Here is a 56173-nt window from a genome sequence, read left to right as displayed (position 1 = left end):
AAACCCTTGCTAGTGGCGCTCGCCTACCAGATGCCGGGTCCGCCCGGTGATGTTTCATGGGCGGCCATGGCGGAACTGGTAGACGCGCAACGTTGAGGTCGTTGTGGGCGAAAGCCCGTGGAAGTTCGAGTCTTCTTGGCCGCACCATTTTTTCTGACGAGAGTAAATACCCCCTTCGAGGGCCCCCTTGCTGCGCGTGTGCGTTGGCTTGCTTGGAGGAATTTGCATGAGTTCGATCGACGACACGATCATCGACACGCCCGAAGGCCCGATGACGTTTGCGCAGTGGAAAAGAAGAACCCGGTCCAGCTGCCCTCGCGCCGGACCAAGGGGAAGAAGCTCCCCAACAAGGTGAAGCTGACCACCGACGAGAAATAGGCGGGCAACATTCCCCTCCCGCAAGCGGGAGAGGAGCAGGTCAGTGCCGCTCGTCCGAACTCCACGACCCCTGCTTCGCCCGGATCATCCGCGCCTGGAATTTCACCCGCTGCCAGAACGTCGCATCGTCGAGCCGCCATTGGCGAATCGCCTGCGTCGCCAGCGTCTCGATCAACGCCTCGCTCGTCCCTGCGTCCTGCATCGCGAATGCTCGTGCGAGATCCTCGACGCATGGGCCGTGATCGGTGAAGTCGCGCGGCAGCGGCATTGGGACGGGTTGGTTCGGCGTCGGCATAGGTCTCTCTCCCTGTATTATCCCCGCCCGCCGAACAGCGCGCGCGTTGCGCCACCGATCGTCGCTTGGTCGAATTTCAACCGCATCGTCACGTACGGCCCCTGCCGCGTGTAGCGGTCGTCCTCGAAATCGCGGTCGCGGTAGCCGGACACGTTGTAGCCTGCGGTGATCCACGTGTTCTGCGCGGGCGATACGCCGACCGATGGGCCGCCGCTCCACGACCAGGCGCCGCGCGACCAGGCATGCTGTGCCGATCCGCTCACGCCGATATCGAACCGCGTGCCGACATCCTGGCGCAGCTCGAACCCGGTGACGTCGATATACCCGTCATAGGTGTCGTCGGCGAACCGTCCCGCGACGTATTTCGCGCCGTAATACAGCGTCGCCTCGGTGCCGTGGCCGAGCCCTTCCGGACCGGTGCGATAGTTCACCGCGAGGTTGTTGATGATCCGCGACGTCACCTGATCGCCGCCGCCATAGGCGGGTACGCCGAGGGCATTGGAGTCGGTAAACCCCGCATCCGCGCTCTCATGCCGCAGCTCGAGCCGTTCGAGCACCGACCAGCGGCTGTCGAGCGGGCGGAACGCAAGCGCCAGATCGGCGGTGGCATAGGTCGCGACCGCGCCGCTCTTGTCGGTGATCGTGTACGCCTTGATGCTCGACGCGAGCGTCTTGCCCTGCCCCAGCGTGCGCAGGAAGTTGGTGGTGATCCCCCAGCGATCGCCGCTGTCGGCATTGCGGTATTCGAGCCGCCCGTTCACCGACCAGCGTGCCTGGCGATAGGTCGCGCCCAGCGTCATCGCAGCGTAATCGCCGTTGGTCTGGTCCTGCCCGACATAACCGCCCGAGGTGACCGGCTGGAACGCATTGACCACCGCACCGTCGGGAATCTTGCCGTTCAGCGTGTTGCTGGCATCGAGCGTGCCGTCGACCGTCCAGTGCTTGCCGAGCGGCACCGACTGGCTGAGGCCGTATTGCGCATAGGTCCGCGCGCCGTTCTCGCCGATCGCCTGCTGGTTGAGCGTGCTCATCAGCTTGGCACCGGTCCAAGGCGCGACGTCGACGCCGAACTGCTTGGTATGCGCGACATAGCCGTCGCCATTGGCGATCTCATACCCGCCGATCAGGCGGATGCCGGGCTTGATCCGGTAGGCGAGCTGGATCTGGTGGCGCACCGGGAAGTCGACACTGTCGCTGTCGCCGCCGGGCGCAAACTGCGTCTGACCGGTCACCGTCAGCGTGTCGCCGAACAGCGCCTGGCTGCCGCCGAGCGTGAGCAGCCGGCTGTCGCGGTCCTTGCCGTCGATGCCGCGATCCGCCGCATACTGGCCGCCGACGAAGATCGTGCCCGTGTTGCGCCGATATTCGAGGCGGACGTCCGCGGCGGTCCGCGTCCCCGCGCTGTCGAGTTGCTGCTGGTGCCAGGCGACCCCCGTCAGGCTGATCCGGTCGGTCAGCCGCAGGCGACCATCGAGCCCGAATTTGCGCGTACCCGCTTCGACAAGGTTCTGCTGGCCAACGCCGAACGCGGTATCCTGCTGACGTGCATACGCGAGCAGGTCGAGCTTCGTCCCATGATGATCGACCTCGGCGAGATAGGCGAGCCCCTGCCCCAGCCCCTGCCGCCCACCCTTGGCGATCTCGCCGCGCAGTTCGGTGGTGGCGGTCACGCGCGCCTTGATATCGGCGCCGAGCACGGTGGCCTTGCCGACGGTCTCGTCGCGGATGACCGCGACGCCGACCTCGACCCGGCCATCGGCCAGCTTGGTCGCAACGCGCCCAGCGGCGGCGAGCTTCGACGACTTGCCGCCCTCGACCTCGTAATCCGCGACGATGAAGATCGGGTTCAAATTGCCGTCGCGGCTGAGGATCGGCTGGCGGAAGCGGACCGTGCCCATCGACGTATCGATGTCGTAGTCGATGTGGCGGGTCAGTTCGGTGCTCGAGACGATCAGCTCGGAGCGGAAGCGGTCGCGCGTCTCGAGCCGCAATTTGTCGCTGTTCGGGACGATGTTGCGCCCCGACAGCCGGTATGGCCCGCTCAGGCCGTTGCCCTGGATCTCGTCGCGCGAATACAGCGTGTCGGTGTTCGCCGCGAACCCGGTCGCGCGCACCCGCTTGCCCTCGTACGCCGCCTTCACGCCGTTGAGCGTACGGCTGTAGCGGGTCAGCTGCGCGTCGGTGAAACCGGTCTCGAAATCGCCAAACAGCGCATAGAATTCGCGACGCTCGAGCCGCAGGTACAGCTTGCGGCGGGTTGTCGCATCATAGCCCTGGCGCGAACCGTCGCCATAGACGGTGTAATAGCGGTCGGGGTCGATCGTGCCGAGCAGCCCGCGGTCGGGATCGTATTTGCGATCGCTGTCATAGGCGATCGTCGCCAGCCATGAGCCCTTGACGCGACCCTTGGCGTAGAAAGCGAGCTGGCCGTCGGTGACGACGCTGTTGCGCTGCGACCGCGGCAGGCCCGATTGGCGCTTGCTGAGCATGTCGTAGCCAAGCGAGCCTGCGCCGAACCCGACCACGACCCAGTCCTTGGCGGACGCTGCGAGCCAGGCGCGAACCTCGTTGGCGTGGACGACCTTATCCTCGGTCAGCGAGACGACGACGTGAACCGCGCCGGCCTGCGTGGTCGGCTGGAGGGCGATGAAGGCCAACCCGTCGTCACCGACCACCTGCGCGGTGGTGGACGAGCGTTCGCGGCCGGCAAGCTGGCGCCCCTGTTCGAGCTCGGCCTCGACCGCGGCGGTATAGGGCTGGTCGACGGTGAACGGGACGAGCGTGCCGGCGCGGACCGGGCGACCGGTCTTGTCGGTGACGCGGACCGCGACCAGCGGGCGGGTCAGGCCATCGGCGACAAGCCGGCTGCTGGCCGCGTCGAACACCGCACGGACGCCGGCGCCGGCATAATGCACGACGCGCTGGAGGGTCTTCACGACGCTACCGTCGGCGGCAAGAATGCGCGCATCGAGGCGATTGTCGCCGTCGGTCAACGGGATACCGGTCCAGCGCGATACCGCGATATCGGTGCCATCGCGCGTGTCGGTGCCGTCGAACGCGAGCGGCTCGACCTGCTTGCCGTTGATCGTGAGCGCGACGCGCTGACCCGGCATGTGCTTGATGACCGCGCGGACGATCGGCGCGCGGGGATTATGGTCGGCGCTCGGGAACAGCCAGTCGATGCCGGCCGCCTGTTCGCCCGTCAGCCAGTCGCGGCTCCCCGCAGCGACAGCGGCATCCGCGACCGCGACGGGAAGGCCGGCATCCGCCGCCTTGGCCTTGCCGGTCGGCTTCAGCTGGAAGTCGACGCGCTTCAGCAACCCGCCCCCACCATCATTGGCGCCCTCGACGAAGCGCGAGATCGGGCTGTTCGCCTGGCGCGTGTCGATATCGCAGGCGACCGGCGCGTGCGTCGCGGGGATGCTCGACGTGTCGATCTGGACGACGTGACGCCCAGCGCGGACGCCCTCGAAATGGTACAGCCCGTCGCGGTCGGTGGCGACGAACGTGCCGTCCTCCATCAGCAGGCGAATGCCGGCCACGCCCCTGCGCTTGTCGACGGGATCGCCGCAATTCCCTTCGGTGACGCGGCCGATGATCGTCATCGCGTCGGTGAACAGCAGCGGGCGTAGACGCACGGACGCCGCGGCTTCGTTGCTGGTGATGGTGCCCTGCCCGGCGACGCGCGCACGATTGAGCGCTTCGCCGGTCGGGGCGCCCGGCGCGATGCTGACGACGTATTTCAGTTCGGTCGAGGCACCGGCGGCGAGCACCGGGATGACGAAATCGAGGCTGCGGCCATCGCTCGACACGGTCGGCTCGTCCCCGCCGCGCGCGGAATTACGTTCGTAGCGCAGGCCGCGGGGCAGCGTGTCGGCGACATGGAGCCCGCGGGCCGGGACAGAGTCACGGTTGGTGATCCGCAGCAGATACTGGACGAAATCGCCCGGCGACGCCTCGCGCACGGAGGCGACTTTGGTCAGCAGCAGCGTGCCCGCGCCGGGGCTGTCCAGAGGGATGTCGGCGGAGAACGGCTCGGGTGTCGACAGCGTCAGCGAGCCGCCGAAACTCGTGTCGTTGAGAATGAACGGCCTGCCCTGCGGGTCCTTGAGCGCTGCCAGCGTGGCGCGGTCGACGGTGGAGGGCGCGGTATAGGTACCGGGTGGCGCGACCTTGATGAAATAGCGCCCCGGCGCCGTCAGCGGGAAACGATAGCGCCCGGTCTCGCCAGGATAGACGCGGCCGCCGGCGTCGGTGACCGCTTCGCCGGTGACGACGGTGGAAGGATAGCGGCTGACGCCGTCGTCCCCGAACACGGTCGCGGGCTGGCCTGTCTCGTCGACCAGCGACACGGTCGTGCCGTCGATCAGCGCGCCGGTCCGCGAATCGAAGGTGTAGCCGGCCGGGTCGATCAGCAGCGCCGCCATCGAAGCGAGGCTGTAGCCGTCTTCGGAAAAGCTGAGCTTGATCGTCGCGCCGCGCTGGTTGCGAATGTCGCACGCGGCGAGTTCGGGATGCTTGCCGGTCGCGCTGGCGGGGATGCCGCCGGCGAAGATCCCGCTGTCGACGGCGGTTTCGGTCAAGGTCAGCGTCGTGTGGATCGTGCCGACGTCGACATCGATGACCGACGTCTCGCGCAGGTCGGGATCGTGGTTGCCGGCCTGGTTGTCGAGCACGAGGATCATGTCCGCGTAGATGTCGACCGCGGCGACCCAGGGCGATGCGGCATAGGTCGCAGCGTCGATCGGCGACGGCGTGAACAGGAGCGATGGCGCGGTCTGGCACTTGGCGCCGGTCAGCTCGTAATTCGGCGGCGGCAGGCGAAAGGTGAGCGTCGTCGGACGCTTGGCGCGGTTCACGTCGAGCGCGACCGTGTTGGACGGGATCGTACGCACGCCAGAGTCGCTGGCCGCGTTGTCGAACGACAGCGTCGCGGTATTCTGGATACGCGTCTGGGCGCTTGCCGGCAGGATACCGATGACAAGCCCGATCAGCGTCAGGAATAGGGCGCACAGGCGCAAAAGGCGGCGGAAGCTGGGCATCAAGGGTCCGCTCCCGGCACGCGTCCTTCACGCGTGCCGGGATCGGTCGGTCCTTTCGGGTGCGAGGGTGTGGGCTTAGTTGATCGTCACGCGGAACGTCGCTGCGACCGATGTCCCGCCGAGCAGAACCGGGATCGTCGCATTCACCGTCTTCGTGTTCGTGTTGAACGAGCCGGTATAGTTGAGCACCGGCACGGTCACCGATCCGTCGTCCGCCAACGGGACGCCGCCGACGATCCCCGTCAGCAGGCACGTATTCCCGAGCGCGATCGCACCGATCGAGAGCGAGTTCGTGACATAGGTGGTGTTGGCCGGGATGACGTCGGTCAGCACGACGTTGGACGCCGGCGTGCCGACCGTGCCGTTGTTGACGATCAGGCAATATTGCACGACCGCGCCCGGGATAGCTTTTGGCGAAAGGGCAAGGTTGACCGGATCGTTCAGCACCAGTTGCGACTTGGCGACGCTCAAAGCGACATTGCGCGTGGTGATTTCGTAGCCGAGCGACGCGCGGCCCTGCCCGTTCAGCGCAACGTCGCCGCCAAGGCCATCGGAGTCGTTGTCGGCAAAGACCACATCGACGACAGCATCGTCGTTCGGGGCGACGCTGGCCGCCAGCGGCAAGCCCTGCGCGGCTGTATCACCACCCGCCGCGACCTGTGCGATCAGCGTGATGCCGGCAAGCGCGTTAGCCTGGTTGTTGGGAATGTCGGCGACGATGAAGACGACCGCCGACTGATCGGCACCGAGCTCGTTGATGTAGGTCACGGTATCGGTCCCGGCGTCATAGGTGCCGTTGCCGTTCGAATCGACGTAGATGTGGATATTGGTCACGTCGAAATTGTCGCCGGTGAACAGGTTCGTGATCGGCGTCTGGCTCGACGACAACAGGAAATCCTGCGTGCCGTTGGTGTTGTTGGTGACCTTGAACGTCGTAACCGCCGCGGTCTGGCCGATCGCCACCTGTGTGTTGTTCGGCTGGTTCGCGATCACGGTCAGGTTGACCTTGCGATCGACCACGAAGCTCGTCGTGTTCGACGTCGCCGACTGCTGGACGCCGTTGACCGAGTAGCTGGCCTGCGCAGTGTTGGTGACCGACGTGCCGGCGGCAGTGCCGGCGGGCCCCGGTGCCTGCGCACTGGCTGTATTGGTCGCGATACCAAGCGACACGACCGCAGCCGTTCCGGCCATCAGCGTGCGAATTACCCCTTTTGCGTACATTCCGAATTATTCCTTCTGTGTAGATTGCGAGAGCTGGGTCGACGGAGGCGCACTCATTTCAGGACGGCCTGGAACGCGAACTGACCTTGCGAACCGGCCGCTAACGGGCTTGCGAGGCGCCACCGGACGCTGGTGACATCGTTGGGGCTCGCCGGGCGCGTGCTGCCGTCGAGGCTGCGGACGCGCAGCGTGGCGAGCGAACCGAAAGTCTTGCCGTCGACCGACACGTCGGGTGCCGGCGAGCCGGGATTGGCCGAGCGATAGGCGATCTGCCGCGGCAACGGATTGTCGAGCACCACGTTGCTCAGTGGCTGCGTACCGGTGTTGCGATAGGCGAGTACGAAGATGACCTTGTCGCCCGGCGTCACCTTCGACGGTTTCACCAGCGCGATCCGCGTGGTGCCGTCGGCGGCTGCGGCGCGGCTTTCGACCAGGATACTGCTGGTGACCTGCAACGGCCCTGCGGCCGCGGAGGCGGCGGCAGCGGTGGCCGCCAGGACGGCGGCAATCATCGGACGCGTGATCATGACTATGCTCCTCATTGTATCTTGGCTTTGAACTGGACGGTGTGGACGGACGCCGCGGCGACCTGCCCGAGCGCGACGGCGATGCCCGGACCTTGCGCGCCATCAGCCGGTGCGCCGCCGGTCGCATCGAAGCGGCCTGCGTCGCCGTCCGCGGCGTCGCTCAGCAGCGCGCCATCGAGCGTCAGGCTGCCGGGGACGAAAACCGTGCCCGCCGGGATTGGATCCGCGATCCGCGCGCCGGTGACGGCATCGGTGAAGCGCGCCTCGAGCGTATAGGTGATGACCGAATCGCGAACCGCGTTCTGCGATCCATCGGCGGCGCGCACCGACTGGCTCTTGATCAACGCAGGACCGGCACGTGCGCTGGCCAGTGGGACGACCACGCTGGCAGTGGCACCGGTCGGCCCGACGACCGCGTCGCCGCCACCGTCGCCGCGACCGGCATAGCCACTTCCTGGCACACCCGACCCGGTCAGCGCCCGCGCGGTCATGGTCAGTGTGGCATCGGCGACGGACTGTTCCGCGGTCCCGACCAGGACCGCGAACACCGTGATCGACTGGCCCGGCGCAAGCGCCGGTACCGTCGCGTCGACCGGTGGGAGGTCGATGGCAGGATCATAGCGTCCGTTGCCATCGGCATCGATCGCCAGCGTGCGCAACGTCATCGCTGGGGACGAGATGCTGGTCGCCAGCACGAACGATTCGGTCCCATTGTCGGCATTGGTCAGGACGAACGGGATGATCGTGGGCAGTGCGGGCGGCGACGCAACCGTGATCACGCCCTGCCCTTCGCGCACCAGGCGGGTGTCGAGCCGTTCGGCGACGATCAGCGTGACCGTGTTCGAGGTGACGGACCGGGTGCCACCGTCCATATCGTACCGAAGATTAGCGGTGTTGAAGATCACGGTGCCCGCCAGGCTTTCCGCGCGTGCGGCGGACGGGGCGGCGGCCATAGCGAAGCCGGTCGCGATCATGACGATCACGAAGAGCGCAGCGACGCTCGCACGGGTCCGACTTGTATTTGCCCGTATCTTCAAGATGACGCCTGCGCGCAATGTGTTCCCCACCCTTTGATGGGGAACAGATCAAGCACCTGGCCTTAATCAAATGCTACGAAATCGTAACGGTATGTTTTATGAGCAAACTTGACATATTTGCGACTAAATCGGTTATGATAAATCAGTCAGGATCAATCGACCCGATCTGCTACGTTTTTGTCTCTATTCCGATATAAAGTCGAAATAGGCCTATCAAAATGCCCGGATCAGCGGCGACGCAGCGCGCGAAGATAACCGCGCATCGCCTGGTCGCCACTATGGCTCAGCGAAATTTCGACACGTCGCCGATCTGTAGGGTCGATTACCCGATCGATCAGCTTCAGCTTGTGCAGATGTTCGATCCAGCGCTGGGACGTGGTAACCGGCGCATCGGACATGCTGACCAGCGCCTTGATGTTCATCGGCTGGCGTTCATCCCGCGATACGAACAGGGCGAGCAACATATCCCAGGCTGGCTCGTGAAATAGCTCGGGGTAGGAAACGACGTCGCAGCCGTCGATCGGCAAGCACCGCCTCGGCGTGCGCTACGAGTTCCGTCTCACTGGGCTCGGCACCGACTGGTTCCGGATCCGCAGCATGGGCAACGCGGCCGTTGAATTCTTCAGCGACCGCCGAAAGCTTGGCGGTCAGATCCTTGATCAAATCAACTACCGACTCGTTCTTCACCAAACACTCCCTTGTCCGTCTTCAACGAGGTAATCGACCCATTGATCCGGTACATCGGACGGGTCGCACCGCCTTTGCCGTCCTTTTCAGCGGGTAGCACCGCGGGACCATTGTCAGCGCAAACTCCACGTCAACATGACAGGATTATCGGCAGTTTCCATGCAAAAATGGACTGTTTCCGGTATAACCCTACACATTGAAGCGATATTTTCACATTTGACCGGGGTATGCGCGCCATTGTGGGTGCAATAGATTGAATCTAACTAACCATTGTGGTTTTATCTGTATTGATTTGGCGCAATTCACACACCTATCCGCCATCAATACTATGGTATACTTTCGATCCACCGCGATAGGATGCCTGAAACCACCTGTGTTTGAGGACATCAGCTTGCAAGGGGATCCATTGATGGCCGCGACTCGAATATATGCGCTACTGCAAGAGGCGTGCGCTGCGCTGGAAGCGTCTGAGGACCATGCAATCGCGGCCTATGTTGGTTTCGCGATGGCGCTGGTCGAGGAAAAATACGGGGTCGGACACGACCATCTCGAAAGCGTCGGCTGCGACTGACCATGCGATCTGGCGTGACGGTGGTGGCTGCGGCAATTCGCCGTTTACGACTTTTCAGATGAACATGACGGATTGCGACGCGAGTTGTTTTCGGGGAAGCATGCGGATTGTCGGCCGCCGCGACGTCTATGTTCGTCGACCGTGCGTTGAGTGTTCGACCCACGTGTCCTCGCACGTGGATGAAAGGACGTCGTACCCGTTTCCATGCCCGCTCCACCAACCGACACCTCTCAGCAACTGCCTGCGTATTTAAACGCTGTCGGGACCGCTGTTCCCGATCATGACATCCACGCAGCGTTCATCGCCTGGGCGCGCGAGCGGACCGGTGCGCGATCGACCAAGGTGTTCGACCGGATGGCCTCACGGTCGGGTATCGCGCATCGCTGGTCGGTCTTGCCGCCGACCGCGGATGGCGGCTCGCCAGTCGACGATGCTGGTTTTTACGCAACCGAACCACATCCCGGCACGGCTGCAAGAATGACGCTGTACGCCGAGCATGCGCCCGCTCTGGCGATCCGCGCGATCGAGGCGTTGCGCAAGCAGATCGCCGTCGAGGGCATTACGCATCTGGTGGTGGCGAGCTGCACCGGCTTCGTCGCGCCCGGCATCGACCAGATCATCGCGCGCCGGCTTGGGCTGTCGCCCAGCGTCGAACGGCTGCTGATCGGCTTCATGGGATGCTACGCGGCGGTCGTTGCGCTGCGTAACGCGCGTCACATCGTCCGCTCCGAGCCCAAGGCGCGCGTACTCGTCGTGACGGTCGAACTCTCGACGCTGCATCTCCAACCTGCCAACGACATCGAGCCGTTGCTGGCGATGCTCCAGTTCGGCGACGGCGCCGCGGCCGCGCTGGTCACTGCGGACGCGACCGGGATCGAACTCGGCACGCCGTTCGCCGCCGCGCTGCCCGATACCGAAACGCTGATCCGCTGGGACGTCACCGATGCGGGGTTCGCAATGCATCTGTCGGGCGAGGTGCCCGCGCGGATCGCGACCGCGCTCGCGGATGCCGCATTCCGAACGATCGTCAGCGACGGCCAGCCGCCCGAGACGATCGACGGCTGGGCGGTCCATGCCGGCGGGCGATCGATCCTAGACGCGGTCGAGCATGCGATGCATCTGAACCCTGAGGCGCTGGCGGCGTCGCGTCAGGTGTTGGCGGACAATGGCAATATGTCGTCGGCGACGTTGATGTTCGTGTTCGAACGCCTCCTGGCCGGGCCGCCGATCGGGCGCGGCGTCGCGCTGGCGTTCGGGCCGGGCCTGGCGGCGGAGGGCTTCGGGTTCCGGAGCGCGGTATGAGCCTCGCATCATCCAGCCTAGCCGTTCGCAGCCAGGCCGAAGAGCTGATGGACGCCGACGATCTCGACGCAGCGACTTATGCCGATGTGGTCGGCGATTTAGCGACCGTGAACACCGTGACGATGGCGCGCCGACCGACGCTCGATTTCCTCGATCGGGCGATCAAAGGGCGGACACGATTCCGGTTGCTCGATGTGGGTTTCGGTGACGGCGATATGCTGCGGCGGATCGCGCGCTGGGCAAAGGCGAAAGGCATCGAGGCTGATCTCGTCGGCGTTGATCTCAACCCGCGCAGCGAGCAGGCGGCGCGCGTGCACGGCGGCGATATCCGTTATGTCACGGGCGACTATGCCGATCTCGCCGACGAACCTTGGGACGTGATCGTCAGCAGTCTCGTCGCGCATCACATGACGCACGACCAGCTCGTCGCGTTTTTACGGTTCATGGAGCGCCACGCGACCGCGGGGTGGTTCGTCAACGATCTCCTCCGCCACGGGTTCGCACACTGGGGGTTCCCGATCCTGGCCACGCTCGCGCGCTGGCACCCGATCGTCCGGCATGACGGCACACTGTCGATCGCGCGCAGCTATCGTCCCGACGAATGGCCACCGTTGCTCGCGGAAGCCGGCGTCACCCAGGCGAAGGTCCGCCGCATCTTTCCGTTCCGGTTATGCGTCGAACGCCTGCGCTGATAGTCGGCGGCGGGCTCGCCGGGGCCGCGACTGCGATTGGCCTCGCGCGCGCTGGGCGACCGCACCTGCTTATCGAGCGATCGCGTGAGACGGGCGATGCGATCTGCGGCGGGTTCCTGAGCTGGCGGACGCTCGAGACGCTGGCCGGGCTCGAGATCGATCCCGATACGCTCAATCCGCAGCGCGTGACGCGCGCACGTATCTTTGCAGGCAACCGCCGCGCGGAAGCTGCCCTGCCCCACCCGGCAGTCTCGGTATCACGCCACCGCCTCGATACCGTCCTACTGGCCGAAGCCAAGCGGCTTGGAACGCCGATCGAGCGCGGTGTCACCGTCCGCGAGATCGATGGCACGACCGTGCGCCTCGCCGATGGTGCGACGATCGCGACCGACGCGCTGTTCCTCGCGAGCGGCAAACACGACGTTCGCGGCATGGCCCGCCCCGAGGAGGCGCGCGGCGATGATCCGACCCTGGGAATACGGGTACGCGTCACCCCCTCACCGGCTCTGGCCCAATCGCTCGCGGGCAGCATCGAGTTGCATCTGTTCGACCGCGGCTATGCAGGACTGGCAATGCAGGAGGACGGCACCGCGAACCTGTGCATGGCGGTACACCGCTCGCGGCTTCAGGCCGCCGGATCCCCCACACAACTGCTCGAAGCGCTCGGCCGCGAGATGCCCGCACTTGGTGAATGGGTCGCGCTGATCCCCCCAATGCCTCGATCGATGCGATCGCCAATGTCCCCTATGGCTGGCGCCAACGTACCGGCGTCGACGCGGTGTTCCGGCTCGGTGATCAGGCCGGCGTCATCCCCTCGCTCGCCGGCGAAGGCATGGGGATCGCGCTCGCCAGCGGAGTCGCGGCATCCGCCGCCTACGCAAAAGGCGGCTCCGAAGCAGGGGTCATCTGGCAGGCCGACTTCGCCCGCCGCCTGGCTCGCCCTATCGGTATCGCCAGCATCGTCCGCCATATCGCCGAGAGCGAACGCGCGACGTGGCTGCTACCGTTGCTGCGCCCCTCACTGATCCAGGTCATCGCCAACGCAACCAGAATGAGCCAGTCTTGAAATCCGTCCCGCCAGCACGAGATGCATAGTCATGGACCAGCTAAATCTTTCCGAGGCCGAGTGGCGCAAGCGGCTCACGCCAGAACAATATCACGTGCTGCGCGAGGCCGGCACCGAGCGTGCGTTCGCAGGGGCGCTCAACGACAACAAGGCCGACGGAATCTACCGGTGCGCGGCGTGCAGCAACGAGTTGTTCGACAGTGCCGACAAATATGATTCCGGTTCGGGCTGGCCGAGCTTTACGAGGCCGATCGGCCCCGACGCCGTCACCGATCACGCCGATCGCAGCCACGGCATGACGCGCATCGAAACGCGGTGTGCACGTTGCGACAGCCATATGGGCCATGTTTTCCCCGATGGGCCGCCACCGACCGGCCAGCGCTATTGCATGAATTCGCTGTCGCTCGAATTCCGACCACGCAAAGCGAACGCTGCGGCCTGATCGCGCTTGTAGGGCAGCAACGGAACGCGTAATTCTGCGGCCACATGGCCAGTACGCGTTCTGCTTCACCGTCCCGTCGGCCCCCGTCTACCCCGGCGTCACGCTGGCGTCGGCGGTTGGTCGTCTTTCTTCAGGTTTGCATATGGGTAGGCCTGCTCGCGCTCGGCGCGCTGGCGATCGCGGTGTATGTCGCGATGTCGCAGCTGCCGAGCTTCGACAGCCTCAAATCGTCGCCCAACGGCCAGATGATCCGCGTCCATGCCGCCGATGGCACGGTGATCGTGTCGATGGGGCCGAGTTTCGGCGAATGGCTGCCCTATTCGCAGATTCCGCAGGTGATGCGCGACGCGACCGTGTCGGTCGAGGACCGCCGCTTTCGCTCGCATATCGGCATCGATCCGGTCGGCGTCGCGCGGTCGGTGAAGGTGCGGTACGATCGCGGCCACTGGACGCAAGGCGGATCGACGATCACGCAGCAGCTTGCGCGCACTGTCTTCCTCAACAATCAGAAGAAGTTCGGACGAAAATTCCGCGAGGCGATCCTGGCGTTTGCGCTCGAATGGAAGTTCAGCAAGGACCAGATCCTCGAACTCTATCTGAACAAGGTGTACTATGGCGGAGGTGCCTACGGAATCGATGCCGCTAGCCGAAAATTCTTCGGCCACGGCGCGGACCATCTAAGCCTTGCCGAAGCTGCGGTGATTGCAGGCCTCGTGAAGGCACCATCGAATTACTCGCCGACCGCCGATGCCGAAGCTGCGGTGGGCCGCGCGGGTGTTGTGCTGGAGACGATGCGCGAGACGGGCGCAATTACCGCCGAGCAGGCCGCCGATGCCGATGTCAGCGGGCTTAAGCTTGCACCGGAGCCCAAGCAGAACAGCGTCCGTTACTTTACCGACTGGGCGCTGCCACAGCTCGATACGCTGATCGACGAGACGACCGAACCGCTCGAAGTCTGGACCACGCTCGACCTGACGATGCAGCGCCAGGCCGATGACGCGATCCGGGCGAATGCACCACCCGGAGCGCAAGGCGCGCTGGTGGCACTCGACCGTGGCGGCGAAGTACGCGCGATGGTCGGCGGCAAGGATTATGTTTCGTCGATCTACAACCGCGCGACGCAGGCGGTCCGCCAGCCGGGCTCGTCGTTCAAGCTGTTCGTCTACCTCGCCGCACTCGAGGCGGGCCACAAGCCGGAGGACTCGATCGTCGACGAACCCGTCACGATTCAGGGCTGGAGCCCGCGCAACGATTCCCGCCGCAATTCCGGCGCGGTCAGCTTGCGCACCGCATTCGCCTATTCGCTCAACACGGTGGCGGCGAAACTCGGCCAGGAGGTCGGATTCAACACGGTCGCCGACATGGCGCGCCGGTTCGGGATCACCACCCCGGTCAACGTGCATCCTTCGATGGTGCTGGGCACCTCGGAGGTCCGCGTGATCGACATGACGCGCGCGTTCGCGTCCGTCGCCAACAAGGGCGTCGCGGTGACGCCGTACGGGATCACGCGCGTCACCGCGAACGGCCAGACGATCTACACGCACGAGGTCGACCGCAGCCATGTGCTGGTCGCACCCTATGTCGCCGCCGAGATGACCGACCTGTTGCAGACCGCGGTCAACACCGGCACCGGCCGCGCCGCGCAGATCGGTCGGCCGGTCGCGGGCAAGACCGGCACGACCACCGCGTCGAAGGATGGCTGGTTCCTGGGCTTCTCGAGCGGGATCACGACGGGCGTGTGGATGGGGCGTGACGATGCCAAGCCGATTGCCGGCCTGCACGGCGGCACCGCGCCAGCCAAGGCCTGGGCGGCGTTCATGAAACCTGCGACCGCAAGCCGTCCGATCGAACAGTTCGATACGCAGGTGACGTTGCCCGAATGGCAGCTCGAACCCGACGAGCAGAGCTATTTCGGCCAGCCCGACAACGGCCAGATGGCGGTCGACGCAGACGGCAATCCAATCGAGCAGGACGCGGCGCCCGTCCCAACCGATGCACAGACCGGCGACACGATCCCGCGCCCGGATGCGGACCAGCCTGAAACGCCGGCGGCACCGCCGCAGCAGTTGAACCAGGACTGGATCGATCGCGTCACCGGGCGTGAGCGGCCGCGTCAGGAGCAACCGGCAGGACGCCAGCCGCTAACCCGCGACGTGCCGCGCGATCAGGTCCAGACGCAGCGTTTCCAGAGCGAGCGCCCTCAGGAAGACCGTCCAAACCAGTGAAGCTCCGCGCCGTGCGTGCGTAGCCAGACGCGCGCGGGCGTCGGGTCTTCGCCGTAGAGCTGCTCGACCAGCGCGTGGAACACCGGTGCGTGGTTCATGTGGACGCGGTGCGCGACCTCGTGCGCGACGGTGGCGCGGCGGACCCAGCTTGGCGCAAGGATCAGCCGCCAGCTGTAGCGGATGACGCCGCTCGACGCGCAACTGCCCCAGCGGCCCTTGGCATCGCCGACCGCGACCTGCGCGACGCTGACCTTCGCCTTGGCGGCATATTCGGCGGTTTCGGTTTCCAGCACTGCGAGCGCGGTGCGTTTCAGCCAGGCTTCGACGCGCCGCGGGATTGTTTCAGGCGGGCCTGACAGCGACAGCACCGAGCCTTCGCGAACGACGGTGCGGCGGCTTCCGAGGGTCCATTCGATCGTCAGCGGTTCGTCAGCGACGGTGAGGACCGCACCGGGCACGAACGGACGCGGTGAGGGGAGCAAGGCGCGCTGTTCGGCGATCCAGCCCGCCTTGTCCTCCGCCCAGGCCAGTGCCTGCTTCAGCGCCGCGCGTTTGGGCAGGACGAGCTTTGCCCGGCCGCTCGCGGGATCGATCGACAGTCGCGCGCGGCGGGCTCGCGGGTGGCGGACGATCTCCAGGCCTTCGATCACCGTCTTAAAGCTCGCGATCGATCACGTGATATTCGAGCTCACCGGCCTCGTCCTCGCTGATCGTCCAGCCGCGGACCGATTGCTTGGCGCGGTGGACGGCCTCGCGGTCGCCACAGACGAGGTAATGCCATTCGGGCAATTGCTCGCCCGCCGCGCGTAGGCGGTACGCGCAGGTCGATGGCAGCCAGTCGATCCCGCGGACGTTGCCCGTCGTCAGCCGAACGCACTCGGGAACATAGGCGTGACGGTGGCGGTAATCGGAGCATTGCCCGCTGCGGCGATCGAGCAGGCGGCACGAGACATTGGTCGCGACGAGCTCGCCGGTATCCTCGTCCTCGAGCTTGTGGATGCAGCATTTGCCGCAACCGTCGCACAATGCTTCCCACTGGCCGCGATCGAGCTGGTCGATCGGCGTGTCTTCCCAGAAGCGCGCGCTCATCGGGCCCAGCGCTTGATTTCCGTCACCACCGCGTCGGGCCCTTGTTCCTGCGGCAGCAAAGCGAGGGGCTTGCCGTCCGGGCTCATCAAATAGGCCTGGCGCGAGTGGTTTACGAGGTAGCCGCCACCCGGCGATGGGTCGCCCTTGCTCGAATACACAGCATACTCGGTCTTGATCTTGGCGATCTGGTCGTCGGTACCGGTCAAACCGACCATCCGCGGGTGAAACGCCGAGACGAACTGCTTGAGCACCGCAGGCGTATCGCGCGCCGGATCGACCGTCACGAACACCGGCACGATCTTCGCGGCGAGCGCGGGGTCGCTCGATTCCAGCTTTTTACCGCTGCGCCGATCGCCTGGACATCCGTTGGACACACATCGGGACAGAAGGTGTAACCGAAATACATGATCCGGTATTTGCCTGCGAAGTTGCGCTCGGTGACCGACTGCCCGTTCTGGTCGGTCAGCGTGAAGGCGCCGCCAATCCGCGCGCCTTCGAGCGGCGGTTTGGCAGGGGAGCGGACGCGTTGCACGCAGATAGCGCCAAGACCGGCAGGGCGAGCGCGGAGAGGATGAAACGGGTGTTCATGATGCCTCCAGCCTTGATCTGTTCGCTACTGCGGCGCAAGCGTTGCCCCATATCCAGGACGAACCAAGGAAGTTTCTCGATGCGTATTCGCCTGATCCTCGCTGCTACCCTTCTGACGCCTGCGCTCACCTGCGTCGCGGCGCCCGCGTTCGCGCAGGGTCAGTCGGAGGGGTACAAGTTCCTGTCCGCGGTACGCGATGCGAAGAACAACGAGGTGCTGGAGATGCTCGGCAAGCCCGGCAGCAACATCATCAACACGCGCGACGTGACGAGCGGGGAGGGCGCGCTCCACATCGTCATCAAGCGCGGGGACGAAGTGTATCTGCGCTTCCTGCTGCAGAAGGGCGCGGATGCGAACCTGCGCGACGGCAAGGGCAACACGCCGCTGCTGCTCGCGGTGACGCTGGGGCAGACGGGCATGATCCCGATCCTGACTGCGGCAGGGGCGAACCCGAACCTGGCGAACTCGGCCGGCGAAACGCCGCTGATCCGCGCGGTACAGCGCCGCGACGTCGGGATGATCCGGACGTTGCTGACCGAGGGAGCGGATCCCGATCAGGCGGATATCATGGCCGGCATGTCGGCGCGCGATTACGCCAAGCAAGACGGGCGTAATCCAATAGTGTCGAAGCTGCTGGTCGACGCGCCGAAGAAGGTGAAGAAGGCGGTTTCCGGCCCGAAGTTCTAATCGTCGATCCTCCCCTGGCAGGGAGGTGGCTGGCTCTTGTCAGACGGACGGTGTCACGCTCTCGATGGCGCGTTACCTCGCCGTCAGCCCTGCGAGCTGCCACCTCCCCTCATAGGGGAGGATTATGAGCCTAGAACGCCAACCCGTCCGCATCCGGGTCCATCTGCGCGATCAATCGTCGCGCCGCACGCCGGGCAAACGCCAGCGTCCCGCGCTTACGAATATGCGCGGGGAGGGGGTGGTATGCGCCTCGCGGACGATCGCCGCGTCGTAGCGATCCGCAACGATGATCCCAGTCCGCTCGGGCAGAAAGGCTGATCCATGCAGCGGCCCGACATCGAACCCCGCCGGGACAGCCCAGAAATACCGGTCGCAATGCCCAAGATAATCGGGCCACTTGCCGTCGCCGAGCAGGTCGGCACGCGATACCTTGATCTCGACGATGACGATCTGCCCGCGTGCATCGACTGCCATCAGGTCGGCACGACGGCCGCCGTCGAGCGGGACTTCGGTCATCGCAGTGAGGTCGTGACGCAGCAACATCCGGATCACGCCGCGCGCCACGTCAGCAGCGCAAAGCGGCGATCCCGGTTCGTCGATGCAGGAGTCCGGCGGCATATCGAGCATGCCCCGGAAATAGAACAATCCGCGAACGAGGCAAGCTCATTCACGGATTGCGGTCCGGATCTCAGGAAAAACGTCTAGCCAAATCGCCTTCCCTATCCCGTTCGTGCTGAGCGAAGTCGAAGCACCTGCGTTCGGGGCGCACCCTTCGACTTCGCTCAGGGCGAACGGGGTGAAGGGCAAGGGGTAGGAGGTTGCTTGAGACGGATGCTCTCAGCGATAGAAGACGTGGTTGCCGATCGAGGCGACCTTGATCGCGCGAACCGATGGGCGGCGATCGGGCGTGTTGAAGTACAGCGCCTTGTCTGCCGGGCTGTTCCACGCGCTGGCGAGCGCGACCTTGGCAACCGCGATCGCAGTGCGATAGGCGGCGCCAGCATTGATATTGGGGATCTGGCCGCCGCGAACGAAGCTGAACTGGCCGCGCTGCTTGACGACGCCGCAGACGTTGGTCGGGAAACGACCCGACTTGGCGCGGTTGATGATGACTTCGGCGACCGCGAGCTGGCCGGTGAGCGGCTCGCCCTTCGATTCGAAATAGATTGCGCCGGCAAGGCACTGGAGCGCTTCGTCGGCGGCGGCGCTATCCTGCGCGGCAACGGCCTGGGCGAGCGTGTCGAATTCTTCTTCCTCGGCAGCAGCGACCGGCTCGACTGCTGCAACGGTGGCTGCGGCGGGAGCGATCTGCGGAACATTCTGCGGGGAGAGGGCGTTTAGATTTGCGAGAGCCGTAAGATTGACCGTGGAACGATCGAGACCAGTCGCCTGACCGGGTGCGCTGTTGCCGAGCAGGCCGGCGAGAGAGAATGTCATGGCTGCGATGGTCGCAGCCCGCTGAAGAATCGTCATTCAAACTTATTCAGATGCGGTTGGACCGCGGAAGCAATCGTACGAGCCGATCGTCCAGGCATCCCCCGACTGCGTAACTGATCCGGATCGCACCCGTCCCAGCACAACGCCAATCAATGTTGCAATTCCCCTCTATTGGGGGGCTTTCGAGTCAATCGTCGAGGATCGTTTCAGCGGCGAACCGTTCCGCCGATGCGATGTCCACCTCGATTACCCAGAGATCCGGGTCGCTTGCGCGGCGGCGACGCCAATATCCGTCTAGGTCTTCGAGCGGAGTGGAGTCGATCAGCGCGGTCCGTCCGTCGGGTCCGATGCCGCGTTCGAGCAGGCGGGGAGGGGCGCCCTTGTCGACCGCGATGACCAGGATCGCGCCGCCTTGCGGATCGCCTTTCGCCATCACGGCGCCGAAACCGCCGGCGTCGTTGACGCGCCGCAGCAGCGCGCTGACGAGGACTCCGCTGGGGAGACGACCGCTCATGCTGCGCTGCGGTATCCGGGGAGGCCGGCGAGCGCGATCCGCGAGCGCATGAAGGTGCCGGTGCCTCTTGCCGCTTCTTCGCCGTCAGCATCGATCAGCCGGGCGTCCGCGACGAACACGCGTCGCTTGCCGCTGATCCAGCGTCCTTCGGCGATCACCGGGCCGATCTTCAGCGGGCGCGTGAGGAGCAGGTTGAAGGCGGTGGTGAGTAGGAAGCGGTCGGTGACCAAGCTGTTGCAGGCGTAGAAAGCGGCGTCGTCGAGCATCTTGAAATAGCTCGTGCCGTGCGCGGCGCCGCCGGCGTGGTAGTGGCGCTCGTCGATCGTGAAATGGATGCGCGCGACGCCAGCTTCGGGGATTTCCAGCGAGGAGTCGAAGAAGCGGTTGATGGGGGCTTGCGCGTAGAGCGACTCCAGTGCGCGGAAATGCGCGTCTGCGCCTGCTGTGTTTGGCGTGTCAGACATTCGCGTCGCTCGCGAACAGGCAATAACCGTCATCCTGACGAAAGTCAGGACCCAGAGCCACAAACGCCATCCCGCTGTAACCCTGGGTCCTGACTTTCGTCAGGATGACGGGGGCGGGGATGGACGCGGGGGCGGCCTCAGGCTGCATCGCGGACCTCGTCGGCGGTGAACAGCGCATAGACCGCGTCGGGCGAACCGCCGCCGCGCAGTTTCTCGAGGAACGCCTTGTCGCGCAGGCGTCGCGAGACGCGCGCGAGCGCCTTCAGGTGGACCGCGCCGGCATCGGTGGGGGAGAGCAGCATGAAGACGAGATCGACGGGGAGATCGTCGACCGCCTGGAAGTCGACCGGCTCTGCCAACCGCGCGAACACGCCCGTTACCTGTCCGAGCCCTTCGAGCTTGGCGTGCGGGATCGCGACGCCGCCGCCGAACCCGGTCGAGCCGAGCTTCTCGCGCGCAGCCAGCCGATCGGCGATCATCTTGGGGTCCGCATCGAGTATCTCAGACGCAACCGTGGCGAGATGCTGGAACACTGCCTTCTTGTTTTTGGCGATCACGCCCGTCTGCACTGCGTCGGGACGCAGCATGTCACTAAAATCGGTCATTGTGTTCAATGTCTCAAGCGCCCCGCGCGCGTCCGCCTTAGCGGGTTGCGCGGGGGCGTAAAGGCGCGGCCTTGAGACCCGCGCCTTTATGGACCCTTCTTTATTGGGCCGGGGTGGCCGCTGCTCGCTGTGGCTCGACCCAACCGATCGTGCCATCGCCGCGACGATAGACCATATTGTGCGCGCCGGTGCCCGCATTCATGAACAGCAGCGCGGCGGTGTTGCGCAGATCGAGCATCATCACCGCGTCGGACACGCTGGCCTCCGGGATATCGACGCGCGTTTCGGCGATGATCAGTGGTGCGTCCGCGACATCGTCTTCCTCGATGCTTTCCTGGAACAGCGTGTAGCCGGCATTGTCGTAGCCATTGCTCTCGGCGATCGCGACCGCTTCGCCCGCATGGCGATCCTTCAGGCGGCGCATGTAGCGGCGGAGCTGAGTCTCGATCTTGGCAGCGGCGGCATCGAATGCGGCGCGCGCGTCATAGGCGTCACCGTGGCCCTTGATCACGAGGCCCTTCATCACGTGCGAGACGATGTCGCATTTGAAGCCGGCGTCGTGCGGGCCCTTGCCGAACGTGACTTCCGCCGAGATGGCGCGCGAGAAATACTTGTCGGCGATACCCTGGAGTCGGTCTTCCACGTGGCTGTTGAGTGCTTCGCCAGTGTCAACCTGATGACCAGAAATCCGGATATCCATTGTCGTCTCCTTGTCGGCGTTACAGTCTCGGGCGGTCCTATTGGCTCCACCCTGCCAGCGTCATCCGGACGCCACGGCCCCCCAGATCGGATCCTTGATCCCCTTCATAAACGCAGCATGGGCCGCAAGGTCTCCTCGCTCACCGCGAAAACGCGGACTGGGCGAACGACCCGAGGCGCCTGTGCGACGATCGGAGTCGCAGCGTTGCTGCCGCTATCGCCGAGCAGGCCGAGGCCGATCTGGCGACCGCCCATCAGCTCGACATAGACCTGCGCCAACAACTGCGCGTCGAGCAGCGCGCCGTGCAGGACGCGGTGGCTGCGATCGATTCCGAAGCGCGAGCAGAGTGCGTCGAGCGAATGCTTGGCGCCGGGGTGGCGGCTGCGCGCGATCTGCAGCGTGTCGACCATCCGCTTCATGTGGATGATCTGGCGCCCGCACTTGGTCAGCTCGCCGTTGAGGAACGAGAAGTCGAAGCCGGCATTATGCGCGATCATCGGCGCGTCGCCGACGAATTCCAGCAAAACCTCGACCGCGTCGGCGAACTTGGGCTTGTCGGAAAGGAACGCCTGGCTGAGCCCGTGGACGTTGAACGCCTCGACCGGCATGTCGCGTTCGGGGTGGTAATAGGCGTGGAAGGTGCGCCCGGTCTCGACCCGGTTGAACATCTCGACGCAGCCGATTTCGACCATGCGGTCGCCGCCGGAAAAACTGAGGCCGGTGGTTTCGGTATCGAAGACGATCTCACGCATCCCGATGGTATCGGCTCAGATTTCCAAGGATGCAAGCACCGCCCGGACTTGCGCGCGCGTTGCGTCGAAGCTGGTGTCGGTGTTGATGACGTAATCCGCGCGGGCGCGTTTGTCGGCGTCGGGGGTCTGGCGGGCGAGGATCGCGGCGAACTTCTCCGCGGTCATGCCGGGGCGGGCGAGGACGCGGGCGCGCTGGACGTCGGGGGCGGCGGAGACGACGACGATCACATCGACGTTGCGGTCGCCGCCGGTCTCGAACAGCAGGGGGACGTCGAAAACGACTCGCTTGCCGGCGTGCTTTGCGAGGAAGGCGGCGCGTTCTTCGCCGACGGCGGGATGGACGATCGATTCGAGTCGCTTGATCGCAGCGTCATCGCCGAACACCGCCGCCCCGAGTTTCGCTCGATCGACTGCGCCGTTGCCGGTGGTGCCGGGGAAGGCGGTTTCGATCACGGGGACCAATCGACCGCCAATGCCCTGCAACCGGTGGACGGTGGCGTCGGCGTCGAACACCGGGACGCCTTCGTCCGCGAACATCGCGGCGACCGCGGATTTGCCCATGCCGATCGAGCCGGTGAGGCCAATAATCATTTGATCAGCAGCGCCCGGAGTTCGTCGTCGCGATCGCGCGGTGGTTCCACGTGGAACAATATCTCGAACGCGACCGCGGCTTGGCCGATCAGCATCTCCAGACCATCAACGGTTTCGAGATCGCGCGCGCGTGCCGCTTTCAGGAGGCCGGTTTCGAGCGGGGAATAGACGATGTCGTACACCAGCGAGTCCGGTTCCAGTGCGCCGAGATCGATATCGAGCGGCGGCTGACCCGCCATCCCGAGCACGCTGGCGTTGACGAGCAGCCGCGAGGGCGGGGCGGCAGGACCGATCGGCAGCGCCTGCCCCTTGAGCCCGAACGCCGAGAGCAATGCCGCACCCTTCAGCGGATTGCGGTTGAGAATGGTGACGGGGCCGACGCCCATCCGCGACAGCGCGAACAGGATCGCGCGGGCGGCGCCGCCGGCACCGATCACCGTGACAGGCTGGCGGGCAATATCGAGATCGTCGATCGGCGCCCAGAATCCGGCGGCGTCGGTGTTGGTGCCGATGCAGTCGCCAGCTTGGTTGCGGAACACGGTGTTGATCGCGCCGATCGTCCCGCGGACGTTACCGGGGTCGGAGACGTGGTCGAGCGCGGCGATCTTGTGCGGCATCGTGATGTTGCACCCGCGCCAGGCCGGGTCGGCTTTGCGCTCGGCGAAATATGCGGGGAGGTCTTCAGTGGTCACGAGCTTGTGGCGGTATTCCGCGTCGATCCCGAGCGCGTCGAGCCAGAAGCCGTGGATCAGTGGCGATTTCGACTGTGCGATCGGATCGCCGATCACTTCTGCATAGGGGCGGGTCATTCGGGGCTCCGGTGAACTCGGTTTAGTCGTTGTATTCGCATAAATAGGCACACCACGCTCTCTCCGTCATCCCAGCGAAAGCTGGGATCTCTCCATTTGGCGATCGACATCTGCCCCGCGGGATAACCCCAGCTCTCGCTGGGGTGACGGATGGAGGCTGAGGTCGGGTCAAAACCACTCCGTCACCCCGGACTTGTTCCGGGGTCCACCCTGCCGCGAACTCACGTCTCTCGATTTTGAGGAACCGTGGATGCCGGAACGAGCCCGGCATGACGGGGGTTAAGCCGGCAACTCACCACGCACGCGGAGGAAATCGAGAACGTTGAGCAGCGGCATGCCGAGGACCGTGAACTGGCTGCCCTCGATTTTGGCAAACAACTGCGCACCGGGGCCTTCGATGCGGTAGCAACCGACGCACCCCGAGATCGCAGGCCATTCCGCGTCGAGATACGTCTCGATGAACGCGTCCGACAGCGGGCGGACGTGCATCTTCGCTCGCTCGACGTGACGCCACACCGCCTGGCCGTTCTCGGCGATGACCGCGGCGCTCCAAAGGTCATGACGCTTGCCGGACATCAGCCGCAGGTGTGCCGCCGCATCGGCGCGGTCGACCGGCTTGTCGAGAATGCTGCCATCCTCCAACGCAACCAGCGAGTCGCTGCCGAGCACCAGATACCCCGGCATCCGAGCGGAAACCTTGAGCGCCTTCAGTTCGGCCAAGGCATCGGCAAGATCGCGCGGCGACAGGTCGCGCAGCGCCGCCTTCGCCGCATCCTCGTCAACGCCGGCGAAGGTCGCGTCGAACGGCACACCCGCGGCGGTCAGCATCGCGCGACGCGAGGCGCTCTGCGAGGCGAGGATCAGGCTCATGCTTCCTCCGGCGTTACGGCGTCGGTCCGCCGCTGGTTGCACAGCGCAATGATCGCCGCCGCGGTTTCCTCGATCGAACGCCTAGTGACGTCGATCACCGGCCAGCCATTGTCGGCGAACATGCGCCGCGCAAAGGCCAGTTCGCGCATCACCGCTTCCTCCTCGACATAGGATGTGTCGGGTTGCTGGTTGAGCGACAGCAACCGGTTGCGGCGCACCTGGATCAACCGGTCGGCGCTGGTCGTGAGGCCAACGATCAGCGGGGTCTTCAGGCTATAGAGAATTTTCGGCGGCGGGCTCTCGACGACGATCGGGATGTTGGCGGTCTTGTAGCCGCGGTTGGCGAGATAGATCGAGGTCGGCGTCTTCGACGAGCGCGACACGCCCGCGAGTAGAATATCGGCCTCCTCCCATTCCTCCCACGCGATCCCGTCGTCATGCGCGATCGTCCACTGGATCGCATCGACGCGCGCGAAATAGGCGGCGTCGAGCACATGCTGGCGCCCCGGCCGCGCCTTCGCCTGCTGCCCCAGCAACCCTGACAATGCATCGTTGACCGGGTCGAGCGGTGCCACCGCAGGCAACCCCAGCGCCAGGCATCGCTGCTCGAGAATCCGCCGGGTTGCGGGGTTCACCAGCGTAAACACCACCAGCCCCGGGTTCTGCGCGATCTCCTGGAGGATGCGTTCGAGATGCGCTTCGGTCCGCACCATTGGCCAGAAATGGCGGACCGTCTCGACGTCGTCATATTGCGCCAGCGCCGCCTTCGCGATGTTCTCCAGCGTCTCGCCGGTCGAGTCCGACAGCAGATGAAGGTGGAGCCGGATCATCGGCATTTTGTCCCCAGCGACGGGGCCCCTGGGCGTGGATCTGTGGATAACATGGGGAGAAGGGCTAGCGTAACTCATCCCCCCGCCAAGCGACCGGTGTGCCGTGGATAACACCCATTCTATCCACACGCCCGCGCACAGGGGCGGAATTTATCCACAGGCTGTGGGTAACGGGGAGCCTTGAATCGAATCAGCGCGTTTGTGGGCGTGCCGAGGGGTCAAGCTGTTGGCATTTCCGGGATCACCGCATAAGTCCCGGGTTCAACCGCCCAACCACTGCAACAACCTATTTCTAGAATCTTCTTATAGTAGAAGAAGGGTGCTCCGCTGACCGATCCGACCTCCCATTCGCCGTCCTTCAAGCCGCTCCTGGCGACCCTTCGCGGAGAGCGTCAGGCCGTCCCGCCGCTGTGGCTCATGCGGCAGGCGGGACGGTATCTCCCCGAGTATCGCGAACTCCGCGCGGAGAAGGGTGGCTTCCTCGCGCTCGCGACCGATCCCGACGCAGCCGCCGAGGTGACGCTTCAGCCGATCCGCCGGTTCGGGTTCGACGGATCGATCCTGTTCTCCGACATCCTGATGATTCCGTGGGCGCTCGGGCAGGATTTGAGCTTCGGGGTCGGCGAGGGGCCTCGGCTCGAGCCGGCGCTGGTCGACCATGCGCTCGATCGGTTGCAACCGGTGATGGGGCGGCTGGAGCCGGTCTACGGCACGGTTGCGAAGGTCGCCGCTGCCTTGCCACCCGAGACGACGTTCCTGGGCTTTGCTGGGTCTCCCTGGACGGTCGCGACCTATATGGTGGCGGGGAAGGGGAGCAAGGATCAGTCCGAGACGCGGCGTTTCGCGTATCGCGACCCCGAGGCGTTCGGTGCGATCATCGATGCTATCGCAGACAACACCGTCGAGTATCTCGCGCGGCAGGTCGAGGCGGGCGTCGACGTGGTCCAGCTGTTCGACAGCTGGTCGGGGTCGCTATCGCCTGCGCAGTTCGAGCGTTGGGTGATCGCGCCGACCGCGTCGATCGTCGAGCGCCTGCATGCGCGCTGCCCCGGCGTGCCGATCATCGGCTTTCCGAAGGGGGCAGGGGCAAGCTGCCCGCCTATGCACGCGAGACCGGCGTCGATGCGATCGGGCTGGACGAGACGGTCGATCCGGTCTGGGCGCATGCGTCGTTGCCGGCGGACATGCCCGTCCAAGGCAATCTCGATCCATTGGCGCTGATCGCGGGCGGGGCGGATCTCGATGTGGCGATCGACCGGATCCTCGCGGCGTTCGTCGAGCGTCCGCACGTCTTCAACCTCGGCCACGGCATCCTCCCCGACACACCCATCGCGCATGTCGAGCAGCTGATCGCCCGCGTAAGGAGCACGACATGAGCGGTTTTCTCGGCGCTGCATATGACTGGGTGAAGGCGGCGCATCTGATCTTCGTGATCTTCTGGATGGCGGGGCTGTTCATGCTGCCGCGCTATCTCGTGTATCATCAGGAGGCGCTGGCGGCGGGCAACACGACCGAGGCGGCGAACTGGGTCGATCGCGAGAGCAAGATCCGCCACATCATCCTGACGCCGGCGATGATCGTCGTCTGGGTACTGGGGATCGCGCTGGCGCTGAACCTCGGGCTGGCGGACGGCGCGCCGGGGCTGGGGTGGCTGCACCTGAAGCTGGTGCTGGTGCTGCTGCTGTCGGGCTATCACGGCTGGGCGGTCGGCTATGCGAAGAAGCTCGCCGCGGGGAAGCCGACACTGGCGGGGAAGCAGTTGCGGATGCTGAACGAGGTGCCTGCGCTGGCGGTGACGCTGATCGTCGTGCTGGTGATCGTTAAGCCGTTCTGAGTCCAACGTCATCCTGGACTTGATCCAGGATCCAGAGCGGCAGACGATATCGCTTGTGGCTCTGGATCCTGGGTCGAGCCCAGGATGACGGCTGGGGCGGGGTACGCACTCCTGCTTGACTAACCCGCCCCCAATTCTAACACCTTCTCCTAACACGGCCTCCTGGCGTCCTGCCCGGTCGTGTCTTGCCAGACTCGTCTCGCCCAGTTCCGCTTCCCAAGCGCACCGTCGACCGAGCGTTCTCCCGTTGATTGCTATCCGGAAATCCCCATGCATCTCAAAGACCTGAAAAAGAAGAAGCCTGCCGAGCTGGTCCAGCTGGCCGAGGAACTGGGGGTCGAGAGCGCCTCGACGCTGCGCAAGCAGGACCTGCTGTTCGCGATCCTGAAGGTCCAGGCGGACAATGGCGACCAGATCATGGGGCTCGGCACGATCGAAGTGCTGCCCGACGGCTTCGGCTTCCTGCGCTCGCCGGAATCAAACTATCTCGCCGGCCCGGACGACATCTACATCTCGCCGAACCAGGTCCGGAAGTTCGGCCTGCGCACCGGTGACACGGTCGAGGGCGAGATCCGTGGGCCGAAGGACGGCGAACGCTATTTCTCGCTGGTGAAGCTGACCGCGGTCAATTTCGACGACCCCGACGTCGTCCGTCACCGCGTCAATTTCGACAACCTCACGCCGCTCTATCCCGAGAGCAAGCTGACGCTCGATCCCGCCGACCCGACCGTCAAGGACAAGTCGGCGCGCGTGATCGACATCGTCTCGCCACAGGGCAAGGGCCAGCGCACGCTGATCGTCGCCCCGCCGCGCGTCGGCAAGACGGTCATGTTGCAGAACATGGCCAAGGCGATCACCGACAACCACCCCGAGGTGTTCCTGATCGTCCTACTCATCGACGAGCGGCCTGAGGAAGTCACCGACATGCAGCGCAGCGTGAAGGGCGAGGTCGTCAGCTCGACCTTCGACGAACCCGCGCAGCGCCACGTGCAAGTCGCTGAAATGGTGATCGAAAAGGCCAAGCGCCTGGTCGAGCACAAGAAGGACGTGGTGATCCTGCTCGACTCGATCACGCGTCTGGGTCGTGCCTACAACACCGTCGTGCCGTCGTCGGGCAAGGTCCTGACCGGTGGTGTCGACGCGAACGCGCTGCAGCGTCCGAAGCGCTTCTTCGGCGCCGCGCGCAACATCGAGGAGGGCGGTTCGCTCTCGATCATCGCGACTGCGCTGATCGATACCGGCAGCCGCATGGACGAGGTGATCTTCGAGGAGTTCAAGGGCACCGGCAACTCGGAAATCGTGCTGGATCGCAAGGTCGCGGACAAGCGCATCTTCCCGGCGCTCGACGTCGGCAAGTCGGGTACCCGCAAGGAAGAGCTGCTGGTCGACAAGGCCAAGCTCAGCAAGATGTGGGTCCTGCGCCGCATCCTGATGCAGATGGGCACGATCGACGCGATGGAGTTCCTGCTCGACAAGATGAAGGATTCGAAGACCAACGAGAATTTCTTCGATTCCATGAATCAATAACCGAGTGCGGCCTGCGCCAAGCTGGCGCAGGACTCGCACCGGTTCGGCCGGCGGGGCGTAAGCTCCGACCGACGACATGGGCTTTGCCCATGTCCGCCAAGAACACCCAAGACGGCACGCGAGAGCATGGCTTTCGCGTGCCGCTTTGCTATTAATCACTATGAAAACCGCCACTCCGCCCGCGGCGTGGCCACGTCACCGGGAGCTGACATCTTGAGTATCATCGCCATGCTGGCCGCCGCCGCATCGAGCACCGCGGGCCCTGGCTCGCCGCTGGAAATCTGGCAGCATATCGTCGCCGACTTCTCCAACCTCGGCGACCCGAAGGCGCTGGCCGCATTCGGATCGGTCCTGATGATCGACCTCGTCCTCGCGGGCGACAACGCGATCGTCGTCGGTGCACTCGCTGCCGGATTGCCCGCCGACCAACGCAAGAAGGTCATCCTGATCGGTATCGGCGCGGCGCTGGTGCTGCGCATCTTCTTCGCGTTGATCGTCACGTGGCTGATGGGCATCGTCGGGCTGATCTTCGCAGGCGGGCTGCTGCTGCTTTGGGTCAGCTGGAAGTTCTGGCGCGAAATCCGCGAGGGCGCGGAGAATGCGGGCTCGGAGGAGATCGAGGGCGACGAGCGCTCGGGTATCCGCTCCTCGAAGGGCTTTGCGAGCGCGGCCTGGGCCGTTGCCGTCGCCGACGTCTCGATGAGCCTCGACAACGTCCTGGCGGTCGCCGGCGCGGCGCGCGAGCATCCCGGCATCCTCGTCATCGGCCTGCTGCTGTCGGTCGCGATGATGGGTCTGGCGGCGAACTACATCGCACGCGTCATCAACAAGTATCGCTGGATCGCGTATATCGGCCTCGCGGTGATCCTCGTGGTCGCGCTGAAGATGATCTACGAGGGCTGGGTCGGCACCGGCGAGACGCTCGGGATCATCTCGCTGCTGCGCTGATCGCGGGGGCAGTTGGGATAAGGAAAAGGCCTCGTCGGGATCGTCCGGCGAGGCCTTTTTTTGTCTGTCGTCAGCACCCCGTCATGCCGGGCTCGTTCCGGCATCTACCGTTCCGCATGCTCGATAGTAGTGAGTTCGCGGGACCGTGGACCCCGGAACAAGTCCGGGGTGACGGGGAGAGGGGATCAGCCCAGATTCTCCGCGAAGAACTTCGCCGTCCGCTCGTCCGCCAGCTTGGCCGACGCATCCGAGCGACGCTCGCCGAACTCGGTCGCGAAGCCGTGATCCTCGCCCGCGTAATCGTAGATCGTCACCTTGGGGTGATCGTCGAGCCCGGCGTGCATCGCTGCCTGCGCATCCTTATCGACGAAGTGATCCTCCTCCGGCACGTGCAACAGCACCGGGTGTGCGATCGCGTGCTTTTCGCCGAGCAGGCCGTCGATCCCGACGCCGTAATAGCCGACGCTCGCATCGACGTCGGTCCGTGCTGCGGTCATGAACGCCAGGCGCCCGCCGAGGCAGTAGCCGACCACGCCGACCTTGGCGTTCCCAGAATCATTGGCACCGAGTTCGCTGCGGACGGCGCGGATGCTCGCCTCGATATCGGCGATACCCTTGTCTTGGTCGAACTGGCCCATCAGTTCGAGCGCACGGTCGAACTCGGGCTTGATGTCCGGATCGAGTTCGATGCCGGGCTCGAGGCGCCAGAACAGGTCGGGGGCAATCGCGAGATAGCCGGCCTCGGCGAGCGTATCGCACTTGCGGCGGATCCCTGCGTTCACGCCGAAGATCTCCTGGATCACGACGATCGCGGCTTTCGGCGTGCCTGCCGGCGTCGCGCGATACGCGGTGAATTCGCCATCGCCCGCGAGCGTGGCGATCTTGGTAGTGTTCGTCATAGCAGTCCTCCTGGCGGCCGCTCATGGTCGAGCAGTCGGGATTTGGTGATTGGGCCTTCCCCGCGGAGTACGCACCAAGCGCTCCGCCGGCTCCAAGGATTCGGTGGCAGGGGACGATGATCGGAAAAGGATTGTGCGCGCAGGCCTGGCCGATCGCGCGCGGGCTGGAGCCGATCGCCCTGGCGAGCTCGCCATAGCTGGCGGTCGTGCCGTAGGCGATGTCGACGATCGCCTGGCGAAGGTCGGCACCGCGCGGGGTAGGGGAGAGCGCGAGGGGCAGGTCGAACTCGGTCAGCCGTCCGGTGAAATACGCGTCGATCTGGCGGAGTGCTTCGAGGATCGCGGGGGTGTCGCTGGTTGAACCATCCTCCACGCCAATATCGATCGCATCGATCCGGTCCCCGGTGCCGGTCACGCGGACCAGACCGATAGGCGTTGCGATCGAGGCGGCATCGCGCGCATACATTCCCCCGCTATGCAGCGCCGCGATGGACCGCTCAAGCGTCATCGAGGGTGCGTCACATGAAGATGAATATCGAGATCGAATGCACGCCCGAGGAAGCACGGCGCGCGGTCGGGCTGCCCGACCTGACGCCGATCCACGACCGCTATATCGCGATGATGATGGAAGCCATTCCGGACGGCCAGATGAAACCCGAGATGCTCGAATCGATGATGCGCGGTTGGCAGCCGATGGGCGAGGCAGGGATGGCGATGTGGAAGCGCCTGTTCGACAGCGCGACGAAAAGCGGCTGAGTTTCCCGTGAAAACGATTTTTGCGGTATCGAGCGGGCGGCCGCCAGCGGCGATTGCCGTGGTTCGGGTGAGCGGGCCCCAGGCGTTTGCTGCGGCCGAGGCTCTGGCGGGACCTTTGCCGGTGCCGCGCTATGCCAGCCTCCGGGGACTGCGGGACACCGATGGGGCGTTGCTCGATCGCGCGTTGGTCATCGTGTTTCCGGGGCCCGCGACGGCGACCGGCGAAGACTTGGTCGAGTTTCACTGCCACGGTGGTCGCGCGGTGATCGCGGCGGTCGAACGTGTATTGTCGGGAATACCTGGCTTGCGCCATGCCGAGCCGGGCGAGTTCACGCGTCGCGCACTGACCAATGGCCGCATCGACCTGACCGAGGCCGAGGGGCTCGCCGACCTTCTCGAAGCTGAAACCGAAAGCCAGCGCGTCGCGGCGATGACGGCGGCGGAGGGGCGGGTAAGCCAGGCGGTTCGCGGCTGGATGGACTCGGTCGCGATGCTGTCCGCGCGGGTCGAGGCTATGCTCGACTTCGCCGACGAGGACGATGTCGCAAGCGATACTGCGGCGTTCGATGCGATTGTTTCCGAGATCGACGCACTTGCCGCGCACATCGAGGCGGTGGTCGACGCACCGCCGGTCGAGCGGCTGAAGGATGGGCTGCGGGTCGTCATTGGTGGTCCGCCGAACAGCGGCAAGTCGACGTTGCTCAACCTGCTCGGCGAACGGGACGCGGCGATCGTCTCGCCGATCTCGGGAACGACGCGCGACCGGATCGACGTGCCCGTTACGCGGAACGGTGTCGCCTATGTGCTGACCGATACCGCGGGCTTGATCGACACGCTCGACCCGATCGAGGCGATCGGCGTCACCCGTGCGGAAGGTGCGCTCGCCGCAGCGGACATCGTGATGTGGCTGGCCGATACCGCGCCGCCCCGCGCCGATGCGATCTGGATTCATGCGCGCGCCGATCTGCCGGGGCGGGGAGGGTTGCCGTCTGGTCGGACTTTGGCGGTCTCGCAAAACGACCTGGGATCGCTTGATGCCCTTTGGGGTGAACTGCATCGGCGAGCGATTGCGATGCTGCCCCGCGATGATGAGATCGCATTGAAACAGCATCAGCGTCGGCAGTGCGCTGCGGCAGCCGAGGCTCTTCGGTATCGAAGCTCCGATGCGCTTATCGTCGCGGAACACCTTCGACAGGCCCGCGCGATCCTTGCTGGCATTCTTGGGCTCGACGCGACCGGGGAGATGCTCGACGCGCTGTTCGGACGATTCTGCATTGGGAAGTGATGTTCCACGTGGAACATCTTTGACGCGTCGGTCATGGCGTTCTACGGCCGTGACATGTTCGATGTAGTGGTGGTTGGCGGTGGCCATGCCGGAACCGAAGCCGCAGCCGCGGCGGCGCGGAGGGCGCGCGTACCGCGCTCGTGTCGTTCGACGCTGCGCATATTGGCGCGATGTCGTGCAATCCGGCGATCGGTGGGCTCGGTAAGGGGCACATGGTTCGCGAGGTCGATGCGTTCGACGGGCTGATCGGGCGCGCGGCCGATGCTGCCGCAATCCATTACCGGATGCTCAATCGGAGCAAGGGATCGGCGGTGCAGGGGCCTCGGATCCAGGCCGATCGGCGTCTCTATTCCGGTGCGATCCAGGCGATGCTTGCGGCCACCGAGGAGCTTTCGATCGTCGAGGGAGAGGCGACAGCGTTGCATTTCGACGGCGATCGCGTGGCGGGTGTCATGCTGGCGAATGGCTCGATCGTGGCGGCACGAGCGGTCGTGCTGGCGACGGGCACGTTCCTGGGCGGACGTATCTTCCGGGGTGACGATCGCGAGGAAGGGGGCCGGATCGGCGAGCGGGCCGCCAAGCCACTTGCGGACCAGTTGCGCGCGCGGGACCTGCCGATGGCGCGCCTGAAGACGGGGACGCCACCGCGGCTCGACGCGCGGACGGTCGATTGGGGCGCGCTTGCCGAGCAGCCGTCCGACCCCGATCCTTGGACAATGTCGCCGATGACTCGCGCTCGTCCGCTTCCGCAAATCGCGTGCGCCATCACCCGGACGACCGATCGGACGCATGCGATCATCCGCGAGGCGTTTCATCAGTCGCCGCTGTTCACCGGCGCGATCGAGGCGGCGGGGCCGCGTTACTGTCCGTCGATCGAGGACAAGGTTTATCGATTTGGCGACCGCGACGGGCATCAGGTTTTCCTCGAACCCGAAGGCCTCGACGATGCGACCGTCTATCCGAACGGGCTGTCGACCTCGCTGCCGGTCGAGGTTCAGGCGGCGATGCTGGCTAGCATTCCTGGGCTCGAGCGCGTGACGATGACCATGCCCGGCTATGCGGTCGAGTATGATTATATCGATCCGCGGGCGCTCGATACGCGGCTTGCGCTGGGAGCGATCGAGGGGGTGTTCTGCGCGGGGCAGATCAACGGCACGACCGGGTATGAGGAAGCGGCGGGGCAGGGGCTCGTCGCTGGGCTCAATGCCGCGGCGTATGCTTGCGATCTGGCGCCGGTGATCCTGGATCGCGCGTCGAGCTATCTCGGGGTGATGATCGACGACCTCACGCTACAAGGGGTGACCGAGCCGTATCGGATGCTGACCGCACGCGCTGAGTTCCGGCTGTCTTTGCGCGCGGATAACGCCGAGACGCGGCTGGGGGGATTGCGGAGGCGGCTGGGTGTCTTGGACCCGAACGGCTAGCGCATCAGCATGCACTGGTAGCGGATCGCACCCGCTTCCGGTCGGCGCTCAACTGTGAGCGGACCGCGACCGAGGTGGCGGATCAGGGGGTAGCGATCGGTCGGGATGGTGCGCGGCGGACGGCGTTCGACTGGCTCCGGTTTGAGGGCGTCAAGCTCGCGCATGTCGCGCCGGACGCAGCGACAGGCATCCCGACGGCGGTCGTTGACGAAGTGTTAGAGGACGCGCGCTACGCTCCGTATATCGAGCGGCAGGCGCAGGAGGTCGCGCGGTTGCGGGCCGACGAGGCGATTCGTTTGCCGGAGGACCTTGCCTATGACCGCGTGCCTGGCCTTTCGAACGAGATGATCGATCGCCTGAGCGCGGCGCGGCCGACCTCGCTGGCGGCAGCGGCGCGGGTGCGGGGGATCACCCCGGCGGCGTTGTCCGCGGTATTATTGTATACGAAACGAGTGCCAGCATGACCGAAGACGATGCACAGAGCTGGACGACCGAGCGGTTCGGGGCGGCAGCGACCGAGCGCTTGAACGCGTTCGTGGCGATGGTCGTCGAGGAAGCGCCGCACCAGAATTTGATCGCACCGTCGACAATCCCGACGATCTGGGATCGGCACGTGGTGGATCTCGCTTCAGTTGGTTGCGATTGCAGGGGCGGGCAGCTCGTCGAAGCGCTGGCTCGATATCGGCACTGGCGGGGGATTTCCTGGCATGGTCGTCGCGCTCGTACGCGAGGGGCCGGTCGATCTGGTCGAGCCCCGGCGACGGCGTGCGGACTTCCTCCAGCTCTGTGTTGCCCGGCTTGGGCTCGGGGAGCAGGTCCGCGTTCACGCGTCGAAGGTCGAGAATGCCACGGCCGACGCTTCGATCATTTCCGCTCGCGCGGTCGCATCGTTGCAAAACCTTTTGCGTGGCGCGGCGCACTGCGCCACAACGGAGACGCGGTGGTTGCTTCCTCGGGGGCGTTTTGACGAGGAGGAGCTGGCCGCGCTCAAGCAGCATTGGCGGTTTATGTTCCACGTGGAACAGAGCGTCACGAACCCGGAGTCGTCGATCGTGGTTCTGGATCGGGTAGGCGCGCGATGATCACCATCGCGGTCGCCAATCAAAAGGGTGGGGTGGGCAAGACCACCAGCGCCATCAACCTCGCGACCGCGCTGGCCGCCACGGGGATGCGCGTGCTGCTGGTCGATCTTGATCCGCAGGGCAACGCATCGACCGGGCTCGGCATCGGTCATTCGCAACGCGAGCGGTCGAGTTACGACGTGTTGGTCGGCGAGACGTCGATCGAGGAAGCGGTGGTGCATACGCGCGTGCCGCGGCTCGATATCGTGCCGGCGACGGTCGACCTGTCGGGGGCGGAGATCGAGCTGGTCGATTTCGATGCGCGCACGCACCGGCTCGATCGCGCGGTAAAGGCGGCGCAGGGTCCTTGGGATATCGCGCTGATCGATTGCCCGCCATCGCTGGGGCTGCTGACGATCAACGCGATGGTCGCGGCGGATTCGCTGCTGGTGCCGCTGCAATGCGAGTTTTTCGCGCTTGAAGGGTTGTCGCAGTTGTTGAGTACGGTCGAGCGGATCCGCCAGCGGTTCAATCCAGGCCTGTCGATTTTGGGCGTGGCGCTGACAATGTTCGATCGCCGGAACCGGTTGACCGATCAGGTCTCGGCGGATGTTCGCGCTGTGCTGGGGAAAGTGGTCTTCGAGACGGTGATCCCGCGCAACGTGCGGCTGTCGGAGGCGCCGAGCCACGGGTTGCCGGCGCTGATTTACGATCACCGGTGTTCGGGGTCGCAGGCGTATATTGCGCTGGCGCGTGAGCTTATCGGGCGGCTTCCGGCAACTGCGCAGGTTGCGGCATGAGCGACGGTAACAAACGCGGCCGGCCGGGGCTGGGCAGGGGCCTCAACGCGCTGCTCGGCGAGATGGCGCGCGAGACGCCGGTGTCGGCCGATGGTGCGGCGCAGCAATCGTCAGGTGTGCGGATGCTGCCGGTCAGTTCGCTGTCGCCGCATCCCGATCAGCCGCGGCGGCATTTCGACGAGGCGATGCTCGACGAGCTGGCCGCGTCGATCGCGTCGCGCGGATTGATCCAGCCGATCGTGGTGCGGCCGCATGGGCATGATTTCCAGATCGTCGCGGGCGAGCGGCGCTGGCGGGCGGCGCAGCGTGCGCGGCTGCACGAGGTGCCGGTCGTCGTCCGCGACTTCGACGACGCCGAGACGCTCGAGATCGCGCTGATCGAGAACATCCAGCGCGAGGATCTCAACGCGATCGAAGAGGCGCAGGCGTATCAGCGGCTGGCGGGCGAGTATGGGCATACGCAGGAGGTGCTCGCCAAGATCGTCCACAAGTCGCGCAGTCATGTCGCGAACCTGCTGCGGCTGCTGGAGTTGCCGGCGCAGGTGCAGTCGCAGGTTGTCGATGGATCGCTGTCGATGGGGCATGCTCGGGCGTTGCTGGGGTCGCCGGATGTGGAGTCGCTGGCGGATCAGGTCGTGTCGCGGGGGCTGTCGGTGCGCGAGACCGAGAAGCTGGCGCGGGACGCGAAGCCTGGGCGGAGCCGTGGCGGCGGTGGTGGTTCGTCCGAGCCTCGGGTGCCGGATGCGGATATTGCTGCGTTGGAGCGGCAGTTGGCGGACTTGTTGGGGTTGCAGGTGCGGGTCGCGCATACCGAGACTGGGGGGACTTTGACGTTGAATTACTCGACGCTCGACCAGCTTGATATGGTTTGCCAGCGGTTGACGGGCGGGGCGATCTAAGTCGCCGGCCTGATCCAATCGCACCCCGCCCGTTCGTACTGAGCGAAGTCGAAGCACCTGCGTACCGGACCATCCTTCGACTTCGCTCAGGACGAACGGGGATAGGGGAGCGTGGAGGGGAGAGGGTGGACCAATACTCTCCGTCATACCGGCGGAAGCCGGGACCCACGGTTACGGTCCGCTTCGTTAGTGATCGCACCCTGTCCATGGGTCCCGGCGTGCGCCGGGATGACGGAAGGTGGGGGCGGGAAGAGGGAAGCGCAAGCGGAGGCAGACACAGAACCAGACGCGAATGCGGTTGCAGACGCGGTTGCGCGTTAGTTTCGCCGCGCGATCGCTTGGGATAGCGCCACCACTGCAGCTTCCGCCACCACACCGCCGGCATTTCCCGACGCCATGATCGCGCGCTCGGCGGTCCGGACGCGCTGGATTGCGGTGGCGAGCATTACCGGTGACCAGCGGCGCAAGGACCGCGCGGTGCTGGCCTCTTCCTTGAAGAACACGCGGTGGCGTTTCATGACCGCGTCGACCGATTCGCCGCGGTCGACTTCGCCGCGCATGTCGGCGAGCGCGATCAGGCGGCGGACGAGTTGGCGGAGCCAGGGGATCGGCGACGTGCCGGCTTCTTCGAGCACCGCGAGTTCGGCGCCGAGATCGTCGACTCGGCCTTCGATCACGGCATCGATCGCACGGCTCATCTCCGCATCGCCGAGGTCTGCGCCTACCGCATCGAGTGCGTGGTGATCGAGGTCCGCGGGGCGATCGGGGGCGGCGTCGAGATACAACGCAAGCTTCTCGATCTCGCGCGAAATGACGGCGCGGTCGCCTCCGGTCGTATCCACGAGGCGGCGGGCGACGCCGGGGGCGGGGCGGAGGCCGTTCTCGTTGGCGATCGTGGTGGCAAGGCGTTCGGCGTCCTGCGCGGTTGGGGCGTAGCAGGCGAATGCCATCGCGCGTGGGGAGTCGATCGCGAGCTTGACGATCTTGGCGGTGGATTTGACGGTCGGGGCGATCGCGACGACCGGGTTGCCGACGCGTTCGGCCGCGAGCAGGTTGGTGAACGCTTCGAGACTTTCCTCGCCGGCCGAGGCGACGCGGACGAACCTTGCGCCCGCAAACAGCGACAGCGACGCGGCCTCGTCGGTCAGCCGGCCGGGATCGCTCTTGAGCGTCGAGCCGTCGAGATCGACGCGTTCGGCATCCGCGCCCATCGCCTTGGCGAGCACGCGGGCGAGGTCGCTCGCGCCGGCCTCGTCGGGGCCGTGGAGCAGGTACAGGCGGATGTCGCCGCCCGGCTTGGCCAGCGCACCGCGGATCTGGCCTGCGCTGGCCTTCACTTGGCGGGCGTAGTGGCCTGCGCCGCTGCGACCGCAGGCGTATTGCGCGCATACAGCGCAATGCGCGCGACGATCTGGTCGGCGACGATCTGCGACAGGCGTTCGAGCGCGGTGTTCTCCGCCGCGATCGTCGCATATTCGGAGCGGACGACGTCGATGCCGGCGTCGGAGCCGGCGGTCGCGTCGAGCAACACCGAGTTGTCGCCGATCCGGACGAGCTGATAGCGCGCGCGCAACGTGCGGCGTTCGCGCGAGACGCTGTCGTCGGTGCGGACGCCGAGACCGCTGATCGCGTCGTCGAGGCGGATGTCGATCCGGTAGAGCGCCGGTGCACCGTTCGAGGGCAGGCGATCGCGCAGCGCGGTGGCCAACAGCCAGCCGTTCTTGCCCGCGATCGGCGCGATCTCGACTTGGCCGAGCGCACCCGCGACCGGGCCGCTGCTGCCACCCGCGTAGAGCGGATGCAGGCCGCAGCCTGACAGCGCCGGGGCCAGCGCGAGCGCGCCGAGGATCGCTAGGCGCTTCATGCGACGATGTTCACGAGACGGTCGGGCACGACGATCACTTTCCGGGGCGGCTTGCCCTCGAGCAGGCGGACGATCTTTTCGGAGGCGAGCGCGGCGGCTTCGACCTCGTCCTTCGGTGCGCCCTTGGGGAAGACGAGCGTGTCGCGCAGCTTGCCGTTGACCTGCACCGCGATCGTGACCTCGTCGTCGACCAGCATCGCCGGATCGACGATCGGCCACGCTGCATCGGCGATCAGGCCGTCATTGCCCGCGGTCGCCCAGGCTTCCTCGGCGACATGCGGGACCATCGGGCTGACGAGCAGCAGCAAAGTGCGGACCGCCTGGTCGCGATCGGCGGAGGGCGGTGCCTTCTCGATCGCGCTGCACAACGAATACAGCCGCGCGACTGCCTTGTTGAACTGCAAGGCATTGATATCGCTCTCGATACCTACGGTCGTGCGGTGGCACAGCTTCCGCAATGCAATGTCTTCGCCCTCGGCTTTCGCCGCGTCATCGGACTCGATCAGCCGCCAGAGACGCTGGACGAACCGCCAGGCGCCTTCGATGCCGGATTCGCTCCAAGGCAGATCGCGCTCGGGGGCGAGTCGGAGAGCACGAACCAGCGCACCGCGTCGGCGCCGTACTGGTCGACGATCGGCTCGGGATCGACGGTGTTCTTCTTCGACTTCGACATCTTCGTCACGCGACCGACCGTCACCGGGCCGCCAGTCGCGATCTCGATATACCCTGCATCGGTCTTGCGGACCTCGTCGGGAGACAGCCACTTCGTCTTCACCGGTGCGTCGCTCGAATCGTCGTCGTCGGTGTCGGCCTCCGGCTGCGCGTCGCCGGCGTCGCCTCGGCTATAGGTCTCGTGCGTGACCATGCCTTGGGTGAACAGCCCGGCGAACGGCTCGGCGATGTCGAGCATGCCGATATGCTTCAGCGCGCGCGTCCAGAAGCGGGCGTAGAGCAGATGCAGGATCGCATGCTCGACGCCGCCGATATACTGGTTGACCGGCAGCCACTTCTCCGCGCCCGTCCGGTCGAACGGCTTGGCGTCCGGCTGGCTGGCGAAGCGTATGAAATACCACGACGAATCGACGAACGTGTCGAGCGTGTCGGTCTCGCGCCGCGCGTTCGCACCGCAGGACGGGCAGGGGACGTACTTCCAGGTCGGATGGCGATCGAGCGGGTTGCCGGGGATGTCGAAGCTGACGTCCTCGGGCAGCACGATCGGCAGCTGGTCCTTGGGCACCGGCACCGCGCCGCATGCGTCGCAGTGGATGATCGGGATCGGCGTGCCCCAGTAACGCTGGCGGCTGACGCCCCAGTCGCGCAGGCGGAACACGGTCGTGCCCTTGCCCCAGCCTTCGCCCTCGGCACGCTCGATCACGACGCGCTTTGCGTCCTCGATGTCGAGCTCATCGAGGAAGTGCGAGTTCACGATGGTGCCGGCGCCGGTCCAGGCGGTGTCGCCGGCGAACACGGGGGCCTCGTCATCGCCTTCGCTGACGACGCGCTTGACGGGCAGGTCGTATTTGCGTGCGAAATCGAGATCGCGCTGGTCGTGCGCGGGGACGCCGAAAACCGCGCCGGTGCCGTATTCCATCAGCACGAAGTTCGCGATGTAGACCGGGAGGTGCCAGGATTTGTCGAGCGGATGCACCGCGCGGATGCCGGTGTCGAAGCCGAGCTTTTCCTGCGTGTCGAGTTCCGCCGCAGTGGTGCCGCCTCGCTTGCAGAGTTCGATGAAGGCCGCGGCGTCGGGGTTCGTTTCGGCGATGGCGCGCGCGATCGGGTGATCGGCGGCGACCGCGACGAAGCTGGAGCCGAACATCGTGTCGGGACGGGTGGTGAAGACCTCAACGCTCTCTATTCCCCTTCCGCCTGCGCGAGGGGTCAGGGGAGGAGGCATCCTCGGACGCTGCCGCCGCGTCCGTGTCAGGCCCTCCCCGACCCCTCCCGCGAGCGGGAGGGGAGCAGTGAGGTCGAACTTGAACTGCAGGCCCTGGCTGCGGCCGATCCAGTTTTCCTGCATCAGCTTGACCTTGTCGGGCCAATGCTCGAGCGCGCCCAACCCGTCGACCAGCTCGTCGGCGAAGTCTGTGATCTTCAGGAACCACTGCGACAGCTTCCGCCGCTCGACCAGCGCGCCCGAGCGCCAGCCGCGGCCGTCGATCACCTGCTCGTTGGCGAGCACGGTCATGTCGACCGGATCCCAGTTGACCGCTGATTCCTTGCGATAGACCAAGCCAGCCGCGAACAGGTCGAGGAACAGCGCCTGCTCATGCCCATAATATTCGGGCTCGCAGGTCGCCAGCTCGCGCGTCCAGTCGAGCGCAAAACCGAGGCGCTTCAGCTGCGCCTTCATCGTCGCGATGTTGGCGCGCGTCCAGTTGCCCGGATGCACGCCCTTTTCCATCGCCGCGTTTTCGGCGGGCATGCCGAACGCGTCCCAGCCCATCGGATGGAGCACTTCCATGCCCTTCATCCGACGGAACCGCGCGAGCACGTCGCCCATCGTGTAGTTCCGGACATGCCCCATGTGGATGCGCCCCGACGGATAGGGGAACATCTCGAGCACATACGAGCGCGGCTTGGTCGACAGGTCGTCCGCGGCGAACGTCTTGCGCTCGTCCCAGACCTTCTGCCACGCCGCGTCCGCCTTCAACGCATTGAAACGCGACGCCATTATATCAGTCCTCAGCCCGCGATCGAGGCGCGGCGCAGGTCGCGGGCCTTGGTCAGGATGATGTCCTCAAGCTTCTGCGTGGTCGCGGCCTGGACCGGCGAAGACACCCACTGGCCGTTACGGTTGACTTCACGGAGCGCTGCGACGCGCAGCGCATCGGCGCGCAGATCCTGGTCGAGGATCGACACGGTCACCTTCATGCGCTCGGTCGGCGTCTGTGGGTTGATGTACCAGTCGGTGACGATCACGCCGCCATTCGAGTCAGTCTGGAGCAGCGGCATAAAGCCCAGTGTGTCGAGGCTCGCGCGCCAGAGGTAGCTGTTGACGCCGATCGTCGTGATCTTCGATGCGGCGAGATCCGCCTTGGGACGTGCGGTACCGCCGCCGCAAGCGACGAGAGGCAGGGCAAACAGCACGACTGCGATACGCGAGCGGCGGAACATGGGCATCATCCTGGCAAGAAAATCAGCCCTTGCTCTACAGGCGTGCTCGCGCGCCCGCAAGCAGACGCCCGCATGCGTGAGAGGCGGGGCGTCGAACGGCCGATCCCCTTTCGATATGCCCGATTCGGTAGCGCTAACGCGGCGACATGTGTGCTGATTGCAACACTGTCCGACAATTCGGCGACGAAGGGTGGGAATGCGCGGTTCTGCGGCCTTTGCTGTGGATCAATTCATGTTAGATGCTGTTTAACAGGATCCGATTACGGGATTCGAAGGACAGATTCGTTGTGATGACGCGTGGGGGAATATTCGGGGTGGTTGCCGGGGCGCTTGTCGCCACCGCCGCGATCGTCGCGCCCGCCTTCGGCGCCAGCGAACAGCCCGCCCGGATTGCCAAGCATAACGTCGCTGCGGTTCGCGGTATCGGATCGTTCACGCCAGCCGCCGCCGACCCCCGCCTTGCTGCGATGTTCGCGCGCGGTGGCTTCGACGCCGGCAGCTTCCGTTTTACGCCGGCCGAAACGCGCCAGGATAATCGCGCGGTGACTGTCGCGGTCCGTGCGCAGACCAACCGCGGCATCGCGAACACGGCTAGCCTCGCATCGACCACGCCGACCGTCGGGATCGCACCGATCGCGTACAATCTCGGCATGTCGGTGGGCTGGAAGCGGTTCGCGATTTCCGGCGACGTGAACAAGCTCGATCTCGGCGGTCTGCCGGGTAGTCGCGAAGCCGCCGATCTGGCGGTAAGCTACAGCGCCAAGCGGTTCAGCGGCACGGTGAAGGCGGCGGCGGATCGTCCGCTGGCGAATGCACCGCGACTCGTCGAGGATGCGCCGAGCTACTCGGTCGATCTGGGTGGTTCGTACGCGTTGACGCGTAGCCTCGCGGTCACCGCCGGCGTGCGTTACCGTTCGGACCGCGAGCGCTTCGTAAAGGTCGACGACGATCGCCGCGATAGCCAAGCCGTGTATCTGGGCACTGCCTTCCGCTTCTAAGGTTTGGCAGGATTTGCCGTGGTTGCGGCGTAAACCTGCTTACTCGTTCTCAACCATCGTCGCCTCTGGCATCTCTGCCTCTCCCGTTGGGAGAGGGAACGGGGCCGCGGCCGCTTGGTCGTAGGAATGATGAGGCTGATCTGAACCCAGACGATTCGAGCACCTTCCACAATTCGTCACCCTAGCAAACGCTAGGGTCTCTCTCGAAACAGATGACGCTAGCCTCAGGGACGAGATCCCAGCTTTCGCTGGGATGACGGGGTGGGGGTGTCTTGCCCCAATAGCGGGAGCGCGCAGGACTAGCGGAGCCACGCATCGATTGCAGCCCAGCCGTGAAACCCGAATCGCTGGATCCGCCGCCACCGCAGCGCGTCCATTCCACCCAACGCGATCACCGGTACTCCAACCCCGCGGGCGATCCGCATCGCCCGCGCCGGACCCAGCCCAGCCGCCTCTGCATGCGACCGTGTGGCATAGACCGGCGACACGAACAGCGCGTCCGCCTTGGCGCGCTGCCCGGCGAGCGCTTCGGCACGCGTATGCGCCGGCCAGGTCCTGATGCCGCGCGTCCTCGCCCGACCATGCACGCCGTCCGCCCGCATCGAAGACACCCCCGCGACGACGACGATCAATCGCCGCGCCTGCGCCAGTCGTAGAACCCGCCGTAGCAATTCCCGTCGCTCGCCCGCTGGCGTTGCATAATGCCGAAACACCACGCCCGATCCGGGCGGCAACCGTCTCAGCGCCGGCCATAAAGCGTCACTCATCCGCTCGTCGGTCATCAGCCAGCGTGTGGGAATGGGGTTACGGCGGGGCACACCGCTGCCTATAGCGCGCGACATGATAGCTGACGACACCACGCCGCTCGCATCCATCCGCACCCGGATCGCCAAGGCCGCCGAGATCGCCGATCGCCGCGCCGCCGATGTGACGCTGATCGCGGTCTCCAAGACGCACCCGGCCACGGCGATCGAACCGCTGCTCGTCGAAGGCCAGCGCGTGTTCGGCGAGAACCGCGTTCAGGAAGCCTCAGAGAAGTGGCCAGCGTTGCGCGAGAAGTATCCCGATGTCGAACTGCACCTGATCGGCCAGCTTCAGTCGAACAAGGCCGCCGAAGCCGTGGCGCTGTTCGATTGCATCCATGCGGTCGATCGCCCGTCGCTGGTCACTGCGCTGGGGAAGGCGATGGAGACGAGCGACCGTCGTCCGGACTGTTTCCTCCAGGTCAACATCGGCGACGAACCGCAAAAGGGGGCTGTGCGATCGCCGATCTCCCAGCGCTGGTGGAGCAGGCGCGCGCTGCCGGCTTGCCGATAGCCGGGCTGATGTGCCTGCCGCCCGCCGATATCGAGCCGGCGCCTTATTTCGCGTTGCTCGCCAAGCTCGCACGCGATCACGGGCTGACCGGCCTCAGCATGGGCATGTCCGACGACTTCGAGACCGCGGTGACGATCGGCGCGACTCACGTCCGGATCGGCAGCGCGCTGTTCGGCGCTCGGGGGACGGGCGCATGAGCATTGTGGTCCGGTTCGACGCACTGCTGTTCGACTTCGACGGCGTGCTGATCGACAGCGAAGCGGTCGGAAACCGCCACATTGCGGAGTGGCTGACCGCCGCTGGGCACCCAACGACTCCCGACGAGTCGATGGCGAACTTTATGGGGCTTGCCGGGCCGCAGTTCATCGATGCGATCGAGCGCTGGATCGACCGGCCGCTCCCCGACGATTTCTACGCCGCGCGCAAAGCCGAAGATGCGCGCGTGATGGCGGCAGGTGTCGACGCGATCGAGGGCGCGGTGGCGTTCGTCCGGTCGCTCCCCGCCGATCTACCCAAGGCGATCGTCTCGTCGAGCCCGGTCACCTGGATCGCGCGGCATCTGGAGCATATCGGCCTGCGCGACGCGTTCGGCGACCATCTCTACAGCGGCCGCGAGCATGTGACGAATGGCAAGCCTGCGCCGGATCTGTACCTGTTCGGCGCACGGAAACTGGGCGTGGATATCGCGCGGACGGCGATCCTCGAAGACTCGCCGGTGGGTGCGACCGGCGCGGTGGCGTCGGGGGGCTATGTCATCGGTCTGTCGGCGGGATCGCATTGTAATGCCGAGCATGGCGCCCGTCTGAAGGCAATCGGCGTCGATGCGCTGGCGGAGAGCTTCGACGACGTCGCGCGGTTGCTAGGATAGGCTAGATCCCGGTTCTTAAAGTCAGGGACAAGCCAGCCGGTATCCCGCTCCGATGACTACACCTCCCCGGCGAAGGCCGGGGTCCAGTTGCGGAACGGGAATAACGTGGGACGGACCTTCGTTACATCGGCCTTCCCAACTGGACCCCGGCCTTCGCCGGGGAGGTGCTCGCGCGAGGAATACGTAAACTCAACGCGTCGCTAATCTCGCTTCCGCCGCCAGATCGCGCCCACGCCTGCCACCAGATCATACGGGATCGCCGCCGCCTCCCGCGTCCGCATCTTGAGCTGGTATCGCCGGCTCCCGCCATGCGGCACGTGGATCACGCTCGCGGACATGCCGAGCATCGCGAACAGCATGCGGATGCGCGGCTGGTGATAGCCATCGGTGCAGATCATGCACTGCGCATACGCGCCGGCGCGGGCGAAAGCCGTCGCCGCGACCACGCTCTGCAACGTATCCACGCTCGCCTCGTCGAGATAGATCCGCGATCGGTCGACCGTCTCGGCGAGCATTTCCGCCATCACCAACGCCTCGGACGGCCCATGCGCACCCTTCGCGCCCGAGCAGAACAGGTCGGCATCGACATACCGCGCCGCCGCCGCTGCCGCGAACGCGATCCGCCGCGCAAGCGTCGGGCTCGGACTGCCATCGGGACGAACGGCTGCACCGAACACCACGATCAAACGGCGCGAGGGAGGAATCTCGGTCAGAACTGATGCCCCGTGCGGTCGCGCTTGGTCGCGAGATACTGCGCGTTGTGCGGGTTTGCCGGCAGGAAATGCGGCACCCGCTCGATCACCGTCACGCCCGCCGCTTCAAGCCCACCCACCTTCGCCGGGTTGTTCGTCAGCAACCGAATGTCACGCTGCCCGAGCAGAGTCAGCATCCTCGCGGCTACCCCGAAGTCCCGCGCATCGACCGCAAAGCCGAGCCGCGTGTTCGCGTCGACCGTGTCGTACCCCTGGTCCTGCAACGCGTAAGCGCGAAGCTTGTTGACCAGCCCGATCCCGCGCCCTTCCTGCCGCAGATAGAGCAGGATACCCCAGCCACTATCCCGGATCGCGTGGATCGCGGCGTGCAGTTGTGGCCCGCAATCGCATTTGAGGCTGCCCAGCACATCGCCCGTCAGGCATTCGCTATGCAGCCGGACCAGCGGCGGCTGGCCGTTGGGCTGGCCGATCAGCAGCGCGATATGCTCGTCCGCGCTCTCAGGCGAGCGGAACGCGACGATCTCCGCATCCTCCGCGCCCGCGACCGGGAGGCGCGCACGGGCCGCGAGCGTCAGTCGTGTCGCGTCCTCGTGCGCTTCTATGTCCGCGCGCGCGATCCGAACCTCGGGCTCGCCGGTGCCGAGGAAGAAAGCGGGTAACAACCCGGCAATCCGCGCGAGCCGCAACGCCGCCGCCGCCGCGTCTGGATCGGTCAGCGCGACCGTCTGGAACGGCCCCTTCATGGGAGTCGCCAGATCGAATTGCGGATCCGCCAACGCGGTCGCGGCGGCGAAATCGATCCACGGCGCCCGATCGACCAGCACCGGCTCGGTCGGATCGGCGGCGGCCAGTTGGTTCGCGAGCTTCAGCGTCGCAGCGCGCCCCGACGAGATCAGCACGCCGCCATTCGCGGCCGGATCGAACGCGGCCAACCGGTCCGCATCCGCCGTCTCGACTGCGAGCAGCACCAGCCCGTCGATCGCGATCGGCCAACCGCGCCTGAGCGCATCGACCGCGCGGGCGGCGGCGCGCGGATCACTCAAAACGCGAACTCGGTCATGATCGGCACGTGGTCGGACGGTTTCAGCCAGCTCCGGCATCGCTCATAGACATGATGCGACACCGCGGCCTCGGCGGCGGCACCCGTCGCCCACATGTGATCGAGCCGCCGCCCGCGATCCGATGCTTCCCAATCCTTCGCGCGGTAGCTCCACCAGGTGAACAGACGCGCGGGGGCAGGGTGGAAGCGGCGGCCGAGATCGACCCAGTCGCCCGCCGCCTGCAACTTGCCTAGTGCTTCGACCTCGATCGGCGTGTGGCTGACGACATCGAGCAGCTGCTTGTGGCTCCAGACGTCTGATTCGAGCGGGGCGATGTTGAAATCGCCGACGAGAATGGTGGGGCCTGCCAGCGTTTCCGACCAAGTCGTCATGCGCTCGATGAAGTCGAGCTTCTGGCCGAATTTCGGGTTCACGTCGCGATCAGGCACGTCGCCGCCGGCTGGGACGTAGACGTTTTCGAGCCGCACGCCGTTTTCCAGCCGGACGCCGATATGGCGCGCCTCGCTGTTCGCCTGCCAGTCGAATCGGTCGTCCTCGACGATCGGCACGCGGCTGAGGATCGCGACGCCGTGGTGCATGCGCTGGCCGTGCAGGACGATGTGTTCGTAGCCGAGCGCGCGGAATGCCGCCAACGGGAAGTCGCCGTCGATCACTTTGGTCTCCTGCAGGCACAGGATGTCGGGCTGCTCGTCGCGCAGAAACTGTTCGACGATGGCGATCCGGAAACGGACCGAGTTGATGTTCCAAGAGACGATCTTCACGGCCGCGATGTAGCGCTGCGGGGAGTGGGGACAAGGAAGCGTCTGGAGGCTTCGGAAGAAGGGAGAAGGCGCCATCGGCAAAGTCGCTGTCGTTGACCGGGCCCTGAGAAGAGTGAGCCCGTCGGCCGCGCTTGAGCGAGGCAGGCAAATCTTTTGCCTGCCGTTCTACGCGAAAGACCCTCGCTCCGGGGGCATGGAGCGAGGGCCAACTCAGCGTTCGTCACGCAGGCAGACTGTGGGGAAACCATCCGGGCAACAGGGGAAAAATCCCGAATGCCTCACATCCGCGAGCCACTCCTTAGGGCGCGAAACCTGTCGCTGGCATGAATGGCCAGAAAGTTTTGTTACTTTCTTCCACCCACGGTGCGTGGGTCGTTCCAGCGGAAGGTGTTGTCGCTGACGGCCACGCCGAATTTCTGGTTGGTCAGCCGGATCGTTGTCCGGTTGTTCTGGCTGTCGAGCGCGACCCAACCCTGCAGCATCAGTCCGCCCGGCGCGCCCGCGTTGCGCACGAACACCAGCGTGATCCGGCCATATTCGGGGTGCTTCGGATCGTTCGCCTCGACCGACACAATCCGCGGATCATACCCAGGAACGAGTTTGGCATAGCGCGTGATGTCGCGGGTCGGATCGAGCAGCACGCCCAGCGGCGAGTTCTTGATCGGCCAGCGCTGCACCTGCTTCACCGAATAATCGATGAAGGTCAGCGCGCCGCCCTCCGCGACGATCAGGATCGGCACGCCCTTCTCGTACTGGAAGCGCAGCTTGCCGGGCTTTTTCAGCGTCAGCACGCCGGTCAGGACCTTGCCGTTGCGATCCGCCTGCGAGAAACTGGCGGTCATCGTCTCGACGGACTGCAGATGCTTCTGCACCGCGGCCAGATCGCCGGTAGCCTGCGCGGCGATTGGCGCGGGTATGGCGGCAACCGAGAGAGCGGCGATCGTCGCGATCACCGCGGGGCGGGAATTGAACATCATAATCTCCTTGGAACGCGGACGATTGCCCGCCCGCGCTTGAACCGCCACTGAATTCGATCTGCGGCCACCACACAACCGCATCCGTCATCCTGACGAAAGTCAGGACCCAGGATCAAGCAGGGCAGCGGGTGTTACTCGGGATCCTGACTTTCGTCAGGATGACGGGGGCGGAGGGCCGACGGCATGTAAAGTCGATCGTCCGTTACAGCGTGATCGCAGCCTTCATCCCGAGCACGCCGACGTCGTTCGCGTCATGCACCCCGCCAGGATTGTGGATGAACTGCACGTTCGGCCGCAATTCGAGCCACCGCGTCGGGTGGACGCTGTAGTAGATTTCCGACGCATACTCCGCATCCTGTACCGCTGGTCGCGTCGGATCGAGTTCCTGCCCCTTCGCAACGCGCCCGTTCACGTTGGTCCGCGCGACGCCGAAGCCGAGGATGTCGCCCGGTCGCCACGGCACCAGCCCCTTGTAGAACAGCCCCGCGGCGACCTGGTTGTCGGTGGTCGAGGTCGCGCGATCGGCCTGCGTCGCGTTGAGGAAAACGCTGAGCCCGGTCACCGACTTGCCGTCCTTCGAGGTGCCGGTGATCTGCTGCTGGAGATTGAAATACACGCCGTAGCGCGCGTCGTGGCGGAGCGGCGCCATTCCGGTGATCGCGATCGGCTGGCGGTTCACGTCGTAGAACACGTCGTCGCCGTTCGACGTGTTGAGCCAGCCGCCGACCTTGTATGCGCCGACCCGGCCGTCGTTATCGCCGCGATGCCATTCGGCTTCGACGGGGATCAGCGCGCCCGTCGCGCCGTGGAACCGGCCGATCACGAAGTCCTTTTCGAGATTGCGGGGGTTCACCTCGTAGGCGGCGGTCTTGAGCGTGAGGTGGTCGTTGACGTCGTAGCGCAGCCGCGCGCCCCATTGCCCGACCGGCCAGTTCTGCCAGTAATCGCCGACCAGATTGCCCGGCTGTGCGCCGCAGAAACTGAGGTTCTGGAAATAGCAGGAGAAGACCGCGAAATCCTCGCCTGGGTTGGTGCGACCGATCTTCAGTTCGAGCTTTTCGCCGAGCGTTTGCTCGTACCAGAATTGCGTCAGGCGCAGCGTCTGGCCACGGCCGTACACCTCTTGCACCTGTTGCAGCACGCCCAGATTGGCGTCCGCGCCGAGATCGCGACCGCGGCGATAGGTGACGGTCGCCTGGAACGCGCCGCCCTTGAGACCGACGACCTTGTCGAGATCGAGCAGCACGCCGACGTCGAACTGGCCGGTCTCGCGCAACAGTTTCCGGTCGCCGCCTGCGAAATTATACCCGCTTTCCGACGCATAGCGCGCGCTGACGCCGATCCCGCGGGCCGCTAGGCGTTTGCGGATGTCGAACCAGTCCGCGAACAGGCCGGGCGGCGGGGTGCGCTGCGTATCCGCGGTCAGCGCGGACGGCGACAGATCGCTGTCACGGCGGACACCCGAACGGGGGCGGTGCTGGGTATCTGTGTTGGTACTGCCCGGAGTCTGCTTTGGGATATCCTGTGCCGAAACCTGCCCGGACACGGCAAGCGCCAATGCCCCCGCACACAACCGCCGATACCCCATCACGCCCACCTGTTATTCGTAACCTGTATCAGCTCCGTATACCGGGCGCCGGTGGTTCGAAACCCTTGTCCGCGCGGGAAAGTTGGTGGCGGGCGCCCCCTCCTAGTTCTCCCGCGAAGGCGGGAGCCCAGGGTTCCAAACGACATCGTTCGTGGCTCCTGGACCCCGCGTTCGCGAGGGAACAGAAGGTTTCTCGAAGGACGGCTGGTGTCGGTTTTCCAGCGCTAGATCGCATGCCCTTCGGTATCGCGGAGCACTTCGCGCCGCCCGACATGATCCGGGCGGCCAACGATGCCGTCCTTCTCCATGCGCTCGATCAACCGCGCCGCGGAATTATATCCGATCCGCAACTGGCGCTGCAGCCAAGAGGTCGACGCCTTCTGCGATTCGCACACCAGCTGGATCGCCTGGCGATATTGCTGGTCCTCCGCCGAATCCTCCCCGGTCGGTGAGCCCTCCAGCGCGAAGCTCTCCTCGGGCTCCTCGGTCACGGAGGAGATGTAATCCGGCAGCCCCTGCGAGCGCCAGTGATCCGCCACCAGCCGCACTTCGTCGTCGGTCACGAACGGACCGTGCACGCGGACGATACCCTTGCCGCCGGGCATGTAGAGCATGTCGCCCTTGCCCAGCAGCTGCTCCGCGCCCTGTTCGCCGAGGATGGTGCGCGAATCGATCTTCGACGTGACGTGGAAGCTGATCCGGGTCGGCAGATTGGCCTTGATGACGCCGGTGATGACGTCGACCGACGGCCGCTGCGTTGCCATGATCAGGTGGATGCCCGCCGCGCGGGCCTTCTGCGCGAGTCGCTGGATGAGGAATTCGACCTCCTTGCCCGCGGTCATCATCAGGTCGGCGAGCTCGTCGACGATCACCACGATCTGCGGCAGCACGTCGTATTCGAGCTTCTCCTCCTCATACATCGGCGCGCCGGTGTCGGGGTGATACCCCGTCTGCACCTTGCGCCCGAGCGGCTGCCCCTTGGCCTTCGCACCACGCACCTTATCGTTGAACCCGGCGAGGCTGCGCACACCGACGGAGGACATCTGGCGATAGCGATCCTCCATCGTCTCGACCGCCCATTTCAGCGCGCGCACCGCCTTGGCGGGATCGGTCACGACCGGCGACAGCAGATGCGGAATGTCGTCGTACATGCTCAGTTCGAGCATCTTCGGATCGATCATGATCATCCGGCACTGGTTCGGCGTCAGCTTGTACAGCAGCGACAGAATCATGCTGTTCAGCCCGACCGACTTGCCCGAGCCCGTCGTGCCCGCGACCAGCAGATGCGGCATCGGCGCGAGATCGGCGATCACCGAATCGCCCGCGATGTTCTTCCCCAGGATGATCGGCAGCTGCGCCGACTGGTCCTCGAACGTCTGGCTGCCGACGAGTTCGTGCAACGACACCGCCTCGCGCCGCGCATTCGGCAGCTCGATGCCGATGACGTTGCGCCCCGGGATCACCGCGACGCGTGCCGAGATGGCGGACATGTTGCGGGCGATATCGTCGGCCAGCGCGATCACCCGGCTCGCCTTGACGCCGGGGGCGGGCTCGAGCTCGTACATCGTCACGACCGGCCCCGGCCGCACCTCGATGATCGACCCCGTCACCTTGAAGTCGTCGAGCACGTTTTCGAGCAGCCGCGCATTGCGTTCCAGCCCGGCCTTGTCGATCACATTGCCCTGGCTCGGCGGCGATGGCGTCAGCAGGTCGAGGCTCGGCAGCGTGAAATTGTCGCGCAAGTCGAGCGACGACTGGCGCTCCTTGGGTTTCGCCTGCGACGGTGCGTTCTGGCGGTCGGCGATGACAGGCGCAGGGCGCGGATCGGGCTCGGCGATTGCGCGCGGCTCGACCGGCTTGCGCGTCAGCGTCAGCGGCTCGTCGTTATCCTCGTCGATTTCCGCAAAGCCGTCATAGCCCAGCGCCTCGGTGCGATTGCGGCGGGGAAAGCGCCATTTGCGCTCGCCAAGATCGATCTCGATGCTCTTGCCCCAGACGATCGCGCCCGCGACCGCCGCGACCAGACCGACCGCGCGGGCGGACCAGAGTTCGGCGACCGGCTGGCCGATGAAGCTCAGCCCCCAATGCACGACGCTCGCGACGGACAAGCCGATCACGCCACCCCAGCCGGCGGGCAGCGCCAGCACCGACGATCCGGATACGAACGCGAGCGCGCTCGCCATCAGCGCGACGCCGATCGCAGCCCCGCGCACCATCCGCAGCCAATGCCCCAGCGGCAGATCGCGCCACAGCCGCATCCCGAGGATCGGCCCGATCGGCAGCAGCAGCGCGACCGCCGGCCCGAACAGCGTCAGCGCGATATCGGCGAACCATGCGCCCGGCGGTCCCACCAGATTGTCGGGATAGGCGCCCGACGCGGTGTTGAGCGCAGCATCGCTCGGGTGATAGCTTGCCAGCGCCAGCGCCATCAGCAGCGTGCCGACGAACAACGCGATCGCCGCGATCAACGCGCCGCTGCGGACGGCACCCGCCTTCACCGTCTCACGCCACAAGGCTGGCTGCGCGCGGCTGGCCATGACCCGTATTCTCCAGTTGCAGTATAATGCAGAAATGCATCGCCCTCGGCAGGCTCAACGTCAAGGTAACCACGCGACAACACGGGTTAAGCTGCGCCCGGATCGTCGTTGGCAGCGACCGGCTGGCGGGATAAAGCGGCGTCATGGACACAGATGTAATCATCCTCGGTGGCGGGCTGGTCGGCGCGACGCTCGCCGTGGCGCTCGGCGTGCACGGCATCTCGACGATCGTGATCGACCCCGCCGACCCCGCGGTGACGCTAGCGCCGGGCTTCGACGGCCGCGCCTCCGCGGTGGCGAGCGCGAGCCACCGGATGCTCGACGCGATCGGCATCGGCGCGACACTCGCGGGCCAGGGCTGTGCGATTCGCCAGATTCGCGTCAGCGACGGGCTGGAGCCGGGCGCCCTCGATTTCGTCCCCGACGCCGACGATGGTGCGCTTGGGACGATGTACGAGAACAAGCTGCTCCGCCGCACACTGTTCGCCGCCGCGACCGCCGCGCCGCATGTCGATCTGCGCATGCAGACCCGCGCCACGTCGGTCGATCGCGCCGAATCGGGCGTTACCGTCACGCTGGACTCGGGTGACACGATCCGCGCACCTCTGATGATCGCCGCCGAGGGTCGCAACTCACCGACGCGCGAGGCTGCCGGGATCACCATCGCGCGCTGGTCCTACGAGCACACCGCGATCATCGGCGCGTTCCACCATGAACTGCCGCATGGCGATGTTGCATACGAGATCTTCTATTCGAGCGGCCCGTTCGCGCTGCTCCCACTCCCCGACGATGCCGACGGCCACCGCTCCGCGATCGTCTGGACGGTCGATGCGAAGAACGCCCCCGGCATGCTCAAGCTCGGCGACCGCGCGTTCCTTGCCGAAGCGGAAAAGAGCATGGGCGGCTTCCTCGGCAAGCTGTCGATGGCCACGCCGCGCTCGTCCTATCCGCTCGGCTTTCACCACGCCGCCCGCATCACCGACACGCGGCTCGCGCTGGTCGGCGACGCCGGCCACGGCATCCACCCGATCGCCGGACAGGGCCTCAACCTCGGCTTCCGCGACGTCGCGACGCTCGTCGAAGTGCTGGTCGAGGGCAAGCGCCTCGGCCTCGACCTCGGCGACGCCGCGTTGCTCGCGCGCTACCAGCGCTGGCGCGGGCTCGACACGTTCATGACCGCCGCCGCCACCGACACGCTCACCCGCCTGTTCGGTCTCCCCGGCAAGACCGCCAGCGCCGTCCGCCGGTTCGGCATCAGCGCGGTCAACGCGATCCCGCCCCTCAAGGACCGCTTTATGGCGGAAGCACGCGGCGAAAGCGGCGACCTGCCGAAACTGCTGCAAGGGCTTACCGTGTGAGACGCGCGATCTGCCGATCGTGAACGCGGGACAGCAGGATCAACGCGAGACCCGCGCCGATCAGGCACATCAGCATGTCCCATTGCGTATCCCAGGGATCGCCTTGCGTCCCCAGAAACGCGTCAGCACCCTGACCGAGCGCAACGGCCGCCCCGAACTCGGTCAGTTCGTATAGCGCGCTGATGGACAGGCAGTAACAGAGCACCGTGATGGTCAGCAGGCGGCGCGACGCGATGCTGCCGGTCCGCACGAGCACTTCGCGTAAGGCTATGGCGGGGACGAATCCCTGCATCAGATGCCCGAAACGATCATAGGGATTGCGCTTGAGATGCAGCATGTCCTGCACCGTGAAACCGATCGGTACGCGGGCGTAGGTATAGGCACCGCCCAGCATCAGGACGAGGCCGTGCAGCGCGATCAGCAGCAGTGCCAGGTCTGTGAAAACGAACCGGCGGCGTAGGGCGATCAGTATCGGAAAGGCGACCAGGACGGGTGCGACCTCCATCCACCACGTCGCGCGGTCGAACGGCGCCCAGCCCGATCCGACAAGCCCAAGTCCCCAAACCGCGCCGAGAGTCCAAAGGCGGCGGTCGGTCGATGGCATCAATCCGCTACGCGTCCGCCAAGTTGCCGCGCTTCCTCGACAAGCATCACAGGGACGCCGTCTTTGATCGGATAGGCCAAGCCCGCGGTGTCCGAAATCAACTCCTGCGCCGCTTCGTCATAGCGCAGCGGCGTCCGCGTCATCGGGCAGACCAAGCGTTCGAGCAGCCAAGGATCGAGCGTGCTCACTGCAACGTCACCGATTCGTCTCCGTCGTGCCGGCCGAAAAACTGCATCAGCTGGATGATCAATTCCGCGCGATGCTCGATATTCGGCGCTTCCAGCAACGCCTGTTTCGCGGCCGCGTCGAACGGCGCGATCTGGGCGATGCCGTTGACCAGGCTTTCGTCGTCTAGCCGTCCGACTGCATCCCAATCGACCGCATAGCCCTGCATGTCGGCGAACCGGCGCGACTCCATTTCCAGCGATGAGCGCCGTCCAAGCGACAGCGCGTCGTCCTCGATCAACGGCAGCAATTCCGCTTCGACCTGTCTGAACGCGGTCGTCACATCCAACTCGCGGACGATCCGGAACAACGCGATGCCCTCGAGCACGACGTTGTAACGACCGTCGTCGAGCGCCTCGACCTCGGCGATCTTGCCGACACAGCCGATGTCGTACAGCGCGTCCGCGTCGTCGTGCGGTCCGCCGCGCGGCTGGATCATGCCGATCCGCCGATCACGTGCCATCGCGTCACTGATCATCGCCCGATAGCGCGGCTCGAACATGTGCAGCGGCAGGTGCATGCCGGGGAACAGCAGCGCTCCCGGCAACGGGAAGATCGACAGCCGGGTGGTGGCGCGAGGAGGCGACTCGGTGGTCATCCGAACAGGATCGCAGATAGACGCCGCCGCTGTCCAGACACCCACGGGTCTTCGAGCCCGACGACTTCGAACAATTTCAGCAGTTGCGTCCGCGCCGCGCCCTCGTTCCAGTCACGCTCGGTGGCAATGATGCCGAGGAACGTGTCCGCGGCGGCATCACGGTCGTTCGCCGCCATCTGGCCGTTGGCGAGCGCAAACCGCGCGTGCAGGTCGTCGGGGTTCGCCTCGACCGCGGCCAGCAGCGGCGACAGGTCCGCGACCGGCGGGGCCGACTGCGCGAGCGCGAGGGCAGCTTGCGCGCGGATAATCGCGGGATCCTTGGCGATCGCCGGATCGAGGTTCGCCAGCCAATCGCTCGCCTCGTCGAGCTGCCCGGTCGCGACCAGCGCGCGGACGAAGCCGGCATGGACCTGCGGATGCTCGGGCGCGATCTCGGCGATCTCGCGGAAAATCCCGAGCGCACGCTCGCCGTCACCCGCAGCGAGCGCCTCTTCGCCCACCGCGATCAAGGGCTCGACGTCGGGCGCGGCATCCGCCGGCCCGGCCTCGATCGGCAGCTGCTTGAGCAGCTGGTCGAGCAGCACGCGCAGCTGAGATTCAGTCCGCGCGCTGGTCATGTCGGCGACCAGCTGGCCCTGGAACATCGCATAGACGGTCGGGATCGACTTGATCTGGAATTGCGCGGCGATGAACTGGTTCTTGTCGGTATCGACCTTCGCCAGCACGACGCCC

The 56173-nt window shown here is 65.7% G+C and carries 53 protein-coding genes, 1 tRNA gene and 7 pseudogenes (1 of these 61 cut by a window edge); 23 read left to right on the top strand and 38 right to left on the bottom strand.

All coding sequences use genetic code 11. The features are described 5' to 3' along the window. The first annotated feature begins 60 nt into the window (after positions 1–60). Positions 61–147, top strand: a tRNA-Leu gene (locus QP164_RS15275). A gap of 271 nt (positions 148–418) precedes the next feature. Here QP164_RS15275 and QP164_RS15270 read toward each other — a convergent pair. The 6 genes from QP164_RS15270 to QP164_RS15245 all read right to left on the bottom strand — a co-directional run bounded on the left by QP164_RS15270 (position 419) and on the right by QP164_RS15245 (position 9027). Beyond that, positions 419–673 carry a hypothetical protein gene (locus tag QP164_RS15270; RefSeq protein WP_333923690.1) on the bottom strand — a complete coding sequence of 85 codons (255 nt, stop codon included), beginning with the start codon at positions 671–673 and terminating at the stop codon, positions 419–421. A 17-nt stretch (positions 674–690) separates the two neighbouring features. Then, entirely contained in the window at positions 691–5715 is a 5025-nt protein-coding gene (locus tag QP164_RS15265; RefSeq protein ID WP_333923689.1) for a hypothetical protein, read from the bottom strand. A gap of 75 nt (positions 5716–5790) precedes the next feature. Continuing rightward, positions 5791–6936, bottom strand: coding sequence for a DUF11 domain-containing protein (locus tag QP164_RS15260; protein ID WP_132897361.1), 1146 nt, complete (start codon positions 6934–6936; stop codon positions 5791–5793). 53 nt (positions 6937–6989) lie between these two features. Next, a complete protein-coding gene (locus QP164_RS15255) occupies positions 6990–7463 on the bottom strand; it encodes a DUF11 domain-containing protein (protein WP_132897360.1) in 474 nt (157 codons plus the stop codon). A gap of 11 nt (positions 7464–7474) precedes the next feature. After that, positions 7475–8500, bottom strand: coding sequence for a hypothetical protein (locus tag QP164_RS15250; protein WP_132897359.1), 1026 nt, complete (start codon positions 8498–8500; stop codon positions 7475–7477). Positions 8501–8727: 227 nt separating this feature from the next. Further along, a complete protein-coding gene (locus tag QP164_RS15245; protein WP_333923688.1) occupies positions 8728–9027 on the bottom strand; it encodes a hypothetical protein in 300 nt (99 codons plus the stop codon). 533 nt (positions 9028–9560) lie between these two features. Between QP164_RS15245 and QP164_RS15240 the strand changes: the two genes are divergently transcribed. The 6 genes from QP164_RS15240 to QP164_RS15215 all read left to right on the top strand — a co-directional run bounded on the left by QP164_RS15240 (position 9561) and on the right by QP164_RS15215 (position 15485). After that, positions 9561–9758, top strand: coding sequence for a hypothetical protein (locus QP164_RS15240; RefSeq protein ID WP_333923687.1), 198 nt, complete (start codon positions 9561–9563; stop codon positions 9756–9758). Between the two features lie 204 nt (positions 9759–9962). Further along, positions 9963–11060 carry a type III polyketide synthase gene (locus QP164_RS15235; protein ID WP_333923686.1) on the top strand — a complete coding sequence of 366 codons (1098 nt, stop codon included), beginning with the start codon at positions 9963–9965 and terminating at the stop codon, positions 11058–11060. Continuing rightward, positions 11057–11752: a methyltransferase domain-containing protein gene (locus QP164_RS15230; RefSeq protein ID WP_333923685.1), complete on the top strand. Its 696-nt coding sequence runs from the start codon at positions 11057–11059 to the stop codon at positions 11750–11752. Before QP164_RS15235 ends, QP164_RS15230 begins: the two co-directional genes overlap by 4 nt. Continuing rightward, on the top strand, positions 11731–12777 hold the full coding sequence (locus tag QP164_RS15225) for an NAD(P)/FAD-dependent oxidoreductase (RefSeq protein WP_333923684.1): 1047 nt from the start codon (positions 11731–11733) through the stop codon (positions 12775–12777). The genes QP164_RS15230 and QP164_RS15225 overlap by 22 nt, the downstream gene beginning before the upstream one ends. Positions 12778–12849: 72 nt before the next feature. Then, complete coding sequence (msrB, locus tag QP164_RS15220) at positions 12850–13260, top strand: peptide-methionine (R)-S-oxide reductase MsrB (RefSeq protein ID WP_187502471.1); 411 nt, start codon at positions 12850–12852, stop codon at positions 13258–13260. 44 nt (positions 13261–13304) lie between these two features. Then, positions 13305–15485, top strand: a complete 2181-nt coding sequence (locus QP164_RS15215) for a PBP1A family penicillin-binding protein (RefSeq protein ID WP_435368380.1) — start codon at positions 13305–13307, stop codon at positions 15483–15485. Here the strand turns inward: QP164_RS15215 and QP164_RS15210 are convergent. From QP164_RS15210 to QP164_RS15200, 3 genes and pseudogenes are all read right to left on the bottom strand, one after another. Further along, positions 15461–16135 (bottom strand): M48 family metallopeptidase, encoded by a 675-nt coding sequence (locus QP164_RS15210; RefSeq protein WP_333923683.1) that lies wholly within the window; start codon positions 16133–16135, stop codon positions 15461–15463. The two genes, QP164_RS15215 and QP164_RS15210, sit on opposite strands and share 25 nt — an antisense overlap. 4 nt (positions 16136–16139) lie before the next feature. Next, positions 16140–16574, bottom strand: coding sequence for a YcgN family cysteine cluster protein (locus QP164_RS15205; RefSeq protein WP_133020171.1), 435 nt, complete (start codon positions 16572–16574; stop codon positions 16140–16142). Further along, positions 16571–17162: pseudogene (locus QP164_RS15200) on the bottom strand (SCO family protein). Before QP164_RS15200 ends, QP164_RS15205 begins: the two are co-directional and overlap by 4 nt. Before the next feature lie 79 nt (positions 17163–17241). Here QP164_RS15200 and QP164_RS15195 point away from each other — a divergent pair. Further along, positions 17242–17850, top strand: a complete 609-nt coding sequence (locus QP164_RS15195) for an ankyrin repeat domain-containing protein (protein ID WP_333923682.1) — start codon at positions 17242–17244, stop codon at positions 17848–17850. 130 nt (positions 17851–17980) lie between these two features. Here QP164_RS15195 and QP164_RS15190 read toward each other — a convergent pair. The 11 genes and pseudogenes from QP164_RS15190 to QP164_RS15140 all read right to left on the bottom strand — a co-directional run bounded on the left by QP164_RS15190 (position 17981) and on the right by QP164_RS15140 (position 25422). Further along, a pseudogene (locus QP164_RS15190) lies at positions 17981–18477 on the bottom strand (MmcB family DNA repair protein). Between the two features lie 210 nt (positions 18478–18687). Next, positions 18688–19287 (bottom strand): cell wall hydrolase, encoded by a 600-nt coding sequence (locus tag QP164_RS15185; RefSeq protein ID WP_333923681.1) that lies wholly within the window; start codon positions 19285–19287, stop codon positions 18688–18690. 187 nt (positions 19288–19474) lie between these two features. Further along, positions 19475–19801: a DUF1491 family protein gene (locus tag QP164_RS15180; protein WP_333923680.1), complete on the bottom strand. Its 327-nt coding sequence runs from the start codon at positions 19799–19801 to the stop codon at positions 19475–19477. After that, positions 19798–20265 (bottom strand): PaaI family thioesterase, encoded by a 468-nt coding sequence (locus QP164_RS15175; protein WP_120300964.1) that lies wholly within the window; start codon positions 20263–20265, stop codon positions 19798–19800. The genes QP164_RS15180 and QP164_RS15175 overlap by 4 nt, the downstream gene beginning before the upstream one ends. 137 nt (positions 20266–20402) lie before the next feature. Then, the gene (locus QP164_RS15170) at positions 20403–20870 is read right to left on the bottom strand and encodes a PTS sugar transporter subunit IIA (RefSeq protein ID WP_333923679.1); all 468 of its coding nucleotides are present in this window, start codon (positions 20868–20870) and stop codon (positions 20403–20405) included. A 100-nt stretch (positions 20871–20970) separates the two neighbouring features. Continuing rightward, positions 20971–21570 carry a ribosome hibernation-promoting factor, HPF/YfiA family gene (gene hpf / locus QP164_RS15165; protein ID WP_056064359.1) on the bottom strand — a complete coding sequence of 200 codons (600 nt, stop codon included), beginning with the start codon at positions 21568–21570 and terminating at the stop codon, positions 20971–20973. A 60-nt stretch (positions 21571–21630) separates the two neighbouring features. Further along, positions 21631–22322, bottom strand: a pseudogene (gene dnaQ / locus QP164_RS15160) (DNA polymerase III subunit epsilon). A gap of 15 nt (positions 22323–22337) precedes the next feature. Continuing rightward, complete coding sequence (gene coaE, locus QP164_RS15155) at positions 22338–22913, bottom strand: dephospho-CoA kinase (RefSeq protein WP_333923678.1); 576 nt, start codon at positions 22911–22913, stop codon at positions 22338–22340. Beyond that, positions 22910–23722, bottom strand: coding sequence for a shikimate dehydrogenase family protein (locus QP164_RS15150; protein WP_333923677.1), 813 nt, complete (start codon positions 23720–23722; stop codon positions 22910–22912). Before QP164_RS15150 ends, coaE begins: the two co-directional genes overlap by 4 nt. A gap of 279 nt (positions 23723–24001) precedes the next feature. Continuing rightward, on the bottom strand, positions 24002–24592 hold the full coding sequence (locus tag QP164_RS15145; protein ID WP_333923676.1) for a Maf family protein: 591 nt from the start codon (positions 24590–24592) through the stop codon (positions 24002–24004). Continuing rightward, positions 24589–25422 carry a pyruvate, water dikinase regulatory protein gene (locus tag QP164_RS15140; RefSeq protein WP_333923675.1) on the bottom strand — a complete coding sequence of 278 codons (834 nt, stop codon included), beginning with the start codon at positions 25420–25422 and terminating at the stop codon, positions 24589–24591. The genes QP164_RS15145 and QP164_RS15140 overlap by 4 nt, the downstream gene beginning before the upstream one ends. 417 nt (positions 25423–25839) lie before the next feature. Between QP164_RS15140 and hemE the strand changes: the two are divergent. The 4 genes and pseudogenes from hemE to QP164_RS15120 all read left to right on the top strand — a co-directional run bounded on the left by hemE (position 25840) and on the right by QP164_RS15120 (position 29731). After that, positions 25840–26798 (top strand): annotated as a pseudogene (gene hemE, locus QP164_RS15135) (uroporphyrinogen decarboxylase). Further along, positions 26795–27256, top strand: a complete 462-nt coding sequence (locus tag QP164_RS15130) for a CopD family protein (protein WP_333923674.1) — start codon at positions 26795–26797, stop codon at positions 27254–27256. Before hemE ends, QP164_RS15130 begins: the two are co-directional and overlap by 4 nt. A gap of 270 nt (positions 27257–27526) precedes the next feature. Next, positions 27527–28783 carry a transcription termination factor Rho gene (gene rho, locus QP164_RS15125; protein ID WP_031395107.1) on the top strand — a complete coding sequence of 419 codons (1257 nt, stop codon included), beginning with the start codon at positions 27527–27529 and terminating at the stop codon, positions 28781–28783. 228 nt (positions 28784–29011) lie between these two features. Beyond that, positions 29012–29731, top strand: a complete 720-nt coding sequence (locus QP164_RS15120) for a TerC family protein (RefSeq protein ID WP_333924278.1) — start codon at positions 29012–29014, stop codon at positions 29729–29731. A gap of 185 nt (positions 29732–29916) precedes the next feature. On the opposite strand, the gene QP164_RS15115 is transcribed toward QP164_RS15120, so the two are convergent. Further along, positions 29917–30630: a dienelactone hydrolase family protein gene (locus QP164_RS15115; RefSeq protein WP_333923673.1), complete on the bottom strand. Its 714-nt coding sequence runs from the start codon at positions 30628–30630 to the stop codon at positions 29917–29919. Between the two features lie 115 nt (positions 30631–30745). Beyond that, positions 30746–31096: pseudogene (locus tag QP164_RS15110) on the bottom strand (methylated-DNA--[protein]-cysteine S-methyltransferase); the annotation flags it as partial. Between the two features lie 56 nt (positions 31097–31152). On the opposite strand from QP164_RS15110, the gene QP164_RS15105 reads away from it, so the two are divergent. The 7 genes and pseudogenes from QP164_RS15105 (at position 31153) to QP164_RS15080 (ending at position 36855) form a co-directional block, all read left to right on the top strand. Continuing rightward, the gene (locus QP164_RS15105) at positions 31153–31386 is read left to right on the top strand and encodes a DUF6489 family protein (protein ID WP_056053820.1); all 234 of its coding nucleotides are present in this window, start codon (positions 31153–31155) and stop codon (positions 31384–31386) included. 7 nt (positions 31387–31393) lie between these two features. Further along, complete coding sequence (gene mnmE, locus QP164_RS15100) at positions 31394–32671, top strand: tRNA uridine-5-carboxymethylaminomethyl(34) synthesis GTPase MnmE (RefSeq protein WP_333923672.1); 1278 nt, start codon at positions 31394–31396, stop codon at positions 32669–32671. Positions 32672–32704: 33 nt separating this feature from the next. Next, a pseudogene (mnmG, locus tag QP164_RS15095) lies at positions 32705–34095 on the top strand (tRNA uridine-5-carboxymethylaminomethyl(34) synthesis enzyme MnmG). Positions 34096–34169: 74 nt separating this feature from the next. Further along, positions 34170–34559, top strand: a complete 390-nt coding sequence (locus QP164_RS19895; protein WP_443027449.1) for a hypothetical protein — start codon at positions 34170–34172, stop codon at positions 34557–34559. A gap of 243 nt (positions 34560–34802) precedes the next feature. Further along, positions 34803–35177 (top strand): RsmG family class I SAM-dependent methyltransferase, encoded by a 375-nt coding sequence (locus QP164_RS15090; RefSeq protein ID WP_333923671.1) that lies wholly within the window; start codon positions 34803–34805, stop codon positions 35175–35177. Next, on the top strand, positions 35174–35956 hold the full coding sequence (locus tag QP164_RS15085) for a ParA family protein (protein ID WP_056487592.1): 783 nt from the start codon (positions 35174–35176) through the stop codon (positions 35954–35956). Before QP164_RS15090 ends, QP164_RS15085 begins: the two co-directional genes overlap by 4 nt. Beyond that, on the top strand, positions 35953–36855 hold the full coding sequence (locus tag QP164_RS15080) for a ParB/RepB/Spo0J family partition protein (RefSeq protein ID WP_107954192.1): 903 nt from the start codon (positions 35953–35955) through the stop codon (positions 36853–36855). The genes QP164_RS15085 and QP164_RS15080 overlap by 4 nt, the downstream gene beginning before the upstream one ends. 317 nt (positions 36856–37172) lie before the next feature. Here QP164_RS15080 and holA read toward each other — a convergent pair whose 3' ends face one another. Genes holA through QP164_RS15060 form a run of 5 tightly spaced genes read right to left on the bottom strand, consistent with a single transcriptional unit; the run spans position 37173 to position 41836 of the window. Beyond that, positions 37173–38192: a DNA polymerase III subunit delta gene (holA, locus tag QP164_RS15075; RefSeq protein WP_333923670.1), complete on the bottom strand. Its 1020-nt coding sequence runs from the start codon at positions 38190–38192 to the stop codon at positions 37173–37175. Further along, a complete protein-coding gene (gene lptE, locus QP164_RS15070; protein WP_333923669.1) occupies positions 38189–38719 on the bottom strand; it encodes an LPS assembly lipoprotein LptE in 531 nt (176 codons plus the stop codon). The genes holA and lptE overlap by 4 nt, the downstream gene beginning before the upstream one ends. Next, a complete protein-coding gene (locus tag QP164_RS19890) occupies positions 38716–39177 on the bottom strand; it encodes a class I tRNA ligase family protein (protein WP_443027448.1) in 462 nt (153 codons plus the stop codon). Before QP164_RS19890 ends, lptE begins: the two co-directional genes overlap by 4 nt. Positions 39178–39221: 44 nt before the next feature. Beyond that, the gene (leuS, locus tag QP164_RS15065; RefSeq protein ID WP_443027447.1) at positions 39222–41393 is read right to left on the bottom strand and encodes a leucine--tRNA ligase; all 2172 of its coding nucleotides are present in this window, start codon (positions 41391–41393) and stop codon (positions 39222–39224) included. An 11-nt stretch (positions 41394–41404) separates the two neighbouring features. Continuing rightward, entirely contained in the window at positions 41405–41836 is a 432-nt protein-coding gene (locus QP164_RS15060; RefSeq protein ID WP_333923668.1) for a DUF3576 domain-containing protein, read from the bottom strand. A gap of 290 nt (positions 41837–42126) precedes the next feature. Between QP164_RS15060 and QP164_RS15055 the strand changes: the two genes are divergently transcribed. Next, positions 42127–42834, top strand: coding sequence for a hypothetical protein (locus tag QP164_RS15055; RefSeq protein WP_207901222.1), 708 nt, complete (start codon positions 42127–42129; stop codon positions 42832–42834). 299 nt (positions 42835–43133) lie between these two features. Here the strand turns inward: QP164_RS15055 and QP164_RS15050 are convergent, their stop codons facing one another. After that, on the bottom strand, positions 43134–43616 hold the full coding sequence (locus tag QP164_RS15050) for a thiamine phosphate synthase (RefSeq protein ID WP_333923667.1): 483 nt from the start codon (positions 43614–43616) through the stop codon (positions 43134–43136). A 58-nt stretch (positions 43617–43674) separates the two neighbouring features. On the opposite strand from QP164_RS15050, the pseudogene QP164_RS15045 reads away from it, so the two are divergent. After that, a pseudogene (locus QP164_RS15045) lies at positions 43675–44348 on the top strand (YggS family pyridoxal phosphate-dependent enzyme). Then, positions 44345–45019, top strand: a complete 675-nt coding sequence (locus QP164_RS15040; protein ID WP_333923666.1) for an HAD family hydrolase — start codon at positions 44345–44347, stop codon at positions 45017–45019. The pseudogene QP164_RS15045 and the gene QP164_RS15040 overlap by 4 nt, the downstream one beginning before the upstream one ends. Before the next feature lie 200 nt (positions 45020–45219). Here the strand turns inward: QP164_RS15040 and QP164_RS15035 are convergent, their stop codons facing one another. From QP164_RS15035 to QP164_RS15010, 6 genes are all read right to left on the bottom strand, one after another. Then, positions 45220–45696, bottom strand: a complete 477-nt coding sequence (locus QP164_RS15035; protein ID WP_333923665.1) for a YdcF family protein — start codon at positions 45694–45696, stop codon at positions 45220–45222. Positions 45697–45728: 32 nt separating this feature from the next. Continuing rightward, entirely contained in the window at positions 45729–46775 is a 1047-nt protein-coding gene (gene ribA, locus QP164_RS15030; RefSeq protein WP_333923663.1) for a GTP cyclohydrolase II, read from the bottom strand. Then, positions 46772–47554, bottom strand: coding sequence for an exodeoxyribonuclease III (locus QP164_RS15025; protein ID WP_333923662.1), 783 nt, complete (start codon positions 47552–47554; stop codon positions 46772–46774). The genes ribA and QP164_RS15025 overlap by 4 nt, the downstream gene beginning before the upstream one ends. A gap of 344 nt (positions 47555–47898) precedes the next feature. Next, positions 47899–48528, bottom strand: coding sequence for a LolA family protein (locus tag QP164_RS15020; protein ID WP_333923661.1), 630 nt, complete (start codon positions 48526–48528; stop codon positions 47899–47901). Positions 48529–48733: 205 nt separating this feature from the next. Beyond that, entirely contained in the window at positions 48734–50119 is a 1386-nt protein-coding gene (locus QP164_RS15015) for a carbohydrate porin (RefSeq protein WP_333924277.1), read from the bottom strand. Between the two features lie 224 nt (positions 50120–50343). Further along, a complete protein-coding gene (locus QP164_RS15010) occupies positions 50344–52656 on the bottom strand; it encodes a DNA translocase FtsK (RefSeq protein WP_333923660.1) in 2313 nt (770 codons plus the stop codon). 143 nt (positions 52657–52799) lie between these two features. On the opposite strand from QP164_RS15010, the gene QP164_RS15005 reads away from it, so the two are divergent. Then, entirely contained in the window at positions 52800–54014 is a 1215-nt protein-coding gene (locus QP164_RS15005) for a UbiH/UbiF/VisC/COQ6 family ubiquinone biosynthesis hydroxylase (RefSeq protein WP_333923659.1), read from the top strand. On the opposite strand, the gene QP164_RS15000 is transcribed toward QP164_RS15005, so the two are convergent. The 4 genes in view from QP164_RS15000 to QP164_RS14985 are tightly spaced (each overlapping or abutting the next) and all read right to left on the bottom strand, a layout consistent with a single transcriptional unit that may run on beyond the window. Next, the gene (locus tag QP164_RS15000) at positions 54004–54618 is read right to left on the bottom strand and encodes a DUF2238 domain-containing protein (RefSeq protein WP_333923658.1); all 615 of its coding nucleotides are present in this window, start codon (positions 54616–54618) and stop codon (positions 54004–54006) included. The genes QP164_RS15005 and QP164_RS15000 overlap by 11 nt on opposite strands. Then, on the bottom strand, positions 54618–54806 hold the full coding sequence (locus QP164_RS14995) for a Trm112 family protein (RefSeq protein ID WP_333923657.1): 189 nt from the start codon (positions 54804–54806) through the stop codon (positions 54618–54620). The genes QP164_RS15000 and QP164_RS14995 overlap by 1 nt, the downstream gene beginning before the upstream one ends. Continuing rightward, the gene (locus QP164_RS14990) at positions 54803–55441 is read right to left on the bottom strand and encodes an LON peptidase substrate-binding domain-containing protein (RefSeq protein ID WP_333923656.1); all 639 of its coding nucleotides are present in this window, start codon (positions 55439–55441) and stop codon (positions 54803–54805) included. Before QP164_RS14990 ends, QP164_RS14995 begins: the two co-directional genes overlap by 4 nt. Beyond that, positions 55438–56173, bottom strand: the 3' portion of a protein-coding gene (locus QP164_RS14985; protein ID WP_333924276.1) for a tetratricopeptide repeat protein. 161 nt of this gene lie beyond the right edge of the window; only the last 736 of its 897 coding nucleotides appear in the window; its start codon lies beyond the right edge, outside the window; the stop codon is at positions 55438–55440. Before QP164_RS14985 ends, QP164_RS14990 begins: the two co-directional genes overlap by 4 nt.

Origin of the sequence: Sphingomonas sp. LR59, from assembly GCF_036855945.1 — a bacterium.
Classification (GTDB): domain Bacteria; phylum Pseudomonadota; class Alphaproteobacteria; order Sphingomonadales; family Sphingomonadaceae; genus Sphingomonas.
This window is presented reverse-complemented; position numbering and strand designations above follow the sequence as displayed.

What these genes read in the sequence shown, in the direction of transcription:
- msrB (WP_187502471.1), top strand. Translation starts at nt 12,850, where the DNA reads ATGGACCAGCTAAATCTTTCCGAGGCCGAGTGGCGCAAGCGGCTCACG.
- QP164_RS15185 (WP_333923681.1), bottom strand. Translation starts at nt 19,287, where the DNA reads ATGACATTCTCTCTCGCCGGCCTGCTCGGCAACAGCGCACCCGGTCAG.
- QP164_RS15000 (WP_333923658.1), bottom strand. Translation starts at nt 54,618, where the DNA reads ATGCCATCGACCGACCGCCGCCTTTGGACTCTCGGCGCGGTTTGGGGA.
- QP164_RS15040 (WP_333923666.1), top strand. Translation starts at nt 44,345, where the DNA reads ATGAGCATTGTGGTCCGGTTCGACGCACTGCTGTTCGACTTCGACGGC.
- QP164_RS15145 (WP_333923676.1), bottom strand. Translation starts at nt 24,592, where the DNA reads ATGAGCCTGATCCTCGCCTCGCAGAGCGCCTCGCGTCGCGCGATGCTG.
- QP164_RS15265 (WP_333923689.1), bottom strand. Translation starts at nt 5,715, where the DNA reads ATGCCCAGCTTCCGCCGCCTTTTGCGCCTGTGCGCCCTATTCCTGACG.
- QP164_RS15170 (WP_333923679.1), bottom strand. Translation starts at nt 20,870, where the DNA reads ATGACCGATTTTAGTGACATGCTGCGTCCCGACGCAGTGCAGACGGGC.
- lptE (WP_333923669.1), bottom strand. Translation starts at nt 38,719, where the DNA reads ATGAAGCGCCTAGCGATCCTCGGCGCGCTCGCGCTGGCCCCGGCGCTG.
- QP164_RS15010 (WP_333923660.1), bottom strand. Translation starts at nt 52,656, where the DNA reads ATGGCCAGCCGCGCGCAGCCAGCCTTGTGGCGTGAGACGGTGAAGGCG.
- leuS (WP_443027447.1), bottom strand. Translation starts at nt 41,393, where the DNA reads ATGGCGTCGCGTTTCAATGCGTTGAAGGCGGACGCGGCGTGGCAGAAG.
- QP164_RS15260 (WP_132897361.1), bottom strand. Translation starts at nt 6,936, where the DNA reads ATGTACGCAAAAGGGGTAATTCGCACGCTGATGGCCGGAACGGCTGCG.
- QP164_RS15120 (WP_333924278.1), top strand. Translation starts at nt 29,012, where the DNA reads ATGCTGGCCGCCGCCGCATCGAGCACCGCGGGCCCTGGCTCGCCGCTG.
- QP164_RS15020 (WP_333923661.1), bottom strand. Translation starts at nt 48,528, where the DNA reads ATGTTCAATTCCCGCCCCGCGGTGATCGCGACGATCGCCGCTCTCTCG.
- QP164_RS15195 (WP_333923682.1), top strand. Translation starts at nt 17,242, where the DNA reads ATGCGTATTCGCCTGATCCTCGCTGCTACCCTTCTGACGCCTGCGCTC.
- QP164_RS15085 (WP_056487592.1), top strand. Translation starts at nt 35,174, where the DNA reads ATGATCACCATCGCGGTCGCCAATCAAAAGGGTGGGGTGGGCAAGACC.
- QP164_RS15055 (WP_207901222.1), top strand. Translation starts at nt 42,127, where the DNA reads ATGACGCGTGGGGGAATATTCGGGGTGGTTGCCGGGGCGCTTGTCGCC.
- QP164_RS15090 (WP_333923671.1), top strand. Translation starts at nt 34,803, where the DNA reads ATGGTCGTCGCGCTCGTACGCGAGGGGCCGGTCGATCTGGTCGAGCCC.
- QP164_RS15175 (WP_120300964.1), bottom strand. Translation starts at nt 20,265, where the DNA reads ATGTCTGACACGCCAAACACAGCAGGCGCAGACGCGCATTTCCGCGCA.
- QP164_RS15050 (WP_333923667.1), bottom strand. Translation starts at nt 43,616, where the DNA reads ATGACCGACGAGCGGATGAGTGACGCTTTATGGCCGGCGCTGAGACGG.
- QP164_RS15080 (WP_107954192.1), top strand. Translation starts at nt 35,953, where the DNA reads ATGAGCGACGGTAACAAACGCGGCCGGCCGGGGCTGGGCAGGGGCCTC.
- QP164_RS15180 (WP_333923680.1), bottom strand. Translation starts at nt 19,801, where the DNA reads ATGAGCGGTCGTCTCCCCAGCGGAGTCCTCGTCAGCGCGCTGCTGCGG.
- QP164_RS15255 (WP_132897360.1), bottom strand. Translation starts at nt 7,463, where the DNA reads ATGATCACGCGTCCGATGATTGCCGCCGTCCTGGCGGCCACCGCTGCC.
- QP164_RS15005 (WP_333923659.1), top strand. Translation starts at nt 52,800, where the DNA reads ATGGACACAGATGTAATCATCCTCGGTGGCGGGCTGGTCGGCGCGACG.
- QP164_RS15150 (WP_333923677.1), bottom strand. Translation starts at nt 23,722, where the DNA reads ATGACCCGCCCCTATGCAGAAGTGATCGGCGATCCGATCGCACAGTCG.
- QP164_RS15225 (WP_333923684.1), top strand. Translation starts at nt 11,731, where the DNA reads ATGCGTCGAACGCCTGCGCTGATAGTCGGCGGCGGGCTCGCCGGGGCC.
- rho (WP_031395107.1), top strand. Translation starts at nt 27,527, where the DNA reads ATGCATCTCAAAGACCTGAAAAAGAAGAAGCCTGCCGAGCTGGTCCAG.
- QP164_RS15270 (WP_333923690.1), bottom strand. Translation starts at nt 673, where the DNA reads ATGCCGACGCCGAACCAACCCGTCCCAATGCCGCTGCCGCGCGACTTC.
- QP164_RS15130 (WP_333923674.1), top strand. Translation starts at nt 26,795, where the DNA reads ATGAGCGGTTTTCTCGGCGCTGCATATGACTGGGTGAAGGCGGCGCAT.
- QP164_RS15105 (WP_056053820.1), top strand. Translation starts at nt 31,153, where the DNA reads ATGAAGATGAATATCGAGATCGAATGCACGCCCGAGGAAGCACGGCGC.
- coaE (WP_333923678.1), bottom strand. Translation starts at nt 22,913, where the DNA reads ATGATTATTGGCCTCACCGGCTCGATCGGCATGGGCAAATCCGCGGTC.
- hpf (WP_056064359.1), bottom strand. Translation starts at nt 21,570, where the DNA reads ATGGATATCCGGATTTCTGGTCATCAGGTTGACACTGGCGAAGCACTC.
- QP164_RS15115 (WP_333923673.1), bottom strand. Translation starts at nt 30,630, where the DNA reads ATGACGAACACTACCAAGATCGCCACGCTCGCGGGCGATGGCGAATTC.
- QP164_RS15060 (WP_333923668.1), bottom strand. Translation starts at nt 41,836, where the DNA reads ATGTTCCGCCGCTCGCGTATCGCAGTCGTGCTGTTTGCCCTGCCTCTC.
- QP164_RS15235 (WP_333923686.1), top strand. Translation starts at nt 9,963, where the DNA reads ATGCCCGCTCCACCAACCGACACCTCTCAGCAACTGCCTGCGTATTTA.
- QP164_RS15205 (WP_133020171.1), bottom strand. Translation starts at nt 16,574, where the DNA reads ATGAGCGCGCGCTTCTGGGAAGACACGCCGATCGACCAGCTCGATCGC.
- QP164_RS15230 (WP_333923685.1), top strand. Translation starts at nt 11,057, where the DNA reads ATGAGCCTCGCATCATCCAGCCTAGCCGTTCGCAGCCAGGCCGAAGAG.
- QP164_RS15015 (WP_333924277.1), bottom strand. Translation starts at nt 50,119, where the DNA reads ATGGGGTATCGGCGGTTGTGTGCGGGGGCATTGGCGCTTGCCGTGTCC.
- QP164_RS15215 (WP_435368380.1), top strand. Translation starts at nt 13,305, where the DNA reads ATGGCCAGTACGCGTTCTGCTTCACCGTCCCGTCGGCCCCCGTCTACC.
- QP164_RS14990 (WP_333923656.1), bottom strand. Translation starts at nt 55,441, where the DNA reads ATGACCACCGAGTCGCCTCCTCGCGCCACCACCCGGCTGTCGATCTTC.
- QP164_RS15140 (WP_333923675.1), bottom strand. Translation starts at nt 25,422, where the DNA reads ATGATCCGGCTCCACCTTCATCTGCTGTCGGACTCGACCGGCGAGACG.